Source organism: Sinomonas soli (assembly GCF_054782415.1).
The window spans coordinates 232,920-273,520 of the sequence record NZ_BAAGSN010000004.1 but is presented as its reverse complement, the minus strand read 5'-3'; the positions used below and the strand labels follow the sequence as shown (position 1 = coordinate 273,520).

Annotated in this window: 31 protein-coding genes and 1 tRNA gene (1 of these 32 only partly in view); 10 read left to right on the top strand and 22 right to left on the bottom strand. The window is 72.8% G+C overall.

The window, feature by feature from the left end:
- Positions 1–23: 23 nt before the first annotated feature.
- Positions 24–1,718, bottom strand: coding sequence for a S1C family serine protease (locus tag ACYVKZ_RS04610; protein ID WP_460990876.1), 1,695 nt, complete (start codon positions 1,716–1,718; stop codon positions 24–26).
- Between the two features lie 265 nt (positions 1,719–1,983).
- Here ACYVKZ_RS04610 and ACYVKZ_RS04605 point away from each other — a divergent pair, with 265 nt between their 5' ends.
- A complete protein-coding gene (locus tag ACYVKZ_RS04605; RefSeq protein ID WP_460990874.1) occupies positions 1,984–4,008 on the top strand; it encodes a TPM domain-containing protein in 2,025 nt (674 codons plus the stop codon).
- A 62-nt stretch (positions 4,009–4,070) separates the two neighbouring features.
- Positions 4,071–4,862 (top strand): PspA/IM30 family protein, encoded by a 792-nt coding sequence (locus ACYVKZ_RS04600; protein ID WP_460990872.1) that lies wholly within the window; start codon positions 4,071–4,073, stop codon positions 4,860–4,862.
- Positions 4,863–4,938: 76 nt separating this feature from the next.
- Here ACYVKZ_RS04600 and ACYVKZ_RS04595 read toward each other — a convergent pair.
- From ACYVKZ_RS04595 to ACYVKZ_RS04585, 3 genes are all read right to left on the bottom strand, one after another.
- Positions 4,939–5,015, bottom strand: a tRNA-Met gene (locus ACYVKZ_RS04595).
- Positions 5,016–5,084: 69 nt separating this feature from the next.
- Entirely contained in the window at positions 5,085–8,135 is a 3,051-nt protein-coding gene (locus ACYVKZ_RS04590; protein ID WP_460990968.1) for a UPF0182 family membrane protein, read from the bottom strand.
- Positions 8,136–8,247: 112 nt separating this feature from the next.
- Positions 8,248–9,402 carry a YlbL family protein gene (locus tag ACYVKZ_RS04585; protein WP_460990870.1) on the bottom strand — a complete coding sequence of 385 codons (1,155 nt, stop codon included), beginning with the start codon at positions 9,400–9,402 and terminating at the stop codon, positions 8,248–8,250.
- A 228-nt stretch (positions 9,403–9,630) separates the two neighbouring features.
- On the opposite strand from ACYVKZ_RS04585, the gene ACYVKZ_RS04580 reads away from it, so the two are divergent.
- On the top strand, positions 9,631–11,091 hold the full coding sequence (locus ACYVKZ_RS04580; RefSeq protein ID WP_460990868.1) for a zinc-dependent metalloprotease: 1,461 nt from the start codon (positions 9,631–9,633) through the stop codon (positions 11,089–11,091).
- Between the two features lie 107 nt (positions 11,092–11,198).
- On the opposite strand, the gene ACYVKZ_RS04575 is transcribed toward ACYVKZ_RS04580, so the two are convergent.
- From ACYVKZ_RS04575 to nudC, 4 genes are read right to left on the bottom strand one after another with little or no spacing between them, the layout of a single operon-like run.
- Positions 11,199–11,399, bottom strand: coding sequence for a hypothetical protein (locus ACYVKZ_RS04575; protein ID WP_307003982.1), 201 nt, complete (start codon positions 11,397–11,399; stop codon positions 11,199–11,201).
- A gap of 9 nt (positions 11,400–11,408) precedes the next feature.
- Entirely contained in the window at positions 11,409–12,044 is a 636-nt protein-coding gene (locus ACYVKZ_RS04570) for a M48 metallopeptidase family protein (RefSeq protein WP_460990866.1), read from the bottom strand.
- Entirely contained in the window at positions 12,034–14,157 is a 2,124-nt protein-coding gene (locus ACYVKZ_RS04565) for an ATP-dependent DNA helicase UvrD2 (protein WP_460990864.1), read from the bottom strand. Before ACYVKZ_RS04565 ends, ACYVKZ_RS04570 begins: the two co-directional genes overlap by 11 nt.
- Positions 14,154–15,236 (bottom strand): NAD(+) diphosphatase, encoded by a 1,083-nt coding sequence (gene nudC / locus ACYVKZ_RS04560; protein WP_460990862.1) that lies wholly within the window; start codon positions 15,234–15,236, stop codon positions 14,154–14,156. Before nudC ends, ACYVKZ_RS04565 begins: the two co-directional genes overlap by 4 nt.
- A 103-nt stretch (positions 15,237–15,339) precedes the next feature.
- On the opposite strand from nudC, the gene ACYVKZ_RS04555 reads away from it, so the two are divergent.
- Positions 15,340–16,506 (top strand): phosphotransferase, encoded by a 1,167-nt coding sequence (locus tag ACYVKZ_RS04555; RefSeq protein WP_460990860.1) that lies wholly within the window; start codon positions 15,340–15,342, stop codon positions 16,504–16,506.
- A gap of 41 nt (positions 16,507–16,547) precedes the next feature.
- On the opposite strand, the gene ACYVKZ_RS04550 is transcribed toward ACYVKZ_RS04555, so the two are convergent.
- The 3 genes from ACYVKZ_RS04550 to ACYVKZ_RS04540 are packed head-to-tail and all read right to left on the bottom strand — an operon-like array spanning position 16,548 to position 23,604.
- Positions 16,548–19,943: an ATP-dependent helicase gene (locus tag ACYVKZ_RS04550; RefSeq protein WP_460990858.1), complete on the bottom strand. Its 3,396-nt coding sequence runs from the start codon at positions 19,941–19,943 to the stop codon at positions 16,548–16,550.
- On the bottom strand, positions 19,940–23,194 hold the full coding sequence (locus ACYVKZ_RS04545; protein WP_460990856.1) for an ATP-dependent helicase: 3,255 nt from the start codon (positions 23,192–23,194) through the stop codon (positions 19,940–19,942). The genes ACYVKZ_RS04550 and ACYVKZ_RS04545 overlap by 4 nt, the downstream gene beginning before the upstream one ends.
- Positions 23,191–23,604, bottom strand: a complete 414-nt coding sequence (locus ACYVKZ_RS04540; RefSeq protein ID WP_460990854.1) for an MGMT family protein — start codon at positions 23,602–23,604, stop codon at positions 23,191–23,193. Before ACYVKZ_RS04540 ends, ACYVKZ_RS04545 begins: the two co-directional genes overlap by 4 nt.
- A 103-nt stretch (positions 23,605–23,707) precedes the next feature.
- On the opposite strand from ACYVKZ_RS04540, the gene ACYVKZ_RS04535 reads away from it, so the two are divergent.
- The 4 genes from ACYVKZ_RS04535 to ACYVKZ_RS04520 all read left to right on the top strand — a co-directional run bounded on the left by ACYVKZ_RS04535 (position 23,708) and on the right by ACYVKZ_RS04520 (position 27,189).
- Positions 23,708–24,415: an exonuclease domain-containing protein gene (locus tag ACYVKZ_RS04535; protein ID WP_460990852.1), complete on the top strand. Its 708-nt coding sequence runs from the start codon at positions 23,708–23,710 to the stop codon at positions 24,413–24,415.
- A gap of 280 nt (positions 24,416–24,695) precedes the next feature.
- On the top strand, positions 24,696–25,649 hold the full coding sequence (locus ACYVKZ_RS04530) for a substrate-binding periplasmic protein (protein ID WP_460990851.1): 954 nt from the start codon (positions 24,696–24,698) through the stop codon (positions 25,647–25,649).
- A 29-nt stretch (positions 25,650–25,678) separates the two neighbouring features.
- Positions 25,679–26,455 carry an amino acid ABC transporter permease gene (locus ACYVKZ_RS04525; RefSeq protein WP_460990849.1) on the top strand — a complete coding sequence of 259 codons (777 nt, stop codon included), beginning with the start codon at positions 25,679–25,681 and terminating at the stop codon, positions 26,453–26,455.
- Positions 26,452–27,189: an amino acid ABC transporter ATP-binding protein gene (locus ACYVKZ_RS04520; protein ID WP_460990847.1), complete on the top strand. Its 738-nt coding sequence runs from the start codon at positions 26,452–26,454 to the stop codon at positions 27,187–27,189. Before ACYVKZ_RS04525 ends, ACYVKZ_RS04520 begins: the two co-directional genes overlap by 4 nt.
- Positions 27,190–27,296: 107 nt before the next feature.
- On the opposite strand, the gene ACYVKZ_RS04515 is transcribed toward ACYVKZ_RS04520, so the two are convergent.
- Entirely contained in the window at positions 27,297–27,752 is a 456-nt protein-coding gene (locus tag ACYVKZ_RS04515) for an Lrp/AsnC family transcriptional regulator (protein WP_307003995.1), read from the bottom strand.
- Between the two features lie 81 nt (positions 27,753–27,833).
- Here ACYVKZ_RS04515 and ACYVKZ_RS04510 point away from each other — a divergent pair, with 81 nt between their 5' ends.
- Positions 27,834–28,514 carry a LysE family translocator gene (locus ACYVKZ_RS04510; protein WP_460990844.1) on the top strand — a complete coding sequence of 227 codons (681 nt, stop codon included), beginning with the start codon at positions 27,834–27,836 and terminating at the stop codon, positions 28,512–28,514.
- Positions 28,515–28,528: 14 nt separating this feature from the next.
- On the opposite strand, the gene hemL is transcribed toward ACYVKZ_RS04510, so the two are convergent.
- The 9 genes from hemL to hemE all read right to left on the bottom strand — a co-directional run bounded on the left by hemL (position 28,529) and on the right by hemE (position 38,510).
- Positions 28,529–29,842 (bottom strand): glutamate-1-semialdehyde 2,1-aminomutase, encoded by a 1,314-nt coding sequence (gene hemL, locus ACYVKZ_RS04505; protein WP_460990842.1) that lies wholly within the window; start codon positions 29,840–29,842, stop codon positions 28,529–28,531.
- Between the two features lie 70 nt (positions 29,843–29,912).
- Positions 29,913–30,962 carry an LLM class flavin-dependent oxidoreductase gene (locus ACYVKZ_RS04500; protein ID WP_460990840.1) on the bottom strand — a complete coding sequence of 350 codons (1,050 nt, stop codon included), beginning with the start codon at positions 30,960–30,962 and terminating at the stop codon, positions 29,913–29,915.
- Positions 30,963–31,001: 39 nt separating this feature from the next.
- The gene (hemB, locus tag ACYVKZ_RS04495; protein WP_307004003.1) at positions 31,002–31,982 is read right to left on the bottom strand and encodes a porphobilinogen synthase; all 981 of its coding nucleotides are present in this window, start codon (positions 31,980–31,982) and stop codon (positions 31,002–31,004) included.
- Between the two features lie 17 nt (positions 31,983–31,999).
- A complete protein-coding gene (locus tag ACYVKZ_RS04490; protein WP_460990838.1) occupies positions 32,000–32,893 on the bottom strand; it encodes a uroporphyrinogen-III synthase in 894 nt (297 codons plus the stop codon).
- A complete protein-coding gene (hemC, locus tag ACYVKZ_RS04485) occupies positions 32,893–33,879 on the bottom strand; it encodes a hydroxymethylbilane synthase (RefSeq protein ID WP_460990836.1) in 987 nt (328 codons plus the stop codon). Before hemC ends, ACYVKZ_RS04490 begins: the two co-directional genes overlap by 1 nt.
- A gap of 1 nt (position 33,880) precedes the next feature.
- On the bottom strand, positions 33,881–35,095 hold the full coding sequence (locus ACYVKZ_RS04480) for a ferrochelatase (protein WP_460990967.1): 1,215 nt from the start codon (positions 35,093–35,095) through the stop codon (positions 33,881–33,883).
- A gap of 26 nt (positions 35,096–35,121) precedes the next feature.
- Positions 35,122–35,838 (bottom strand): hydrogen peroxide-dependent heme synthase, encoded by a 717-nt coding sequence (hemQ, locus tag ACYVKZ_RS04475; protein WP_460990834.1) that lies wholly within the window; start codon positions 35,836–35,838, stop codon positions 35,122–35,124.
- Positions 35,839–35,910: 72 nt separating this feature from the next.
- Positions 35,911–37,449 (bottom strand): protoporphyrinogen oxidase, encoded by a 1,539-nt coding sequence (hemG, locus tag ACYVKZ_RS04470; RefSeq protein WP_460990832.1) that lies wholly within the window; start codon positions 37,447–37,449, stop codon positions 35,911–35,913.
- A complete protein-coding gene (gene hemE / locus ACYVKZ_RS04465) occupies positions 37,449–38,510 on the bottom strand; it encodes a uroporphyrinogen decarboxylase (RefSeq protein ID WP_307004012.1) in 1,062 nt (353 codons plus the stop codon). The genes hemG and hemE overlap by 1 nt, the downstream gene beginning before the upstream one ends.
- Positions 38,511–38,618: 108 nt before the next feature.
- On the opposite strand from hemE, the gene ACYVKZ_RS04460 reads away from it, so the two are divergent.
- Positions 38,619–39,965 (top strand): glutamyl-tRNA reductase, encoded by a 1,347-nt coding sequence (locus ACYVKZ_RS04460; RefSeq protein ID WP_460990830.1) that lies wholly within the window; start codon positions 38,619–38,621, stop codon positions 39,963–39,965.
- A 52-nt stretch (positions 39,966–40,017) separates the two neighbouring features.
- Here the strand turns inward: ACYVKZ_RS04460 and moeB are convergent, their stop codons facing one another.
- Positions 40,018–40,601, bottom strand: partial view of a molybdopterin-synthase adenylyltransferase MoeB gene (gene moeB, locus ACYVKZ_RS04455; protein ID WP_460990828.1) — the 3' end only. The gene runs 601 nt beyond the window's last position; 584 of the gene's 1,185 nt are visible here — the last part of the coding sequence; the start codon falls outside the window, past its right edge — the gene reads right to left on this strand; the stop codon is at positions 40,018–40,020.

Here is a 40,601-nt window from a genome sequence, read left to right as displayed (position 1 = left end):
GGAAGGGACGCCGGGGACGGAGGCTACTGGGCCGCGCCCACCGTGACGTCGAGGTCCTGGGACTGGCCGTTGCGGAGGACCGTCACCTTCACGGTCGAACCGGGCGCCTGCTCGTGGACCGCCGCCGTGAGCTCCGAGGCATCACCGATGGGGCGGCCGGCGAACTTCGTGATCACGTCGCCCTGGTGGATGCCCGCCTTGTCGGCTGCGGAGCCGGAGGTCACCGACACCACCTGGGCGCCCGTCGAGAAGGCCGAGCTGGTCCCGCTGGCGGACTGGGACTGGACCGAGACGCCAAGCTGGCCGTGGGTCGCCTTGCCGTTGGCGATCAGCTCGTTGGCGATGCGGTGCGCGTAGTTCGCCGGGATGCTGAAGCCGACCCCGATGTTGCCCGACTCCGAGCCGGAACCTGAGCTCGACCCCGTGGAGGCGATCGCCACATTGATGCCGATCAGCTGGCCCTGGCTGTTGACGAGCGCGCCGCCGGAGTTGCCCGGGTTGATCGCCGCGTCGGTCTGGATGACGTTCAGGCTCACCGTGCTCTGGGGCGACTGGCGCTGGGTCTGGCCACCGCCGGGAGGGGCGAACTGGAAGCCCTGGCCGCCATTGTCCTGCGAGTTGTCGCCGCCGTTGGGCGCGGCCGAGGACTGGACGGAGATCGTCCGGCTCAGGTTCGAGACGATGCCGTCCGTGACGGTGCTGTCGAGGCCCAGCGGGGCGCCGATGGCCACGGCGATGTCACCGACGTTGAGCTTGCCCGAGTCGCCGAAGGTCACGGGGGTGAGGTTCGCGCCGTCGACCTTCACGACCGCGAGGTCGCTGAGCGGATCCGTCCCGACCACCGAGGCCCTGTAGACCGAGCCGTTGTTCGCGCGGACCTCGATCGTGGGATTGGAGACCTGACCGTCGAGGGTCACGACGTGCGTGTTCGTGAGAATGTGGCCCTGGTTGTCCAGCACCACGCCGGACCCGGTGCCCGAGGAGTTGCCCGAGGAGACGCCGATGGTCACGACGCTCGGGGACGCCTTCGCGGCAGCGGCGGTCACCGCGTTCACGCTGTCCTGGTTGTTCACGATCACCGGGCTCGAGCCCTGCTGCTGGGATGCGGAGCTGGTGAGGTTCGGGGCCCAGAGGCCGGCCGTTCCGGCCACGACCCCGCCGCCGACCAGGCCCGCCACGAGCATGCCGCCCACCAGCACTCCGGTCCCCCAGCGGGCCTTCTGCCCCTGACGCTGGTTCGCGGGACGGAAGAACGAGTTCCCGGGGTGGCCCTGCTGGCCGTACTGGGACTGGCCGTACTGGGACTGGCCGTAGGGGGCCGGCCCCTGCGCAGGCCCGTAGAGCGGCGCGCGCTGGCCGTACTGCGGTGCCTGCTGGCCGTACTGGGGCGACTGCTGGCCCTGCTGGCCGTACTGCGGCCCCTGCTGGCCGTACTGCGGCCCGCGCTGGCCGTACTGGGGTGCCTGCTGGCCGTACTGGGGCGACTGCTGGCCCTGCTGGCCGTACGGGGGAATGGGCTGGGTCGGCTGGTCCTGATGCTGCGGGCGCTGCTGCGACGGCTGCTGGGACGTGGGGGCCTGCGCGGGCTGTCCGCCCTGTTCCGCCCCGGGACCGGCCGCCGGGGGCGCTGCCGGCTGCTGCACGGGAGCGCCGGCGGGCTCGCGGGGGTCGGGGGCTCCCGAGCCGGACTGCGCCGGACGGGGATCGCTCTCGTTCATCACTGATGTCCTTTCCCTGAACTCCTTACCACTATCGTCCCCCAAGCTGTGCTGGACGCTTCTGTTCTCTGGAAGCTTGCTGGGAGTCCGCCGAAAGTCATCCGTTTCACTCCGGGCGCAACGCCGGGCCCCGAGGCCGCCCGTGCGGCCCACTGCGGGCGCCCCTAGAATCGAGGTACGTGAGACAGCCGCCGGCGGCGCGAGGTGCTGCGGGAGGCTGCCGGACCGGGGCCCGCGCCCCCGAATGTGGCGAAGGAAACAGCGCATGCGCTCGACGGCGAAGACCCTCCTTGCTGGCCTCGTGGCGGCCTTCCTCCTGCTCATTCCGGCCACGGCGCCGGCGTGGGCCACCGATCCGGTGGCGATCCCGTCGGGGACGAACATCGTGGATCCCCAGGGTGCGCTCGGGTCGCGGAAGGGCGAGGTGCAGAAGGCCATCTCCGACCTCCTCTCCCAGCACCGCGTGAACCTGTACGTGGTCATCGTGGACTCCTTCACGAACCCGAGCGACCGGACGGCCTGGGCCCAGGCGGTCGCGAAGAACACGGGCATGGGCGGCTCGGACGTGCTCCTGGCCATCGCCACGTCCGGCCAGTACCAGCTGGTGGCGAACACCCAGAATGCCGCCGTGTACCCGAAGGTCTCGGCCATCGCCCAGAACGCCGTCACCCCGAACCTGGCCGGCGGCAAGAAGGACTACGCCCAGGCGGCCATCGACACCGCCAAGGCCACCGGGGACGCCGCCGGCGGAGGCAATGGGAGCGTCTCCTCCGGCGCGGGGGCGGCCCCGTGGCTCGTCGGCGGCGGGGTGGTGCTCGTCGGGGCCGGTGCGGCCTATCTGGTCTCGCGCCGGCGCAAGCGCCCGTGGGCCCAGGCCCAGGGCCAGCAGGGCTCCGGCCAGGGCGAGCCCGACCCGCTGGCCTCGCTCAGCGTGGACGAGCTGCGCACCCGGGCAGCCGGGCTCCTCGTCCGGGCCGACGACGCGGTCCGCTCGAGCGAACAGGAGCTCGGCTTCGCCGAGGCCTCCTACGGCACAGATGCCGTGGGCAACTTCACCCGGGCCCTCGCGGAGGCCAAGGCCCATCTGGCAGAGTCCTTCAAGCTCCAGCAGCAGCTCGACGACCATGTGCCCGACACCGAGGCGCAGCAGCGGCAGTGGCTCGGCGACATCGTCCACCGCTCGGAGGACGCCATCGCATCGTTGGCCGAGCAGAAGGCGGACTTCGACGCCCTCCGCGAGCTCGAGCGGAACGCTCCGGCGGCCCTCGAAGGGGTGGCCAGGGGCGCCGCCGAGGCCGAGGCGCGCCTCGCGGCCGAGAAGGAGACGCTCGCGAGGCTGCAGGGCGCCTATGCGGAGTCCGCGGTGAAGCACGTGGCCGACAACGTCACGCAGGCGCAGGAGCGCCTCGCCTTCGTCGAGAACGCGTCCGCCACCGCGCGGGAGAAGCTCGGCGCAGGGCAGACGAGCCCGGCGGCCGTTGCCGTGCGGGCCTCGGAAGAGGCCCTCCACCAGGCGCGCGTCCTGCTCGAGGCGATCGGCAAGGCTGCCACGGCGCTCGACGATGCGCAGGCCAAGGTCGGGGCCGCCCTCGCAGACACCCGGGGCGACCTGGCCCAGGCGCGCGCCGTGGCCGGGCAGGGGCAGCACCCCGAGCTCGCCGGTCCGATCGCCGCCGTCGGGGCTGCGCTCGACACCGCCGAGCGCGAGGCCGCGGCGGAGAGGCCGGACCCGCTCGCCCTCCTTCAGCGCATCGAGACGGCCCACACGCAGCTCGACACGGCGCTCACGGGAGTCCGCGACCGGCAGCAGCAGGCGCAGCGGGCCGCGGCTGCACTCCAGCAGGCGATCCAGTCCGCCCAGGCACAGATCAGCGCCGCGGGCGACTACATCGCTGCGCGGCGCGGCGGGGTCGGCACGCAGGCACGGACGCGGCTCGCCGAGGCGCAGCGCAATCTCGACTACGCCCTCTCGATCACGGCGAGCGATCCGACGACGGCCCTCGCGTATGCCCAGCAGGCCAACCTGCTCGCCTCGCAGGCAGCCCAGATCGCCGAGCAGGACGTCGACCAGTTCTCCGGCTGGGGCGGCGGCCCTGGGGGTCGCCGTGACGGCGGCGGCATCGGGGGCGCGATCCTGGGGGGCATCATCATCAACTCGATCCTCAACGCCGGCCACCACGGCGGCGGTGGCTGGGGCGGCGGCGGCTTCGGCGGCGGCTGGGGCGGCGGCGGAGGAGGTGGAGGATTCGGCGGCGGAGGCGACTTCGGCGGCGACGGCGGCAGCTTCTAGGCCGCACGGGGGAACGCAGATGCCTTCCACCCGTGACTTTCAACGAGACGAGAGGGAACACCATGGCAAAGCAGTCCATCTTCGGGCGCATCGCACAGCTGGCCAAGGCGAACATCAACGCGCTGCTTGACCAGGCGGAGGACCCGCAGAAGATGCTGGACCAGATGGTCCGGGACTACACGAACAACATCGCGGAGGCAGAGGCGGCCATCGCCCAGACCATCGGGAACCTCCGGATGCTCGAGGACGACCACGCCGAGGACGTCAAGGCCGCTCAGGACTGGGGCAGCAAGGCCCTCGCCGCGTCCCGGAAGGCCGACGAGTTCCGCGCGGCCGGGAACACGGCCGACGCCCAGAAGTTCGACAACCTCGCGAAGGTCGCCATCCAGCACCAGATGTCCTCGGAGAACGAGGCGAAGGCGGCCGAGCCGACCATCGCGACCCAGAACGAGGTGGTCGACCGCCTCAAGACAGGCCTCGACCAGATGAAGGGCAAGCTCAACGAGCTCACCGCCAAGCGCAACGAGCTCGTGGCCAGGGCCAAGACGGCGCAGGCCCAGACCCAGGTCAGCGATGCGCTCAAGAGCATCGACATCATGGACCCGACGAGCGAGGTCTCGCGCTTCGAGGAGAAGGTCCGGCGCGAAGAGGCGCGGGTGCGCGGCCAGCAGGAGCTCGCCGCCTCGAGCCTCGACGCCCAGTTCAACCAGCTCGAGGACCTGGGCGAGCAGACGGAGATCGAAGCCCGCCTCGCCGCCCTCAAGCAAGGCGGCTCCCCCGCAGCGCTGGGGACCGGGGCGGGTCAGCCTGCCGCGGCCCCCGCCGTCGAGGAGTCGAACCTCGACAAGCTCTGACGAGTGGCGGCGCCGGGCCTGCCGGCTTCGAGGGCATGCAGAGAGGCCCCGGACCTGATGGTCCGGGGCCTCTTCGTGGTTGCGGGGGCAGGATTTGAACCTACGACCTCTGGGTTATGAGCCCAGCGAGCTACCGAACTGCTCCACCCCGCGGCGTGCCTTCAACTCTACCAGCGGGGCGGACGGTCGCCAAATCCGGCCCGGGGCTTCCGCCCCGGGCATCTACTTGCTCGGCGTCGGACTCGGCGCGGGGCTGGCCGTCGACGAGCCGGACGTCCCGCCCCCCGACCCTGCGAGCTTGGCCTCGGCGTCCATGGCCCGCTGTACCGCCGCGCTCAGCTTCTGCTGCGCGTCGCCGTAGGCCGCGAAGTTGCCCGCGGCGAGCGCGGCCTGGCCGTCCTTGATGGCCTGGCTGGCGTCCTGCAGGGCTGCCTGGAGGTCTGTCTGGGCCGTCTGGGACGTCCCCGTCCCCCCGGACGGCTGCGGGCTCGGGGTCGCGCCAGCCTGGCCGTTGTTGCCCGAATCGCCGGCCTTGGCCCCCGAGTTGCCGCCGAAGAGGTCGTCCAGCGCCTTGTCCAGTGTCGGCGCGAAGCCGATCTTGTCGCCGAAGGCCACGAGCACCCGTTGGAGGGTTGGGTACGAGGTCGAACCGGTGGACTTCACGTACACGGGCTGGACGTAGAGCAGGCCTCCGCCCACGGGGAGCGTCAGGAGGTTCCCGTTGAGCACCTCGGACGCACCCTGGCGCAGGAGGTTCAGCGCCTGGGAGACATTCGTATCCGAGTTGAAGGTGTTCTGCACCTGCCCGGGTCCGGGGACCGAGGTGTCAGTCGGCAGCTTGAGCAGCGTCAGCTTCCCATAGTCGTTGCCCTTCACACCGGCCTTGCTTCCGGCATTCGAGTCCGCGGCGAGGTAGCCGTACATGACTTCCCGCGAGGATCCGCCCTCCACGGTCTGCGGGATGAAGCTCGAGGTCAGCTGGAAGGACGGCGTCTGCTGGCCGGGCATCTGCAGCGTCATGTAGTACGGCGGCTGCTTGACCCCGCCGGACTTCACGGTCGGATCGTTCGGCACGCTCCAGACGTCGTTGTTCTTGTAGAAGTCGCCCGGGTCGGTCACGTGGTACCGAGTGAGGAGCTCGCGCTGGACCTTGAAGAGGTCCTCCGGGTAGCGCACGTGGCTGATGAGGCCGGCGGACATGTCGGAGATCGGCTTGACCGTGCTCGGGAAGACCTTCTGCCAGGCCTTGAGCATCGGGTCCTGGGTGTCCCAGGCGTACAGCGTCACCGAGCCGTCGTAGGCATCCACGGTCGCCTTGACCGAGTTGCGGATGTAGTTCACCGTGGCCTGGGGCAGCTGGCTGGCCCGCCCCGCCGCCGTCTGGGAGTCGGCGGTGATCTGCTGGAGCTGCTGCTGCTGGGAGTACGGGTAGTACTGGCTCGTCGTGTACCCGTCCACGATCCACTTCACGCGCCCGTCGATCACGGCCGGGTAGGCGTTCCCGTCGATGGTCAGGTACGGGGCGACCTTCTGGACGCGGTCGCGCGGGTTCCGGTCGTAGAGGATCTGGGAATCCTGGTTCACGCCGTCCGAGAAGAGCAGGTCGGTGCTCTGGAACTTCATGGCGTACATGAGCTTGTTGAAGACGTTGCCCACGTTCGGGCCGCCATTGCCCGAGAACGTGTACTGCGTGTCCCCCGCGCTCCCCTGCGGCTTGTCCTGCTCCCGCGGCTGCGTGCCGGCCGGACCGCCCACGATCGAGTAGTCGGGCGAGTACTCGCCGAAGTAGATGCGCGGCTGGTACGTCGAGTCATTCCCCAGCACCCCGGTCGAGGGGATGCTCGACTCCATGAACACCGGCTTGCCGTCCACGGTGGCCGTATTGCCATAGGCCGCCACGACCCCGTAGCCATGGGTGTAGACGATGTGGTTGTTGTACCAGGACTGCTGGCTGGGCGAGAGGCCCTGCGAGTTGAGCTCGCGCACGGCGATCACAGTGTCCTGGGTCTTGCCGTTCACCGAGTAGCGGTCCACGTTGAGCGAGGGCGCGAACTGGTAGTACGGCCGGTACTGCTCGAGCTGCTGGAACGTCGGGGACACGAGGGTCGGATCGAGGAGACGGATGCTGGCGGTCGTCTGGGCGTCCTGGCGCAGCGCCCCCGGAGTCGCATCGGTCGTGGCCTTGTAGTCCTGCACCTGCACCTTGTCGAGGCCGTAGGCGGACCGCGTCGAGTTGATGTTCCGCTCGAGGTAGGGCGCCTCGGCGCTCTGCTCCGACGGGCGGACCTGGACCTGCTGGATCACCCAGGGGTACACGCCGCCGGCGAGGATGCCGGTGATCACGAGCATGGCGGTGCCGATGAGCGGCAGGCGCCACCGCCCGATGACCGCGGCGACGATGAACAGGACCGCGACGATGGCCGCGGCCACCGCGAGGATGGCCTTGGTCGGGATGACGGCGTTGACATCGGTGAAGAGCGCGCCGGAGACGCGGCCGGAGGAGTCGAAGACCGCGCTGTAGCGGTCGAGCCAGAAGTTGACCGCGATGAGCAGCAGCAGCGCTGCCCCGGAGATCGCCAGGTGCAGCTGCGCCGCGCGGGCCATGTAGACGCCGCTCTCGCTGATGCGGATCGACCCGTAGAGGTAGTGGGTGAGGACGCCCGCGATCCCGGCGATCACGACGACGCCGAGGAGGAAGCCCACCACCGTGCCGAGGAAGGGCAGGGTCATCGTGTAGAAGCTGATGTCGAGGTGGAACTGGGGGTCCTGGACGCCGAACGGCACCTGGTTGAAGAAGAGCGCGGCCTTCTGCCACTGGCTTCCCGCGGCGGCCCCGGCAAAGAGGCCGAACACGATCGGCACCGCAGCCATGACGATGCGCCGGACGGGCTCGAGCTGCTCCTGGTACCGGGCCATCGTGTCGTGGCTCGAGGGGTCGGGGGCGTACACGGGGCGCGTCCGGTACGCGGCGCGCATCACGCCGTAGACCGCCCCGGCCATCACGAGCCCGGCGACGAGGAAGACGGCGGCCCGGATGGCGTTCTGCCGCAGGAAGACCTGCAGGTAGCCCAGCTGCTGGTACCACAGGACGTCCGTGTACACCCCGGAGAAGATGACGAACCCGATCGCGAGGACGACCACGATCACGATCGTCGGGATCAGGGCCCCCCGACGGCGGCGGAGTGCGGTCGGTCTGCCTTCGGGGCGGGATGTCACGGCGTACCTCGTTGCTCTGGGCTCGATTCGTCGGCGCTCGGCTCCGCGGACACGCATGCGGAGCACAGCGCTGCTCCTAGTCAAGCACGCGCGGCGCGTGGCCACAGTTCCCCGTGCCGCGCGGATGCGCGATAACGATTCGGCCTCGGCCGCCCCGCTGTGGACTCCGTCAGCCGGCCGTGCACTGGGGCAGGGAGGCGGGATCCTTGCCCTGGGCATAGGCCTCCACCGCAGAGCGGGCCTCGGCGAGGGTGGATACCTTCACGACCGCGAGGCCTTCGGGGATGTGCCCGACCACGTCGCCGCAGTTGGAGGCGGGCGCCAGGAAGAGGGTGGCGCCGGCGGCGCGGGCGCCGAACAGCTTCTGGTCGATGCCGCCGATCGGCCCGACCGTGCCGTCGGGATCGATCGTGCCGGTCCCGGCGACGTCCTTGCCTCCGGTCAGGTCTCCGGGGGTCAGCTTGTCAATGATCCCGAGTGCGAACATCATGCCCGCGCTGGGGCCGCCCACCCGGTCCAGCTCGATCTGCACATCGAAGGGGAAGCTGTAGGTGTAGCGGATGCCCACGCCCAGGATCCACCGGCCCTGGTTCTGCGTGGGCGTCACCGTGGCGGTCACGGGCGACCCGCCGCGGTCTACTGCGACCTCCACGGGGGCGCCCTTGCCCGCGGCGAGGGTCTGCTGCACCGTCGCGAGGGACGACGCCTTCTGGCCGCCGACGCTGACGAGCCGGTCGCCCACCTTCAGCTTCCCGGACGAGGGCGACCCGTCGGCGATCGAGGCGACGTTGAGCTGCTGCTCGTAGTGGATCCCGAGGGCGCCCAGGGCGGCGGCGACCGAGGTCTGCTCCGAGTCCTGCATGAGGGAGGCGTTCTCGTCCGAGACCTGCTGGCGGGTGGTCCCCGGCGGGTAGACCACCCGTTCCGGCAGGATGCCCTGCGAGTGGTCGAACCACGAGCGCGCGAGGTCGATCAGGCCGACGTCGCTGTTGGGCCCCCCGTTGACGTACACCGTGGTGAGGTCGAGGGATCCGCGGGCAGGGTAGGAGGGATGGCCGGTGATCGAGATGACGTCCTTGCCGCCCGTCTGGCCCAGTGTGTTGTAGGCCGGCCCTGGCGACTCCACGACGTAGGGGACGGGGACGGAGACCACCGTGGCGCCGAGGATGAGCGCGGCGAGGCCTGAGGTCACCGCTGCGAACGTGCGGCCGCTGCCCGCCGCCTTCGGTGGGCGACCCGTGCGGGGCGTGCCCCCGCCGTCGTCCGAGGGGCCCCCGTCCGGCTGCCCGCCGTCCTCGTCGGGAACTGCGGGAGGAGTGACCACGTCTCGCGCCGCCTTCCGGATGCTCGCACCGCCTCGCGCCGCCGGGACCGGACGCCGCGGCCGCCGCGGGCGTCCGCGGCGGCACGCCCCAGCCTACGACGCTGCCGCGCGCGGGCTGCGCAGCGACCGGTGTGCCGACAGCGAAAGGGACTCCGCACCGAAGACACGTCCGCGAGCGCCGCGGTACCGTGAGGATGTCCCCTTCCACCAGCACTGATCGGCGGCACGATGACCACACCAGAGAAGCCCTCGGGCCACGACGACGAGCCCCAGGACCCCCTGTCCGAGCTCTTCGGACGGCTCATGGGCGGTGCGGGCGCCGAGGGATTCGACCCCACGGAGATCGCCAAGGCGGCAGGCCTCCCGAGCGACCCCAACCTCCTGCGCCAGATGTTCGAGCAGGTGCAGGCCATGATGTCGGCCCCCGGCGGCGAGGGCCCCGTCAACTGGCAGCTGGCCCATGACCACGCGCGCCGGACAGCGGCCAGCACGTCGGATCCCTCGGTCTCCGCGGCCCAGAACCGGGACGTGGACGAGGCCCTGCGCCTGGCCGAGCTCTGGCTGGACAAGGCCACCGACCTTCCCGGCACGGGCATCATCGGCCGCGGTTGGTCGAGGGCCGAGTGGATCGAGGCCACCATGGGCACGTGGCGGCGGCTGACCGAGCCCGTGGCGAACAGCATCGCCACCGCGCTCTCGACCGCGCTGAACGAGCAGATGCCCGAGGAGATGAAGGGCATGCTCGGCGGCGCGTCCTCCATGCTCACCAACATGGGCGGGGCCATCTTCGGCATGCAGCTCGGCGCGGCGATCGGCGCGCTCTCGGGCGAGGTCGTGAGCTCCTCCGACATCGGCGTCCCGCTGGTCGACCTCGAGATGGCGCTCCTGCCTGCCAATGTCGTCAAGTTCGGCGAGGGCCTGGGCCTGCCGGAGGGCGACGTCCGGCTCTACCTTGCCGTCCGCGAGGCCGCCCACGCGCGCCTGTTCATGCACGTGCCGTGGCTGCGGGCCCATCTGCTCGGTGCCATCGAGGATTACGCGCGCGGCATCCACATCGACGTCTCCAAGATCGAGGAGCTCGCACACGGCATCGACCCGAGCAACCCGGAGTCGATCCAGGAGGCCCTCCAGGGCGGGGTGTTCATGCCGCAGCGCACGCCCCAGCAGGACGCTGCCCTCGTCAAGCTCGAGACCGCGCTCGCCCTCGTCGAGGGCTGGGTGGACGAGCTCACGGCCACCGCGACCGAGGGCGTGCTGCCCTCCGCGGCGGCGCTCCGCGAGGCCGTGCGGCGCCGCCGCGCCACGGGCGGGCCGGCCGAGCACGCCTTCGCTTCGCTCGTGGGCCTCGAGCTGCGGCCGCGCCGCCTGCGCGATGCCGCCACGCTGTGGAAGTCGCTCGGCGACGAGCGCGGGATCGCCGGCCGGGACGCTATCTGGAAGCACCCGGACCTGCTCCCTACCCCCGAGGACCTCGACGACCCGCTGGGCTTCTCCGCGCGGCGCTCCCAGGCAGAGGCCCAGGACTCGGAGGTCGACGAGGCCCTGGAGAAGCTCCTCGCCGGCGGCTTCGACGCACCCTCGGAGTCCCCTGACGCCGCCGGCGCCGGAGAGCAGGAGCAGGAGCAGGGCGACGGTCCCGAGGACGGGACGGACGACGGCGGCACTCCCCCGGGCGCGCCCCGCGCCTAGCGCTGGGCCCGACGCCCGGGCCGGCCGCCGCGGGCGGGGGGCCAGGACGGACTCGCCGCAGGCATACGCCGGGAGCCGGCCGCACCACGCGGCCGGCTCCCGGCGTATCAGTCGACGCCTTCGGTGATCTGGCCGAAGGGGACGGACTCGTCCAGATGGGCCTGGAGCTCGTGCGGCTCGTTGAGGACCACGTGGACCCCGCACGCGGCGTCGGCGGCCGACTGGAGCAGCACGGGGCGCACCGTGTCGATGAACTCGGCGCTGCGGCCCTCGAGGTACTTGACGTAGCTGGCTGGAAGCTGGCTCATGGCGCGATTCTAGGCGTCTTCGTCGTCATCGATAAGGTCCCAGCCCCCGCCGTCGCCGGCACCGGCGTCGCCGTCCCGGGCGTCTCCGCGTCCGGAACCGGCGAAGGCCACCCCGGCCAGGAACGCCTTCGCCTCGGCGAGCCTCGGGTAGGCGCCCACGAGCTCCCAGAACTGGGGCCCGTGGCCGGAGACGAGCAGATGCGCGAGCTCGTGGACGATCACGTAGTCCACCACCCACTCCGGCATGCCCTGGAGCTCGTGGGAGAGGCGGATGGTCCGCTGGCTCGGGGTGCACGAGCCCCAGCGCCGGCGCTGGTTGGTGACCCAGCGGATCGACGCAGGCTGGGTCCGGCCCCCGAAGTACTGCTGGGACAGCGCGGCGGCGCGCTCCACGAGCGCCTCGTCCGAGTGCGCCCCGCGGCGGCGCGCGGTGTCCTGCTGGAGCCGCTCGACCATGCGCTCGACCCAGTGCACCTCCTGCGCGCGGGTGAAGCTGGCCGGGATCGCCACGACGGCCGTGCTGCCCTCCCAGAACGCGGAGACGGTCTTCCGGCGCCGCCCCGACCGGCGCACCTCGACCGGCGGCCCGTCCTCGGTCGGCGGCAGCGCCCCCTGGCCCGGGGCACGCCGTCCCTCACGCGCCACGGATCAGCTCCAAGACCGCCTCGCCGTAGCGCTCGAGCTTGGCCCGGCCCACGCCGGCCACCTGGGACAGCTCGTCCAGGCTCGATGGCTTCGCCTCCGCGATGGCGGTCAGGGTCGCGTCGGTGAACACGACGAAGGCCGGCAGATCCGCCTCGCGGGCCTGCTCGAGGCGCCACGCGCGCAGCGCCTCGAAGGTCGCGTCCTCGTAGGTGGGCGGGCAGCCGGAGCAGCGGCCGACCTTCCGCTCGGCCCCCGTCGAGAGGATCGTGCCGCACACGCGGCAAGTGGTGGGCCCCTTGAGCTCACGGCGCTTGCGGGGGCTGCGCTCGGCATGCGAGGACGTCGAGCCCGCGGGCCGCAGCCCGTCGAGGAAGCGCGAGGGACGGCGGTGGGCCCGGCCGCCAGGGGTGCGGGACAGGGACCAGGACAGGTGCAGGAACTCCCGGGCCCGGGTGATCCCGACGTAGAGCAGGCGCCGCTCCTCGTCCACGGTCACGGGCGTGTCGGCGAAGGAGATCGGCACGAGGCCCTCGCTCAGCCCCACGAGGAACACGGCGTCCCACTCGAGGCCCTTCGCGGCGTGCAGCGATGCGAGCGTCACGCCCTGGACGGCCGGCGCGTGCTGGGCCGTGGCCCGCTCCTGCAGCTCGGCCACGAACTCGGGCAGCCCGAATCCCTCCCCCCGCGCGGCGGCGAGCTCGTCGGCGAGGGCCACGAGGGCGGCGAGCGACTCCCACCTCTCGCGCGTGGCGCCGCCGCCCGTGGGGGCCTGTTCGGAGTAGCCCAGCGAGGAGAGCACGTCGCGCACCCGCTGCGCCATCGGCACGCCGTCGTCCGCCTGGGCGCGGGCGGCCCCGCGGAGCTGCAGGAGGCCGTCCCGGACCTCGCGGCGGTTGAAGAACCGCTCGCCGCCGCGCAGCTGGTAGCCGATACCGGCCGCGCCGAGTGCCTGCTCGAACGCCTCGGACTGGCCGTTGGTGCGGAAGAGCACCGCGATGTCCTTGGGCTCGGTCCCGGCCTCGACGAGGGCGGCGATCCGGCGGGCGACGGCGCTCGCCTCTGCCTCGTCGTCGGCGCACTCGGCGAATTCGGGCTCGGGCCCGCTGGGCCGCTGCGCGATGAGGTTCAGCGGCTTCGCCCACCGGGCATCCGCGGCGGGTCCGGCGGGGCGACGGGACGCGAGCAGGTCGTTGGCCAGGCGCACGACCTGGGGGGTGGACCGGTAGTCCCGCACGAGGCGGATCATGGCGGCGTCCGGGTGGCGCTTGCCGAACTCGAGCAGGTGTGTGCTCGTGGCGCCGGTGAACGAGTAGATCGTCTGGCTCGCGTCGCCGACCACGCAGAGTTCCTCGCGGCCGCCGAGCCACAGCTCGAGGAGTCGCTGCTGCAGCGGGGAGACGTCCTGGTACTCGTCGACGACGAAATGGCGGTACTGCTCGCGCACCGTGGCGGCGACCTTGGGGTCCTCCTGCAGGATGCCGACCGTGATGAGGAGGACGTCCTCGAAGTCGATGAGGTTCCGGTCCACCTTGACGTCCTCGTACGCCTCGAAGAGCCTCGCCACGGTGGCCGGCTGGAGGCCGCCGGGCTCGCCGCGGCCCGCGGCGCCCTCGAGGTAGGTCGACGGTGTGAGCATCGAGACCTTGGCCCACTCGATCTCCGAGGCCAGGTCCCGGATCGCGGCCCTGTCCACGGTGAGGCGCAGGCGGCGTGCGCCCTCGGCGATGGCCTGGGCCTTGTGCTCGAGGAGGCTCGGGAGCGAGCCCCCGACGGCCTGCGGCCAGAAGTACTGCAGCTGGCGCAGGGCGGCGGCGTGGAACGTGCGCGCCTGCACGCCCCCCACGCCGAGGTCGCGAAGGCGGCTGCGCATCTCGGCGGCGGCCCGCGCGGTGAACGTGACGGCGAGGAGGCGCTGGGGCGAGTAGACGCCCGAGTGGACGCCGTAGGCGATGCGGTGGGTGATCGCGCGCGTCTTGCCTGTGCCCGCCCCTGCCAGGACGCAGACCGGCCCCTGGAGGGTGGTCGCGACCTCGCGCTGCTCCTCGTCGAGGCCGCCGAGGAGCCGCTCCTCTAGCGTCCCGCCCGCGGCATGGGCGGTCTCGGCCCCGCTCACTGGGCCGCCGCCTCCGGTTCGGCGATGGGACCGCCGAACCACCGCTCGATGAGGGCCCGCGAGATGGACAGCCTGCTCGGCAGGTCGATCTCCCCCGAGCCTGCCGCGGCGGCCAGCTCCTCGCGGCTGAACCAGCGGGCGCGGAGCACCTCGACGCCGTCCGGCTCGGCGACCTCGTCGAGCGTGCGGGCGGTGAAGCCGAGCATCAGGGAGGCGGGGAACGGCCAGGGCTGGGACCCGAGGTACTGGCACTCGGCCACCCGGACACCGACCTCCTCGAGGACCTCGCGGGCCACCGCCTGCTCGAGGGATTCGCCCGGTTCGACGAAGCCCGCGAGGGTCGAGAACATGGTCGAGCGCATGCGCGCACCGGTGGCCAGGAGCACACGGTCGCCCGGGCCGACCACGGTGACGATGATCGCGGGGTCCGTGCGGGGGAAGTGCTCCGAACCGTCCTCGGGGCACTGGCGCACCCAGCCGCTCTGGATGACATGGGTGCCCGCGCCGCAGCGCGGGCACCGCGGGTGGGAGGCATGCCAGTTGGCGATGGCCGTCGCCTCGAGAAGGATGCCCGCCTCCACGACGTCCAGCCCGGGCCCGGACTCGCGGAACCCGGCCCAGTTCGTCTCCTCCGGCAGCAGCCCTGCCCCCTCCTGCGCCGGCTCGGACATCACTGCGGAGACCGGCTCGACCGGCTCGTCGAGGACCACGAGGACGATGTCGGAGCCCGGGGCCGCGTGCGGGGTGGTCCGCTCCTGCGGCAGCCGGCCGAGGTAGACGACCAGGCCTTCGAGCCATTCTGCGGGCAGGGACCGCGCCGACAGGAAGGCGAGGTGCCCGCCGTCGTGCGCGGCCCGCCGCTGCGAGTAGAGCACCGCGAGCGTACCCGGCTGGCGCACGAGCTGGCCGAGGAACTCAGGGTCGGCGCGGTCCGCGGACCTGCGGTCGAGGGCTTCTGCGGCCGCGGGCAGGAGTCGGTCGGCGAGCAGTCCGGCGGCCGGCCCCGGCCCGTCGAACGCCGAGAGCGCGGCGCCGGCGGTGGCAGGGGGCTGGGGAAGGGGGAACGGGCCGGAAGTCATATCCACTACGGTACTGAGCCGCTCCGACACTCGCACAACCGGCGGGGCACCGGTTCGGCGTGGGTCCGTGCCCGCGGGGGCGCAGCGGGCTAGCGTGGAGAGGGTGAAACGCACTCCGCTCGAGCTGGCTGCCATCGCTACCGCTGCCGTCCCCGGACTGCAGCCGACCGCCGTGGCGGCGTCCCCGGACGACGCCACCGACTTCGACGCGGCGCTCCTGGAGACCGCCGACGGGCGTGCCTGGCGCATCCGCTGCCCGCGCGGCACGGAGGCCAGCGCGCGGCTCGAGACCGAGATGACGGTGCTGCGGGCCTTCGACCCTGCCGTGCGCGCCGAGCTGCCGTTCCAGATGCCGGCGGTCGCCGGCACGGTGCGCATGGACGGGCTCACCACGTGCGTCTACACCAACCTCACCGGGGCGGTCCGTGACCTCGACTCCCTCGCCTCGGGCAGCGACCGGCTCGCACGCGAGATCGGGACGACGCTCGCCGCCATCCACGGCCTGCCTCAGGAACTCGTCGACAGCGCCGACCTGCCCTCCTACACGGCCAACGGATTCCGGCAGCGGCGCCTCAACGAGCTCGACCAGGCGGCAACGACGGGCAAGATCCCCGCAGTGCTCCTGCGCCGGTGGGAGCAGGCCATGGAGGACGTGACCCTGTGGCGGTTCAACCCGACGGTGGTCCACGGCGACCTCCACGAGGACAACCTCCTCATCGACGATGACCGCGTCACGGCCGTGACCGGCTGGACCGACCTCCGGATCGGCGATCCTGCCGATGACATCGCCTGGCTCGTCGGATCGAACGAGCCGCGGTTCATCGATGCGGTCCTCGCCGCCTACCACGAGGCCCGCAAGGAACCGGTGGATCCGCAGCTCGCACGCCGCGCAGCCTTGGCGGCCGAGTTCGCGCTCGCCCAGTACCTGGTGAAGGCCCTCGCCCTCGGTGACCGAGAGGTCGCGCGGGACGCGGAGGCGATGCTCGCCGAACTGGCTGCCGACATCGAGGCCAGCGAGGCGTCAGAGGCCGCCGCGTCGGCGGCCATGCCGCCCGGAGACGGCGCGAGCGGCGACGCCCCCGGGGCCTCGGACTCCGACAGCCCGGCCCCGAGGGCACAGGCCCCGACCGGTCGCGACTCGGACGGCCGGGCCTCGGAGGGTCGGGCCTCGGAGGGTCAGCTGCCGGCGGCCGAGGGACCCCGCGCGGCGGACCCCGCCCCGGCGACCGATGCGATCCCGCTCATCACGGACGGCCGCCGCGAGGGCTGACTCCCCCCGACGGGATGGCGGCCCAGTCAGCCCAGCGCGGCTCACCGGAGCGCGGCGGCGACGATGGCTTCCAGCTCCGCCTCGGTGGCCAACGCTCCCGGGCGCACGACCTCGCCGTCGGCCAGGTAGCAGAACGCGGCCCTGATCTCCTCCACCGGTGTGTCCGTGAGGCGCGACCAGGCGAGGCGGTACACGGCCAGCTGGACGGACCGCGCCCTCGCCTCGGCACCCCTCGGCGCCCTCCCGGTCTTCCAGTCCACGAGGTCCCACCGGCCGTCCGCGTCGCGGAAGACGGCGTCGATGCGGCCGCGCACGACGACGGGGCCCACCTTGGTCTCGATCGGCACCTCGACGTGGGCCGGGCTCCGGTTCGCCCACTCGGTGCGCTTGAACGCCTCGACGAGCGTTCCGAGCTCGTAGGCCTCGTCGACGTACTCGTCCGAGCTGTCGAAGCCCTCGAGGTCCAGCATGGCGCTCGTGCCGAAGTGCTCCTCGACCCAGGCATGGAATGCCGTGCCGCGGCGCGCCGCCATCCCCGGACGGCGCGGAACGGGCCGGCGCAGCTGGCGCACCACCGCATCGCGGTCTTCGCCGAGCGCCACGAGTGTGGATGCCGAGACATGCTCGGGCAGGCGCACGCCCGAGGTCTCCTGGGCCCGCGCCTGCTCGGCGAGGAGCAGCTCGGCCTCGCGCGCCCACTCGGCCTGCCGGGGGGCAGCCGGGGGCGGGAGGCGAGGCCCCGCACCGGCGTCGTGGATCTCCTCGAGGACGCGGTGCGCCGCCGCTTCGACGGCCTCGCGGCGGCCGGGAGAGAGGCTGCGGCGCGCCCCAGTGGCGGCGTCGACGGGCCCCTCGAGCGGGTCGTAAGGCCACAGCGAGCGCTCGGCCTGGGCCTGGAGGGGGTTCTCCTCGGGCAGGTCCGCGTCCTCGGCCCACGCGACGACCTCGAAGCCGTGACCGTCCGCGCCCTCGCGCAGCTCCTCGAGGAACGGTGACGCCGCCATGGGCTTGGAGCGGGTGCTGCTCCAGGCGAACCCGGTGGCCACGAGCAGGGACCGGGCGCGGGTAAAGGCGACGTAGGCCAGCCTCCGGTCCTCGCGCTCGGCATGCTCGGTCGCATCCTCTGCGAGCTGCTTCTCGGCCTCAACCCAGCCCTTCTGGTGCGGCTGGTCGGTGTCCCAGGCGGGCAGGTCTGCCCGGTCGCCGCGCAGCGGCCACGGCAGGGCGGACTGCCCCACCGTCCACCGGTCGTTGCCGCCCGAGGGGAACATTCCGCGGTTGAGCCCGGTCACGGCGACCGCGTCCCACTCGAGCCCCTTGGAGGCGTGGACCGTGAGCAGCTGGACTGCGCCGGGAGAGGGCTCGCTGGGGGCCATGTCGAGCCCCGACTCCTCCCGGGCTGCGACTTCGAGCCAGGCGAGGAACGCGAGCACCCCGGGCTCGGACGACTGGGCGAGGAACGATGCCGCCGCCTCGGCGAAAGCATCGAGGTTGCGGCGGGCGCTGTGCACAGAGGAACCCGGCCTGGCGGCGAGCTCGATGTCCAGCAGGAGCGCGCGCTCGATGTGGGAGATGACGGTGCCGAGGTCGTCACCGGAGACGGTGCGCAGCATCCGCAGCTCGTCGCGCAGCCGCGTCAGGCGCGAGAGGGCCTCGGGGCTCAACTGCCGGCCAGCGCCGGAGGTCCAGCCGGGCCGGGGCAACCGGTCGACGGCCTCGACGAGGCTCGAGGCCTCGGCGAGGTCCCCCTCGACGAGGACCTCCTCCGCCGTGCCCGGGGCATCGAGGTCCTGCTCCTCGGGACGGGCGGCGGCGGCGCGGAGGGCCGCGAGGTGGCGGGACCAGTCGGCGAGCGCCATGAGGTCGGCTGGTCCGATCCGCCAGCGTGCCCCGGCGAGGAGCCGCATGAGGGCGTCGGATCGGCCCGGGTCCGCGATGACCCGCAGCGTCGAGACGATGTCGATGACTTCCGGGGTGTCGAGCAGGCCGCCGAGGCCGACGATCTCGAACGGCATCCCGCGGCGCTCGAACTCGCCGCGGAGGGCCGCGAACTGGGAACGCTTCCGGCACAGGACCGCCATGGTCGGGCCTGCGCCTGAAGCGGGCTCAGCCTGGGCGGCCCCAGCGCGTGCGAAGTCCTGCAGCTCGCCGGCGACGGCCCTCGCCTCGTCCAGTTCGTCGACGAAACGGCCGAGCCGGACGCGGCCGGGCCCTGCCCCAGGGCGGGGCTCGAGCGGCTGGACCTCGATGGCCGCGGCGCCGGCGAGGTATGCCGGGGGCGAGGCCAGCGGGGCGGCTGCCGTGTTGGCGGTCGCGAGGACCGTGGTCGAGTTGCGCCAGGCCGTGGTCAGGTGGCTGGTCCAGGCCGGGGCGAGGCCGGTTCCCTCCCGCCGCGGGAACACGCGCGGGAAGCTCTCGAGCTGTCCCGCCGAGGCGCCCCGGAAGCCGTAGATCGACTGGTTGGGGTCGCCGACGGCGGTGACCGAGTGGCCGTCGCCGAAGAGGGAGGAGAACAGTACGAGCTGCGCGTGGGACGTGTCCTGGAATTCGTCGAGGAGGACGGTGCGGTACTGGCTGCGGAGGAGCCTGCCGGCCTCGGGCACCGTGGCCGCGATGCGGGCGGCGAGGGCCACGAGATCGCCGTAGTCCAGGACGCCGCGCTCGCGCTTCGCGACGGCGTAGCGTTCAACGAGCCCCGCGACCATGGCGCGGGTGCGCAGCGTGGTCAGGAGCGCGGCAGCGCCGGCGGGCTGCCTGCCTCCCCGGCCGCCCGGAGGCAGCCCCTGGAGCCGGGCGGACTCCTCCTCGAGCCACGCGGCGACGTCGCCGGGCTCGCGCAGGTGCTCGGCGCAGTCGCCGGCCAGCTGCAGCACCGCGGCGATGAGGCTGCTCTTGGCGGGGAACCCGTCCCAGGTGCCGCCGTCGTACGCCTCGACCACGCGGGCGGCGAGCTGGAAGGACTGGGCGGGTCCGAGCAGCACGGCATCGCGCTCGACCCCCAGCCGGAGCCCGTGGTCCTGCACGACGGTATTGGCGAACGAGTGGTAGGTCGACACCGTCGGGTCGAGAGCCTGCTGGTCGGCCGCCCCGGGCGCGACCCCCTCGGCGCCGCGGCGCGCCAGCCTCGCGAGGCGGGCGAGCTGGGCCCGGATCCGCGCGGAGAGCTCTCCGGCCGCCTTCCGGGTGAAGGTCACCCCGAGGACCTCGTCGGGGCGGACCCACCCATTCGCGACGAGCCAGACCACGCGGTCGGCCATGGTCGCGGTCTTGCCCGACCCTGCCCCGGCCACGACGAGGCGCGGTGCGAGGGGCGAGGAGATGATCTCCGACTGCTGGGCCGTTGGGCGGTGCTGGCCCAGCAGGTCCGCGAGCTCCTCCGGGGTGAACCGTGGCTCGGGCAGCTCGACGGGGCTCTGCGCGTGCGTCATCTCGCTCATTCGGTCACCTGCCGTCCCCGGGCACACAGCGGGCAGACGTCGGGCAGCCGGCAGCCGCCGGTGAACCCTCCGCCGGGCTCGTGCCGGGCCTCGAAGTGGTCCCCGGCCATCACCTCCGCGGCGCGCTCGACCAGCTGGACGGCCCACGCGGCATCCTCGAGCGCCGCCTGCTGCTGGACGGTGAGCTTGACGGTGCCGTCCCCCAGCTGGACGAGCTCGGCCCCGCCGGGGACGGGCTCCCGCGCGAGGGCCGCATCAGCGCCGAACGCGCCGGCGGCCACGGCGACCTGGTAGGCGGCCAACTGGGCGTGCTGTTCGAGCTCCGCGGCCTTAGGCTTGCGGCGTCCCGTCTTGAGGTCGACGACGACCAGCCGGCCCGTCTCGTCGAGCTCGAGCCGGTCCACCTGGCCCCGCAGGACGGTGCGGGCCGCGATCTCGGCGGTGCCGACGTTCCCGAGGGGCGCCTCGAAGTCGACTTCGACGCCGAGGAGCTCACGCCCGTTCACCCGGACGTATTCGGCGAGCTTGCGGACCATCGCCTGCGCGCGCTCGAAGTCGAGCTCGCCCTCCCAGGTGTCGGCGAGGCCGAGGCTGGCCCAGCGCCGCTTCAGCTCAGCGAGGTAATCGGCCGACGTCCCGTCGGGAAGGTCCTGGGCGATCGCGTGCACGAGCGTCCCGAGGCTCCTGGCGAAGTCGGTAGCAGGTTCGCCCCCTGCCGCGGACACGAACCAGTCCAGGGGATTCTTCGTGGCGGTCTCGACCTTGGACGGGGAGACGTAGACGGTGCCGTCCTCAGGCACCACGGGGCCGCTGCTGCTCAGGGGCGCGAGCCCGTACCATTCGCCGGGGTGGGCGCCGGGGGCGCCGGCCGCGGCCAGTGCGGCGAGGAGCGCTGCCGCGTAGGACGCGTCCGCGTCGTCGGCCTCGACGGACTGCCGGAGCTCGGCGACCAGTGGCCTGAGTCCCAGGGTGCGGGGCACCTCGGTATAGGGGCGCACCGTGACGCCGTCGGGGAGCGGGTCGACGTAGTCCAGGAAGGGGGACGGGATCTCGTCCTCCGTGGATGCCGCGGTGCAGACGAGCCGCTCGGAGGCGCGCGAGATCGCGGCGGAGAAGGAGCGCAGCTCGTCGTAGCGGATGTCCTGGAGCCTCGAGCGCGTGGGCACGAGCAGGGCTGAGACGACCCCGAGGTCGAGGCAGTCCGCGAAGAGCGTGCTGCCCAGGAGCTCGCCCCGCAGGCGCGTGTTGGGCCAGACCCCGTCCTGCAGCCCCGCCACGAAGACCAGCCTCCATTCGCGCCCGGCCGCGCTCGCGGGGGTGAGCAGTTCGACGGCGTCCTCCGCCTGGGCGCGCGGCGCGAGGGTGTCCATGGGCAGCTCCTGCTCCGTCAGGTAGTCGAGGAACTGCGCGGGGGATGCTCCGGGGAGCCGGTCGACGTACCGCTCGGCCGTGTGGAACAGGGCCATGAGGGCATCGAGGTCCCGGTCCGCGCGCAGGCCGAGGGGGCCGCCCGAGACCGCCAGGCCGTACCACCTCTTGGAGAGGGCGGCCGAGTCCCAGAGCGCCCACAGGACGGTCTCGGCGGTCGCGGCGGGCTCCTCTGCTGCCGCCCGGCCCTTCGCGATCATGCGGGCGATCCGGCGTGCCGCGCTGGCCTCGACGCCCAGCGCATCGAGCGCACCCGGCACCTCGAGTGCCTCGACGAGGAGTGCGTCGCTCGCGCGTCCCCCGCCGGCGGCGAGCTCGACCTGACGGAGCGACTGGCGCAGGCGCCGCAGCTCGAGCGCGGTCGCGCCGCCGACGCGCGAGGTCAGCAGCTCGACCGCCGTCTGGGCGGTCAGCTCGTCGGGGCGCAGCGCGACGCGGAAGGCCGTGAGCAGCGGCCGCACCGCCGCTTCGTCGCGCACGGCAGTCTCGGCCACCGGGACCTTGACCGGGATCCCCTGGCCGGAGAGGAAGCGCTGGATCTGCTCGAGCCGGCCACCGGACCTGACGATCACGGCCATCTGCCCGTACTCGATTCCGCCGAGCAGGCGGGCGTCCTGGATCCGGTGGGCGAGGTAGCGCAGCTCGTGGAGGCCGGAGTGCAGGACATGCGCCTCGGCGGCGGGGGGCGCAGGCTCCTCCCGGCCGCCCGCGGACGGTGCCGGAACGAGCCTGCGGGCGGCCTGGCCGCCGGGCACGGCGGAGATCCGCTGGGCCACTCCATGCCACGCATCGGCGATTCCGGCCGGCAGCCTATGGGAGGCGCTCAGCGACAGTTCGGTGACCGGGTCGAGGAGGGCACGCAGGCTCGGCACGAGACCGGGCCTTGCTCCACGGAAGCCCTGCACCACGACGTCCGGGGCCGCCGTTGCAAGGAGGTCGCGGCCCTGGGCGAGGACGGCGAGGAGTTCGAGGACCGAGGGGCTGGACTCCTGGACGTCGTCGACGCAGATCAGCCCGAGCCGGGCCCGCTCCTGGGCGAGCAGCTCGGGGTCCTCGAGCAGGATCGTGCGGGCCGCGGTGATGATGCCCGCAGGGTCGAAGGCCTCCGGCATCCGCAGCTCGAGGACGTCGCGGTACTCCGTGTACAGCTGGGCGGCAGCGACCCACTCGGGGCGCCCGGCGCGCACGCCGAGCTCGGCGAGCTCGTCCGCCGTCGTCCCGTATTCGGTGACCCGGTCGAACAGCTCGCGGACCTCGTGGCGGAATCCCCGCGTGGGCAGTGCCGCCTCGAACCCCTCGGGCCACGACGGTCCGCGGCCCGAGGTCCGGTGTCCTTCGAGGAGCTCCTTGACGATGAGGTCCTGCTCCGCCCCGGACAGCAGCCGGGGCGGCCGGGTGAGCCAGTCGAGCCGGCCCTCGGCCCGCGCCCGACGGATGAGGTCGAAGGCGTAGGACTGCCACGTGCGGGCCGGCGGGGCGCTCAGGCTGCGGCCGAGGCGCGCGGTGAAGGCGTCGCGCAGCCGTGCCGAGGCTGCACGTGCGGGGGCCAGGAGGAGGACGCCCGCCGGGTCGAGGCCATCGCGCTCCACCCGGATCGCGGCCGCCTCCACGAGGACGCGGCTCTTGCCGGTGCCCGGGGCCCCCCACACGAGCACCGGACCGCTTCCGGGTCGCAGGGCGAGCACGGCCTCCTGGTCGGCCGAGGGCGAGAAGGGAACGGCGTCCGCGCGGCCCTTCGGGGCGAGGAGCGTCAGCTGCGGCGCCGATCCCGCCGATGTGGGCCGGGCAGCCGGGGATGCAGCCGAGGTGGCGATCGCTGTCATGGTTCCATTCCACCGTCAGGGTCCGACAGTTCTGGGGCGGCGGGACGGTGGAGACGTTGCTGGAGCGCGTCGGCGATCTCCTCGACCGCGTCGAGCTCGTCGTCCCTAGGCGCCCATCGTGCCCGGGCGATGTCGACCCGCCACGGGCCTCGGTGCGGGTCGCCCCTCAGGGGCGTGCCCTCGGCGAGGTAGTGCCGCAGCGCCCGCTGCTCGTGGGATTCGGGCGCAGCGCCGCTGGCCTTGAGGATCCGCCACCAGCCCACGTCGCCGCTGTAGCGCGCCATGACCGAGCCGACCTGCCGGGGACCGCCGGCGCCGAGGAGCTCGGCGACATCGCCGTAGGCAAGCACCGTTCCCGGCGGCACGAGTTCGACGACGGCCAGAACCGCCTCGACGAACTCCTCCCGCATGGTCCCACCCTAGCGGCCGGCGGGCGCCGGCTCCCGCTCCCCCGCCGACGGCGCCCGGCGTGCCTGCACGAGAAGTGTCGGACCCGCCGCATAGCGTGTTCCCATGACGTGGAGCACGCAGACCAGGGCAGCGTTCGATCTCGAGACGACCGGACGCAACTCACGTGCCGCGCGCATCGTCACCGCCAGCATCGTGGTGCTCGGACCGGATGGGAGCGTCGAGGCCGAGCACGAGTGGATCGCGGACCCGGGGGTCGAGATCCCGGCCGAGGCGGCCGAGGTGCACGGGGTCACGACGGAGAAGGCCCGCGCCGACGGCCGTCCCGCCCGGGAGGTCGTGGCAGAGGTCGCGACGACGCTGCAGGCGCTCTTCGACCGCGGCGTGCCGGTCGTCGCCTTCAACGCGGCGTACGACTTCACGGTCATGGCGGCCGAGTGCGCCCGCCATGGCCTCCCCCAGCTCACCCGGTTCCCGGTCCTGGACCCCTACGTCATCAACAAGCAGGTGGAGCGGTACCGCAAGGGCAAGCGAACCCTCGGGGCGCTCTGCGAGCAGTATGGAGTCATCCTCACCGACGCCCACAGCTCAGCAGCAGACGCCCTCGCCGCGGCCCAGCTGCTCGACGCCATGGCCGGGCGCTTCCCGGAGCTGGACCGCCCCGCCGCGCACCTCCACCGCAGCCAGGTGGACTGGTCCGCCGCCCAGGCCGCCGACTTCCAGGCCTACCTGCGCCGGACCAAGCCCGCCGCGGTGGTCGAGGGCGACTGGCCGGTGCTCACACCGCACGATGCCGGCCAGGCCGGCTTCTAGCGCCTCCTGAGAGGGAAGTCACAGCTCCCCCCGCGCCCCGGGGCAGAACTGCACCGCCGCGCGTAATTCACGCCGCACGCCAGCTGCGTCACCGCTGCGACCCCCGCTACCACGCCTAACCGAACATCGTTCGACCGAAGGCCGAATATTTCGGAGTGTGTTCTGGAACCGGGCCGGGGAGAGCCGTGGTTCATAATGGTATGCAGCCCAGACGCCCTCGACGTGCCGACCGCACGTGGATGCTGCGCGTCCTGCATTCACCTCAGAAAGCGAAGGCTCCATGAAGCTCAAGGCACCCAAGTGGCTTGCCGCCGCGCCCGTCGCGGCAGTCCTCGCCCTCTCGCTCGCCGCGTGCGGCGGCGGCGGGAACTCCGCCTCCGGCACGCCGTCGGACGCGCTCAAGGGCAGCGACCAGCAGTCGACGGACAAGTACACCACCGCCTCGGTCACCCCGCTGGACAAGATCGACAAGTCCAAGCTCGGGCTCATCACCCCCGGCACGATCAAGGTAGGCACGCTCTCCGACGCGCCGCCGAACATCTTCATCGACAAGAGCGGCAACTTCACCGGCTACGACAACGAGCTCCTCAGGGCCATGGCGGCCAAGCTGGGGCTGAAAGTCGAGTTCGTCTCCACGAAGTTCCAGAGCCTGCTGGCCCAGGTCAAGACGAAGCAGTTCGACATGGGCTCGTCCTCGATCTCGACCACCGATTCCCGCCGCCAGACGGTCGGGTTCACCAACGGGTACGACTTCGGCTACATGGCGATCGTCACGAAGGACGGCGCCAAGGTGAAGTCCTTCGACGACCTCAAGCAGGGCGTGCGCATCGGCGTGGTCCAGGGCACCGTGCAGGACGACTTCGTCACCAACACCCTCAAGCTCGACCCGGTCCGGTTCCCGGACTACAACACGGTCTACGCGAGCGTGAAGAGCGGCCAGGTCGACGCGTGGGTCGCGCCGTCCCAGCAGGCGGAGGGCCAGGTCAAGCCCGGCGACGGCACCACGATCGCACAGAAGAAGGTCAACACCCAGAACTTCACCGCATACGCCGTGGCGAAGGACAACCAGCCGCTCACCGACGCGCTCAACTCGGCCCTCGATGCCGTGGTCGCCGATGGCACGTGGTCCAAGCTCACGGCCCAGTGGTACCCGGACCGCAAGACGCTCAAGGACCAGACCCCCGAGGGCTGGAAGCCGGGCAGCAAGGCCGTCCAGGTCGGCGCGGCCAAGTAAACGCCACCTAGCGCGCAGACAGGAGCCACATGGATTACCTGGCCAATCTCGGCGACACCTTCTTCAACTGGACAGTCATCGGCGAGGTCCTGCCCTCGCTCTTCACTGTGGGCCTGCCGAACACGCTCGTGCTGGCCCTCTCGTCGGGGATCATCGGCACAGTTCTCGGGATGCTGCTCGCCCTGATGGGCATCGCCCGCAATCCGGTGGCGCGGTGGATCGCCCGGGTGTACACGGACGTGTTCCGTGGACTCCCGGCGATCCTCACCATCCTTGCGATCGGCCTCGGGTTCGGCCCGATCGTGCGCGAGCTCACGGGCATCACGAGCCCGTATCCCATGGGCGTCGCGGCGCTGTCGCTCATCTCCGCCGCCTACATCGGCGAGATCTTCCGCTCGGGCATCCAGAGCGTCGAGAAGGGCCAGCTCGAGGCGGCCCGGGCCCTCGGCTTCGCGTACGGGCCGTCGATGCGCCTCATCGTCGTCCCGCAGGGCGTCCGCCGGGTGCTGCCTGCCCTCGTGAACCAGTTCATCGCGCTCATCAAGGACTCCTCGCTCGTGTTCACCCTCGGGCTGCTCTCCTCCGAGCGCGAGCTGTTCCAGATCGGCCAGGACGAGGCGGCCCGCACGGGCAACCTCTCCGGCTACGTCGCGGCTGCGATCTTCTACCTCGTCATGACGATCCCGCTCACGCACCTGGTGAACTGGATCGATGCCCGCCTGCGCACGGGCCGGGCGAAGAACCGCGCCGAGCGCGCCGAACCGGACGAGGCCGCCGCCGTCGTCGGGAAGGGAGCCCAGGCATGAGCACGTTTTCCTCAGGATCCCTCGAGGCGAAGGGCATCCACCTCGCCTTCGGCAGCAACCGGGTGCTCCGCGGCATCGACCTCGACGTCCCTGCCGGGACCACGGCGTCGGTCATCGGCCCCTCCGGATCCGGCAAGTCGACCCTCCTCCGGGTCATGAACCGGCTCATCGAGCCGGACGCCGGGGACATCCTCCTCGACGGCCGCTCCGTCCTGAAGGACAACCCGGACGAGCTCCGCCGCCGCATCGGCATGGTCTTCCAGCAGTTCAACCTCTTCCCGCACAAGAGCGTCGGCGAGAACGTCGCCTTCGCCCTGCGGAAGCTCCGCGGGCTGCCGAAGGACCAGGCCCGCGAGGAGGCCCTGACGCAGCTCGACCTCGTCGGGCTCAGGCACAAGGCCGACGTGCGGCCGGCCACGCTCTCGGGCGGCCAGCAGCAGCGCGTCGCGATCGCCCGTGCGCTCGCGATGAAGCCCGAGGTCATGTTCTTCGACGAGGCGACCTCGGCCCTCGACCCGGAGCTCGTCAAGGGCATCCTCGCCCTCATGGCCGACCTCGCCCAGGGCGGGATGACCATGGTCGTGGTGACCCACGAGATGGGCTTCTCGCGCAACGTCTCGGACACCGTGATGTTCATGGACGGCGGTGTCGCGGTCGAGTCCGGCGCGCCGGAGAAGATCTTCGACGATCCGCAGACCGATCGGCTCAAGCGCTTCCTCAGCGACGTCCTCTGACGGCTGGGCGCAGCTGCAGCAGCACAACGCACGACGGCGGGGTCCCCACTCAGGCGGGGACCCCGCCGTCGTCCGTGGTGGCGGCAGCGTGCCAGGTGCGGCCGGGCCTAGAGCGGCAGGCCGCCGGCGCCCTTGAGGTCGCGCATCACGATGGTCGAGGTGAGCTTCGCGACCCCCGGCAGCGCGGCCAGATGCTCGTCGTAGAGCCGCTGGTACGCCGGGAGGTCCTCGGCGACGCACCGGAGGAGGAAGTCGGGGTCCCCGAAGAGGCGGTAGCCCTCGATGATCTGCGGTTCGGCGACCACGGCGTCCTCGAACGCCCGGATCGCCTCCCGCGAGGTCTCCCGCAGCGTCACGAACACCATGGCGCCGAATCCGAGCCCGACCTTGGCCGGATCCACCTCCGCGCGGTACCCGCGGATCACGCCGGACTGTTCAAGGTCCTTGAGGCGGCGATGGCACGGAGCGACCGTGAGGCCCACCTCGGCGGCGAGCGCCGTGGCGGTCATCCGCCCGTCTCGCTGGAGGGTGCGCAAGATACTTCTGTCGAGTGCATCGATCACCGTAAGAATCTATCCCGGATGCCGCTTCCGAGGCCACGAAGCGGTGAGCACTTCGCGCAGGGATCTCCGTAGTCTTGCGCCATGGACTTGAGCCCCCTCCTCGGCTTCGCCGGCATCTCCCTCACGCTGGCCCTCACGCCCGGCGCCGACTGGGCCTACACGATCGCGGCCGGCCTCCGCGCGCGCTCAGCGGTGCCCTCGGTCGCCGGGCTCTGCGCGGGCTACGTGGTGCACACGGCCCTCGTCGCGACCGGCCTCGGCGTGCTGCTCGCCGCACGGCCCGACCTGGTCGCCTGGCTCTCCGCGGCGGGCGCCGTCTACCTGCTGTGGCTCGGGGCAGCCACCGCGCGCGGGTGGCGCCGCGCCGGCTTCACCGCGGCCGCCGGGACGGTCCTGCCCTCCGGGGAGAGCCTCGAGGGGGCCGTGCAGCCGGGCCGGCCCGCACTCGACTTCCTCAAGGGGCTGGGGACGAGCGGGATCAACCCCAAGGCCCTGCTGCTGTTCGCGGCGATCATGCCGCAGTTCATCCGGACGGATTCGGCCCTGCCGGTGGTCGCGCAGACCACGGCGATGGGGCTGACCCACCTCGCGTTCACGGTGGTGGTCTACAGCCTCGTCGCCGTGGCCGCGCGGCGGCTCCTCGCCGCCAAGCCGCGCCGTGCCCAGGCCGTCACCCTCGTCAGCGGGGTGCTCATGCTCGGCATCGGCGGGGTCCTGCTGGCGGAGCAGGCTCTGGCACTCGTGGGCCCCGCGCTCGCCTAGCGCCGCGCGGGCGCCTACGCGCCGGGCAGGGCGGCCGCCGCTGCCTTGGCGGCGGCCGGGAGGGCGTCGCAGATGCGGTTCATCGCGGCGTCGTCATGGGCGGCGGAGAGGAACCACGCCTCGAAGACGCTCGGGGGCAGGTACACCCCGGAGTCCAGCATCGAGTGGAAGAACGGACCGTAGCGGAAGGCCTCCTGCGTCTGGGCGTCGGCGTAGTTGTGCACGCCCCGCTCGGACGTCCCGAAGGCGACCGAGAACAGGCTGCCCGCCCGCTGGATCGAGTGGTCCACCCCCTCGGCGGACAGGGCCGAGGCGACGGCCCCGGACAGCTCGGCCGAGCGGGCGTCCACGTGGGCGTAGACGGCGTCGGTGGCCAGGGAGAGCGTCGCCACGCCGGCGGCCATGGCCACCGGGTTCCCGGACAGGGTCCCGGCCTGGTAGACGGGACCGAGCGGGGCGAGGTACTCCATGATCTCGGCGCGGCCGCCGAGGGCCGCGACCGGCATGCCGCCGCCGATCACCTTGCCGAACGTGAAGAGGTCCGGCGCCCAGCCCTCGCGCTGACCCGTGAGGCCCCAGTAGCCGGCGGGCCCGACGCGGAACCCGGTGAGCACCTCGTCCACGATGAGCAGGGCGCCGTGCTCGGCAGTGATGCGGCGCAGGCCCTCGTTGAAGCCCTCCCCCGGCGCGACGACGCCCATGTTGGCCGGGGCGGACTCGGTGATGACGGCGGCGATCCGGGGCCCGTGCTCGGCGAACGCGGCCTCCACGGCGGCGAGGTCGTTGTACGGCAGGACGAGCGTCTCGGCTGCGGTCGCGGCGGTGACGCCGGCGGAGCCGGGAAGGGCGAGCGTGGCCAGGCCCGACCCGGCGGCGGCCAGCAGCGAGTCGACGTGGCCGTGGTAGCAGCCGGCGAACTTCACGATGAGGTCCCGGTGGGTGAAGCCACGGGCGAGGCGGATGGCGGTCATCGTCGCCTCGGTGCCGGTCGAGACCATGCGCAGGCGCTCGACCGCCGGGACACGCCCGATCACGAGCTCGGCGAGCGCGGCCTCGTCCGGCGTCGAGGCGCCGAAGGACAGGCCGCGGTCGACGGCGGCGTGCACCGCCGCGAGGACCTCGGGCACGGCGTGGCCGAGGAGCGCGGGACCCCACGAGCACACGAGGTCCACGTAGTCGCGCCCCTCGGCGTCGTGCACGTACGCGCCCTGGGCGGAGACCAGGAACCGGGGCGTGCCGCCCACCGAGCCGAACGCGCGCACGGGCGAGTTCACCCCTCCGGGCATGAGCGAGCGGGCGCGGGCGAAGAGGTCCTCGGAGGTGGTCATGCCCCTATTCTTCCATCCGCGGACCCCGTCCCGCCCGACGCCGGCCGCCCGCCGGGGTGGGGTGCGGCACCTAGGCGAGCATGTCGGCCACGAGGGGGGCCACCTTGGTGCCGTAGAGCTCGATGCTCTTCATCATGGCCGCGTGCGGGAGGGTGCCGTTGGAGTACTTCAGGTCGAAGCGCTCGGTGCCGAGGGCGCGGTGGGTGTCCGCGATCTTGCGGGCCACCGTCTCGGGAGAGCCGACGTAGAGCGCGCCGGGGCGGGAGGCCTGCGCATTGAACTCGGTGCGGCTCCCGGGGCCCCAGCCGCGCTCCTCGCCCAGCCGGTTGCGCATCGCGAGCCAGTGGGGGAAGAGCTCCTCGCGGGCCTGCTCGTCGGTGTCCGCGATGTGGCCCGGCGAATGGGTGGCGAGCATGGTGTACGGCTTGCCGAACTTCTCGAGGGATCGCTTGTAGAGCTCCACGTACGGGGCGAACCGTGCCGGCTCGCCGCCGATGATCGCGAAGCTCACGGGGTAGCCGTAGTGCGCGGCGCGCACCACGGACTGCGGGGTGCCGCCCACCCCGATCCACACGGGCAGGAGCCCCTCCTCGACGTGCGGGTAGGCCGTGAGCCCGTTGATGGGCCCGCGGTGGCGGCCCTCCCAGCGGACGGGCTTCTGCGAGCGGACGCGGTCGAAGAGCTCGAGCTTCTCCTCGAAGAGCGTCTCGTAGTCCTCGAGGTCGAACCCGAAGAGCGGGAAGGACTCGATGAAGGAGCCGCGGCCGAGGATCGCCTCGGCGCGGCCGGAGGAGACGGCGTCGAGCGTGGCGAAGCGCTGGAAGACGCGGACGGGGTCGTCGGAGGAGAGCACCGTGACGGCGGAGCCGAGGCGCACGTTCTCGGTCTTCGCCGCGATCGCGGAGAGGACCACCTCGGGCGCGGAGACTGCGAAGTCCTTGCGGTGGTGCTCCCCGACGTCGAAGGAGTGCAGGCCGACCTGGTCGGCGAGGACTCCCTCCTCGACGACCTCCCGGATCACCTGGGCCTCGGGCTTCGGGGCGCCGTCGGGCCCGAGGCCCACGTCGCCGAAGGTGTTCAGGCCGAGGAGGACGGGAGGCTTCTCACTGGTTCCATGCATATGCATTCAAACTCCCGGGGTGCCCCGTCCATTCCCGGCTCAGGAGTCCTTGAGCCAGCCGGCGATCTCGGGAGCCCAGTAGGTGAGCACCATGTTCGCGCCGGCGCGGCGGATGCCGAGGACGGACTCGAGGATCGAGGAGCGCCGGTCGATCCAGCCGTTGGCGGCGGCCGCCTCGATCATGGAGTACTCCCCCGAGATCTGGTACGCGGCCACGGGCACGGGGCTCATGGCCGCGACGTCGGCCAGGATGTCGAGGTAGCTCATGGCGGGCTTCACCATGAGCATGTCGGCGCCCTCCTCGAGGTCCAGTTCGACCTCGAGGAGCGCCTCGCGGCGGTTCGCGGCGTCCATCTGGTAGGTGCGGCGGTCGCCCTTGAGCTGGGAGTCCACGGCCTCGCGGAAGGGTCCGTAGAACGGGGAGGCGTACTTGGCAGCGTAGGCGAGGATCGCCACGTCCTGCCGGCCGGCGGCGTCGAGCGCCTGCCGGATCACGCCGACCTGGCCGTCCATCATGCCGGAGGGGCCGAGGACGTGGGCTCCGGCCTCGGCCTGGGCCACGGCCATGCGGCCGTAGATCTCGAGCGTCGCGTCGTTGTCCACCCGGCCCTCGGAGTCGAGGACGCCGCAGTGGCCGTGGTCGGTGAACTCGTCCAGGCACACGTCGCTCATCACCACGAGCGAGTCGCCCACCTCCTCGCGGACGGCGCGGATCCCGGCGTTGAGCACGCCGTCGGGGTCGAGGGACGCGGAGCCCTCGGCGTCGCGCTCCTCGGGCACGCCGAAGAGCATGATGCCGCCGAGGCCGAGCTCGGCCGCCTCGGCGGCGGCGCGCCGCAGCGAGTCCATGGTGTGCTGGACGACGCCGGGCATGGCCTGGATCGGCGACGGCTCGGAGAGGCCCTCGCGGACGAAGGCGGGGAGGATGAGCTCGGCGGGGTGCAGGCGCGTCTCCGCGACGAGCCGGCGCAGGGCCGGGGTCTGGCGCAGTCGGCGCGGGCGGTGGGTCGGGAAGCCCATGGTGTCTCCTTCGTGGGTCAGCGGAACAGCGAGCGCGCCACGGCCTCGGCGATCCCCTCCGGGGTGGGGGTCGCGGCGGTCGCGCCGACGGCGAGGCCGAGGGCGCGCAGTTCTGCGGCGGTCGGCTCGCCGATCGCGATGAGCTGGACCGCATCGAGCGGGCGCAGCGTCTCGTGGATCCTCCTGGCGGCGCTCGGTGAGGCGGCGACGACGGCGTCGATCCGGCCCGCGGCGAGCTCGCCGTTGGCTTCGTGGGGGGTGAGGACGACGCCGGGCGCCTCCTCGGCGGCCCCGCCGCCTTCGCTGGCGGCCGCCGCCAGCACCGCGATGAGGCGCCGGTCAGGATCGGCGGGATAGTCGACGGTCCGGTAGGCGGTGACGGTCTCCACCGGCCACCCCTGGGCTGCGACGCCCTCGGCGAGCGTGGGCGCGGCGAGGTTGCTCTGCGGAATGAGGACCCGCCCGGCGCCGGCCCCTGCACCGTCGCCGTGCCGGGGCCAGAGCTCCACGAGCCCCTCGGCGGACTGCTTCCCGGTGGGAGCGAGGTCCACGCGGAGCCCCTCGGCCTCGAGGACGCGGCGGGAGCTGGGCCCGATGGTCGCGACCCGCACCGTGCCCGGGACGAGCTGCGCGAGCGTGGTGCCGCGGGCGGCCGCGGCCTCCTTGAGCGCCCGCACCGTGGTGATGCTCGAGATGACGAGCCAGCCGTACTCCCCGGCCCCGAGCCCGTCGAGGGCCGAGGCGAGGGCGGCGGGATCGTCAGCGCGCTCGAAGTCGATGACGGGGAGCAGGAGCGGCTCGGCGCCGGCCCGGGCCAGCGCGCGCACCATGGCCCCGGCCCGGTCGGGGCTGCGGGTCAGCAGCACCCGGCGACCGGCGAGCGCCGGCCCGGCCGCTCCCTCCGGCGCCATCAGGCGCCCAGGCCCGCGAACTCCGCGGCGCCCTGCTCGAGCAGCTGTTCCGCGAGCTCGACGCCGAGCAGCGTCGCCCCAACCTCGGTGAGTCCGTCCGTGGCGCGGGCCAGCCGCAGGGACTTGGTGCCGTCCACCGCGCAGACGATCGCGTCGAGGTGCAGCATGCTGCCCTTGCGGCGCGCGAACGCACCGACCGGGGCCGCGCAGCCGGCCTCGAGACGGGCCAGGAGCGCGCGTTCCGCGGTCACGGCGAGGCGGGTGTCGGCGTCGTCGATCGCGGCGAGCGCCTGGGCGAGCACCCCTTCCGCGGTCGCGGCGCCCCCGTGGGCCGGGCGCTCGGGCGCATCCGTGGTCCGGCACTCGACCGCGAGGGCCCCTTGGCCGGGCGCGGGCAGCATGGTGTCGGGCTCGAAGTACTCCGTCACCACCTCCGTGCGGCCGAGCCGTGCGAGGCCGGCCGCGGCGAGGACGACCGCGTCGAGATCGCCCGGCGCGTCGGGCGCATTCCCGGGGAGGCCCGGGACGCGGCCGAGGCGCGTGTCCACGTTGCCGCGGATGTCGAGGACCTCGAGATCCGGGCGCAGCGCGCGCAGCTGGGCGGCGCGGCGCGGCGACCCGGTACCGACCTTCGACCCGGCCGGGAGCCGGTCGAGCGTGAGGCCGTCGCGCGCGCACAGCACGTCGCGTGCATCGGCGCGGACGGGGATCGCCGCGACGGAGAGCCCGGGCTCGCCCGTGGTCGGGAGGTCCTTGAGCGAGTGGATGGCGACGTCGCAGCGCTCGCCGAGGAGCGCCTCGCGCAGGGCCGTCACGAACACGCCCGTCCCGCCGAGCGAGGCGAGCGAGCCCGTCTTGACGTCGCCCTCGGTGCGGATGCGCACGAGCTCTGTGGAGAAGCCGCCCACCGCAGCGAGCAGGTCCGCGGTCTGCTGCGACTGGGTCAGGGCCAGCGCGCTCCCGCGGGTTCCGATGCGGACCGGCATGTCAGATTCCCGCGCCCTCTTCGGCGATGACCGGCTTGTCCGCGCGGAAGTTCGCGCAGCAGCCGGGCCGGCATACGTCGTACCAGGGTCCGAGGTCGCTCACATGCGGACGGTCTGCCACGGTGCCCTGGGCCATCCGCTCGCGGAGGAGTTCCACGAGCCCGGCCACGAAGTCCCGGTGCACGCCCGGGGTCGGGACGCGGACGGCCTCGATGCCGAGCTCGGTGCAGGTCTCGAGCGCCTCGGTGTCGAGGTCCCAGGCGACCTCCATGTGGTCGCTCACGAACCCGAGGGGGACGATCACGATGCCCTTGGCCGCGGGGGCGCCGTCCTGGCCCGCGGCGATCGCGTTGATGTGGTCGTTGATGTCCGGCTCGAGCCACGGGATGTGCGGCGCGCCGGAGCGGGACTGGTAGACGAGGTCCCACTTCACGTCCGGGGCACCGACGGCAGCCATGACCGCCCGGGCGTTGGCGAGGTGCTGGGCCACGTAGGCCGAGCCCCCCTCGAACGTGCGCGGCTCGCCCTCGGACCGGCCGGCTGCCTCGGCGTCGCGGGTCGGGATGGAGTGCGTGGAGAACAGCACGCGGATCTCGCCGTCGCGCGAGCCGTCTGCGGCGCCGAGGGCCTCGCGCACCTGCTGGAGCCCGGCCGCCGTGCCCTCGACGAACGGAGCCACGAAGCCGGGGTGGTCGAAGTACTGGCGGATCTTGTCGACCCGGAGGCGGCCGGCGAGGCCGGTCTCCGTCAGCGCCACGCCGATGTCCTCGCGGTACTGCCGGCAGCTCGAGTAGCACGAGTAGACGCTCGTGGTGAGCATGAGGACCTTGCGGTGCCCGGCGTCGTAGATCTCCTGGAGCGTCTGCGGGATGTACGGGTCCCAGTTGCGGTTGCCCCAGTACACCGGCACGTCGATCCCCTGGGCGGCCAGCTCGGCCTCGAGCGCCGCCTTGAGCTCGCGGTTCTGGGCGTTGATCGGGCTGATGCCGCCGAAGGCGCGGTAGTGGTGGCTGACCTCCTCGAGGCGCTCGTCCGGGATGCCGCGCCCGCGCGTGACGTTGCGCAGGAACGGGATGACGTCGTCCTGGCCCTCGGGGCCGCCGAAGGAGGCCAGCAGGATGGCGTCGTACTCGGCGGGGACGGCCCGGCCGGCCTCGGTGACGGGGTTGACTGCGGTGCTGGCTACGAGCGGTGCGGCGGCGCCGTCGACCGCGATCTCGAGCGCCGCGGCGGGCTCGGTGCTCACGCGAGCACCTCCGCGATCTCGGCCGCGGAGATGCGGCGGCCCGTGTAGAACGGCACCTCTTCGCGGACGTGGTTGCGGGCGTCGGTGTAGCGCAGGTGGCGCATCATGTCGACGAGGTCCACGAGCTCGGGGGCCTCGAGGGCGAGCAGCCACTCCCAGTCGCCGAGCGCGAAGGCGGAGACGGTGTTGGACAGGACCTGCGGGAAGTCGCGGCCGAGCATGCCGTGGTCGCGGAGCATGCGGGCACGCTCGTCGGCGGGGAGCAGGTACCACTCGTAGGAGCGGACGAACGGGTACACGGTCAGCCACGTGCTCGGCTCGACCCCGCGGGAGAACGCGGGGGTGTGCCCCTTGGCGAACTCGGCCTCGCGGTGCACGCCCATCGCGGACCACGCGATCTCGGTGCCGTCGAAGAGCTCGCTGCGGCGGATGTCGCGGACACCCTGCTGGAGCGCCTCGGGCTGGGGGCCATGGAGCCACACCATGATGTCGGCGTCGGCGCGCATCGCGGAGACGTCGTAGGTGCCGCGGACGGTCACGCCGGCGGACGCGAGGCGTGCCACGAGCGACTCGAACTCGGTCACGGCGCTTCCGGCGGGGGCGCCAGCGCCCGGGACGCGGCGGAACACGGTCCAGAGGGTGAAGAACTGCTGCTCTGCAGCGTCACCCTCGCCGGCGGCTTTGGTGACAGATTCGACGGATGTGTGGCTCATGGTGACCAGTGTGCTCCTTCGGGCGGACCAAATCGAATTCAGATGTTCTACAGGGTGTAGAAGTGATGAAAGTCACACGGACGGGCGTTGTTCCGGATCAGTGGACTCCACGGCGGCGGCGATCGCGATGGCCTGGGCCCGCGCGTCGGGGACCACCGCGGCGAGGCCGTTCCCGGCGGCCCATCCCCCCACCACCGCAAGCCCGGGCTGGGCGGCGACGAGGCTCCGGATGGCCGCCACCCGGTCGCGGTGGCCCACGGTGGCGAACGGGAGCGCGCCCTCCCACCGCACCACGTCCCAGCCGAGGACGTCGTCCGGGGAGATCGCCACGCCCAGGAGCGCCGACGCGTCCTGCACGGCCGCGGCGAACAGCTCGTCGTCGGTCTCGGGATCGGCCCCCGCCTCGGCCATCCGCGCAGGCGGGTCCCCGGCGCGGCCGTAGGAAAGGCGCACCACGTGCGTCCCCTCCCCCGCCCGCGCCGACAGCCAGTCCCACTTGGCGGTCGCGTGGGTCAGGGCCTTGGCCCCGATGCCCGGCACCTGCGGCGCCACGAGCACCCCGGTGCCGCGCGGCCGCGCGTCGAGCGCGGGGCAGTCGAGGACGAGCGTGACGAGCTTGACCTCGGGCCCGGGCACTGGCTCGTGCCCCGCGAGGGCCGGGACGACGTCGGAGAGGAGCTCGACGGCCGCCGGGCCACCGAGCGCGACCACCACCACGTCCGCCTCGTAGAGCTGCTCGGGACGTGCGGGCACGTCCTCCGGGCCCTCGGCCGCCGGGGCGACAGCGCCCACGCGCCACCGCGGCGCGCCGTCGTCGCCCGCGGAGCGCTCCAGCCGGTCCACGCGCTGGCCGAGGACGAGGCGGACACCGTCGGCCTCGAGCCTCTGCATGAGTGCCTGGACCACCCGGTGGAGGCCTCCGCTGACCCCCGCGACCGCGGAGCCGGCCTTCTGCCCGCGGGATGCTCCGCGCTGGGCCGCGACCGCGGCGGCCAAGGAACCCTTCTCGGCCATGAGGCGGCGGAGGCCCGGGGCGACCATGTCGGCGTCGAGCATCGCCGGGTCCGCGGAGTGGACGCCGCCCACCACGGGGGCCACGAGCCGGTCGAGGACGCGACGGCCCATCCTGGCCCGCACGAGGTCGGCCACGCTCACCTGCCGGGCCTGCCCGCCTACAGGCAGCCAGCGGTCCAGCGAGGCGCGCACGGATCCCGGAAGCCCCAGCGCCCGGCGGACCTCCGGGTCCCAGGGGTTCGCGGGGATGCCGAGGACACCGGTCTTGGGCAGTTCGCTCGGACCGTCCGGCAGCAGGACCCACGCGCCGGCGGGGTGCGGCGGCACGATGTCGTCGCCGAGCCCGATCTCCTGGACGAGGGTGCGGACGGCGTCGGTGCGCGTGGCGAAGGACTCCGCCCCGCTGTCCAGCGTCAGGCCGGCCACCTCGTGCGCCCCGATGCAGCCTCCCCAGCGGCCGCTCGCCTCGAGCACGGTCACCTCGAGGCCCGCGCGCCGCAGCTCGAGCGCGGCCACGAGGCCGGAGATGCCGCCCCCGGCCACGAGGGCCCGGGGCGAGGAGGTGGTGCCGCCGCCGGGACCGCCGCTGCCGGACATCAGTAGGTGATCGAGTGGACGAGCTCGACCACGCGGGTCAGGACGTCGGGGTCCGTCTCCGGGGGGACGCCGTGGCCGAGGTTGACCACGTGGCCGGGGGCCGAGGCCCCTCCCTTCACGACCTCGCGCACGTGTGCCTCGAGGGTGTTCCACGGCGCGGCCAGCAGCGCGGGGTCGATGTTGCCCTGGAGCACCACGCGGCCGCCGAGCCGGCGGTTGGCCTCGTGCAGCGGCAGCCGGTAGTCGACGCCGACCACGTCGACGCCCACCTCGTACATCGCGCCGAGCAGCTCGGAAGTGCCGGTGCCGAAGTGGACGAGGGGCGCACCGAGGTCGCGCACCTGGTCGAGCGCCTGGGAGGAGTACGGCGCGACGAAGCGGCGGTAGTCCTCGAGTCCGAGCGAGCCCGCCCAGGAGTCGAACAGCTGCCCCGCCGAGGCGCCGGCCTCGATCTGGGCCCGCAGGAAGCGTCCGGAGGCGTCCGCGGTCCACGCCATGAGCGCGGCCCACGTTCCTGGATCCCCGTGCATCATGGTGCGGGGCCCGAGGTGGTCCCGCGACGGGCGCCCCTCGACCATGTAGGCAGCGACGGTGAAGGGTGCACCCGCGAAGCCGATCAGCGGCGTGGTGCCGAGCTCGTCCACGGTGAGGCGGACGGCCTCGCGGATCGGCTCGAGCGCCGCGTCGGTGAGCCGCGGGAGGGCGGCCACGTCCGCCTCGGTGCGGACGGGGTGTGCGAGGACGGGCCCCACGCCGGGAACGATGTCCACGTCCACGCCGGCGAGCTTGAGGGGGATGACGATGTCCGAGAAGAAGATCCCGGCGTCGACGTCGTGCCGGCGCACGGGCTGGAGCGTGATCTCGGCAGCGAGCTCGGGCCGCAGGCAGGACTCGAGCATGCCCACGCCCTCGCGGGCCTTGCGGTACTCGGGCAGCGAGCGGCCGGCCTGGCGCATGAACCAGACGGGCTTCCGGCTCGGCCGGCCCCCGCGGTATGCCGTGATGAGCGGCGACTGCGCCGTCCGTCCGTCCTTGAGCGGGTGGTCTGGGCTGAGTGTCATGGGCCGATTCTCTCAAACGCCTCCAAGCCCCTTGGCGACACGCTGTCACAGGAGTGTGGTGCAGGCTACGTTTTCTACACCCGAGCGAAAAGCTATGATGGCAGGGCTGTGGTTGTTTTCTCCCTCACGGCGACTCACGCCGACACCGACCTTGAGACCGTTGCCCAATTGAGCACCGGCGCTACCGCCGTGGCCGCAGGCGCTGCCTCCTCCCCCGCCCTCGAGGGCGCCGTGGTGCTGGCTACCTGCAACCGCTACGAGATCTACGCCGAGGCGGCGAGCCATGACGACGTCGAGGCTGCGCGGTCGGCGATCATCTCTGAGATCAGCACGCGCAGCGGCATCGCCGAGGACCGCGTGTCCCGGGCGTTCGCCCTCGCCCACGGGCGCGATGTCACCCGCCACCTCTTCTCCGTCAGCTCCGGCCTCGATTCCGCGGTGGTGGGCGAGCGCGAGATCGCCGGCCAGGTCCGCCGTGCCCTCATCTCGGCCCAGGAACAGGGAACGGCCAGCCCCGCCCTCGTGCGCCTGTTCCAGAATGCCTCCAAGACGGCCAAGGAGGTCGGCACCCAGACGGCTCTCGGCAGCCGTGGCCTGTCCATCGTCTCCGTCGCGCTCGACCTCGCCGAGGACCTCGCCGAGGAGCGCGCCTGGGACGGCAAGAAGGCGGTGCTCTTCGGCACCGGCGCCTACGCCGGGGCCACCATGGCCCTGCTGAAGGAGCGCGGCGTCGCCCAAGTGTCGGTCTACTCCTCGTCGGGCCGCGCCCGCGAGTTCGCGGCGGCCCGCGGCGGCGTCGCCGTGAGCGCGAGCGGCCTCCCGCAGGCCATCGCGGAGGCGGATGTGCTCATCGGCTGCAGCGGCTCGGACAACCCCATGGAGGCCGTCGAGCTCGCGGCCATCCGCGACGACTCGCCGCAGCAGCTCATCGTGATCGACCTCGCGCTCACCCACGACTTCGACCCGGGCGTGGGCACGCTCGACGGCGTGGAGCTGATCACGCTCGAGTCCGTCCGTCTCGCGGCGCCCGAGGAGCAGGCCGAGTCCCTGGCCCAGGCCAGCGCGATCGTCTCCGCTGCAGCCTCGGACTTCGAGGCCGAGCGCCAGGCCCGGCAGGCCGACGCGGCGATCGTGGCCCTGCGCCGCCACACGATGGCGGTGCTCGACGCCGAGATCGAGAAGGTGCGCGCGCGCCATGGCTGCACGGCGGCTGCCGAGGAGGTCGAGTTCGCGATGCGCCGCATGGTCAAGCAGCTCCTCCATACCCCGACCGTCCGGGCCAAGCAGCTCGCCGCGGAGGGCCGCGAGAGCGAGTACCTCGCGGCGCTCGAGGCGCTCTACGGCATCAGCGTGGCGATCCCGGGGATGGTGGCCCCGGCCCAGGCGGCCGGCCGGACCGCGGGTGCCCTGTCCGCCGACGCCGACTGCCCCGTGGACCACACCCGCGCCGTCTGAGCCGCATCCCCCGGGACGCCGGCCCGCGCCCCCAGCGGGCCAGCCCCCTCCCTCAGTAGACCGGCTTCTCCGGCTCGATCTCGCGCACCCAGGCCAGCACTCCGCCGTCGAGATGGCGGACCTTGGAGAATCCCGCGTCCACGGCGGCGGCCAGAACGCTCGCCGACCGCACCCCGCCCTTGCAGTGGAAGACGACCTCGCGGTCCCGCGGCACCTCGCCCCAGGCCTCGCCGGAGAGCAGCCGCCCCTGCGGGATGAGCCGGGCGCCGGGAATGGACACGATGGACGCCTCGCCCGGCTCGCGGACGTCGATGAGCTCGAAGTCCCGCAGCCCCGCCTCGCGGGCCGCCAGCATTGTCGCCAGCTGCCCCGCGGTCACGGTGCGCTCGGTTCCGGGGTCGGCGGCGGGCGCGACCCCGCAGAAGGCCTCGTAGTCCGTCAGCTCGGTGACCGGTGCGGCGTCAGGGTCCTTCGCGACCCGGATCTCGCGCCATGTCGCGGTGAGCGCGTCGTAGAGCTGGACACGCCCGAGGAGCGTCGTGCCGACCCCGGTGATGAGCTTGACGGCCTCGGTGACCATGGAGGCGCCGATCGCGGCGCACAGCATGCCGAACACGCCGCCCTCGCCGCAGGAGG

Coding starts and splice junctions, on each gene's coding strand:
- hemB (WP_307004003.1), bottom strand. CDS start 31,982: ATGGGCTTCCCGACCCACCGCCCGCGCCGACTGCGCCAGACCCCGGCC.
- ACYVKZ_RS04605 (WP_460990874.1), top strand. CDS start 1,984: ATGCGCTCGACGGCGAAGACCCTCCTTGCTGGCCTCGTGGCGGCCTTC.
- nudC (WP_460990862.1), bottom strand. CDS start 15,236: ATGACTTCCGGCCCGTTCCCCCTTCCCCAGCCCCCTGCCACCGCCGGC.
- ACYVKZ_RS04575 (WP_307003982.1), bottom strand. CDS start 11,399: ATGAGCCAGCTTCCAGCCAGCTACGTCAAGTACCTCGAGGGCCGCAGC.
- ACYVKZ_RS04600 (WP_460990872.1), top strand. CDS start 4,071: ATGGCAAAGCAGTCCATCTTCGGGCGCATCGCACAGCTGGCCAAGGCG.
- ACYVKZ_RS04520 (WP_460990847.1), top strand. CDS start 26,452: ATGAGCACGTTTTCCTCAGGATCCCTCGAGGCGAAGGGCATCCACCTC.
- ACYVKZ_RS04550 (WP_460990858.1), bottom strand. CDS start 19,943: ATGAGCGAGATGACGCACGCGCAGAGCCCCGTCGAGCTGCCCGAGCCA.
- ACYVKZ_RS04500 (WP_460990840.1), bottom strand. CDS start 30,962: ATGCATGGAACCAGTGAGAAGCCTCCCGTCCTCCTCGGCCTGAACACC.
- hemG (WP_460990832.1), bottom strand. CDS start 37,449: ATGTCCGGCAGCGGCGGTCCCGGCGGCGGCACCACCTCCTCGCCCCGG.
- ACYVKZ_RS04540 (WP_460990854.1), bottom strand. CDS start 23,604: ATGCGGGAGGAGTTCGTCGAGGCGGTTCTGGCCGTCGTCGAACTCGTG.
- ACYVKZ_RS04525 (WP_460990849.1), top strand. CDS start 25,679: ATGGATTACCTGGCCAATCTCGGCGACACCTTCTTCAACTGGACAGTC.
- ACYVKZ_RS04590 (WP_460990968.1), bottom strand. CDS start 8,135: ATGCGTGTCCGCGGAGCCGAGCGCCGACGAATCGAGCCCAGAGCAACG.
- ACYVKZ_RS04535 (WP_460990852.1), top strand. CDS start 23,708: ATGACGTGGAGCACGCAGACCAGGGCAGCGTTCGATCTCGAGACGACC.
- hemE (WP_307004012.1), bottom strand. CDS start 38,510: ATGACACTCAGCCCAGACCACCCGCTCAAGGACGGACGGACGGCGCAG.
- hemL (WP_460990842.1), bottom strand. CDS start 29,842: ATGACCACCTCCGAGGACCTCTTCGCCCGCGCCCGCTCGCTCATGCCC.
- ACYVKZ_RS04530 (WP_460990851.1), top strand. CDS start 24,696: ATGAAGCTCAAGGCACCCAAGTGGCTTGCCGCCGCGCCCGTCGCGGCA.
- ACYVKZ_RS04580 (WP_460990868.1), top strand. CDS start 9,631: ATGACCACACCAGAGAAGCCCTCGGGCCACGACGACGAGCCCCAGGAC.
- hemQ (WP_460990834.1), bottom strand. CDS start 35,838: ATGAGCCACACATCCGTCGAATCTGTCACCAAAGCCGCCGGCGAGGGT.
- ACYVKZ_RS04545 (WP_460990856.1), bottom strand. CDS start 23,194: ATGACAGCGATCGCCACCTCGGCTGCATCCCCGGCTGCCCGGCCCACA.
- ACYVKZ_RS04490 (WP_460990838.1), bottom strand. CDS start 32,893: ATGGCGCCGGAGGGAGCGGCCGGGCCGGCGCTCGCCGGTCGCCGGGTG.
- ACYVKZ_RS04510 (WP_460990844.1), top strand. CDS start 27,834: ATGGACTTGAGCCCCCTCCTCGGCTTCGCCGGCATCTCCCTCACGCTG.
- ACYVKZ_RS04610 (WP_460990876.1), bottom strand. CDS start 1,718: ATGAACGAGAGCGATCCCCGTCCGGCGCAGTCCGGCTCGGGAGCCCCC.
- hemC (WP_460990836.1), bottom strand. CDS start 33,879: ATGCCGGTCCGCATCGGAACCCGCGGGAGCGCGCTGGCCCTGACCCAG.